General features: G+C 72.4%; 61 protein-coding genes (1 of these 61 only partly in view). 24 read left to right on the top strand and 37 right to left on the bottom strand.

Translation table 11 applies throughout. The annotated features are described in order from the left end of the window. Both ABZ810_RS46035 and ABZ810_RS46030 read right to left on the bottom strand, forming a co-directional pair. Positions 1-744: the 5' portion of an enoyl-CoA hydratase-related protein gene (locus ABZ810_RS46035; protein ID WP_358414597.1), read on the bottom strand. It extends 42 nt beyond the left edge of the window; the window shows 744 of its 786 coding nt (coding positions 1-744); it begins with the start codon at positions 742-744; the stop codon falls past the left edge of the window. Then, on the bottom strand, positions 737-1,570 hold the full coding sequence (locus ABZ810_RS46030; RefSeq protein ID WP_358414594.1) for a PaaX family transcriptional regulator C-terminal domain-containing protein: 834 nt from the start codon (positions 1,568-1,570) through the stop codon (positions 737-739). The genes ABZ810_RS46035 and ABZ810_RS46030 overlap by 8 nt, the downstream gene beginning before the upstream one ends. A gap of 156 nt (positions 1,571-1,726) precedes the next feature. Between ABZ810_RS46030 and ABZ810_RS46025 the strand changes: the two genes are divergently transcribed. The 3 genes from ABZ810_RS46025 to ABZ810_RS46015 all read left to right on the top strand — a co-directional run bounded on the left by ABZ810_RS46025 (position 1,727) and on the right by ABZ810_RS46015 (position 4,206). Next, positions 1,727-1,894: a DUF3117 domain-containing protein gene (locus ABZ810_RS46025; RefSeq protein ID WP_151568744.1), complete on the top strand. Its 168-nt coding sequence runs from the start codon at positions 1,727-1,729 to the stop codon at positions 1,892-1,894. A 127-nt stretch (positions 1,895-2,021) separates the two neighbouring features. Beyond that, positions 2,022-3,497 carry a leucyl aminopeptidase gene (locus ABZ810_RS46020; protein ID WP_358414590.1) on the top strand — a complete coding sequence of 492 codons (1,476 nt, stop codon included), beginning with the start codon at positions 2,022-2,024 and terminating at the stop codon, positions 3,495-3,497. A 199-nt stretch (positions 3,498-3,696) separates the two neighbouring features. Further along, positions 3,697-4,206, top strand: a complete 510-nt coding sequence (locus tag ABZ810_RS46015; protein WP_358414587.1) for an anthrone oxygenase family protein — start codon at positions 3,697-3,699, stop codon at positions 4,204-4,206. A 123-nt stretch (positions 4,207-4,329) separates the two neighbouring features. Here ABZ810_RS46015 and ABZ810_RS46010 read toward each other — a convergent pair whose 3' ends face one another. Together ABZ810_RS46010 and ABZ810_RS46005 are read right to left on the bottom strand one after the other, a co-directional pair. Beyond that, positions 4,330-5,022 (bottom strand): hypothetical protein, encoded by a 693-nt coding sequence (locus ABZ810_RS46010; RefSeq protein ID WP_358414584.1) that lies wholly within the window; start codon positions 5,020-5,022, stop codon positions 4,330-4,332. A 7-nt stretch (positions 5,023-5,029) separates the two neighbouring features. Further along, on the bottom strand, positions 5,030-5,635 hold the full coding sequence (locus tag ABZ810_RS46005; protein ID WP_358414581.1) for an O-methyltransferase: 606 nt from the start codon (positions 5,633-5,635) through the stop codon (positions 5,030-5,032). A gap of 210 nt (positions 5,636-5,845) precedes the next feature. On the opposite strand from ABZ810_RS46005, the gene sigE reads away from it, so the two are divergent. The 5 genes from sigE (at position 5,846) to ABZ810_RS45980 (ending at position 10,760) form a co-directional block, all read left to right on the top strand. Next, entirely contained in the window at positions 5,846-6,478 is a 633-nt protein-coding gene (gene sigE, locus ABZ810_RS46000; RefSeq protein ID WP_358414578.1) for an RNA polymerase sigma factor SigE, read from the top strand. 59 nt (positions 6,479-6,537) lie between these two features. Then, positions 6,538-7,233, top strand: coding sequence for a zf-HC2 domain-containing protein (locus tag ABZ810_RS45995; protein ID WP_358414575.1), 696 nt, complete (start codon positions 6,538-6,540; stop codon positions 7,231-7,233). After that, positions 7,230-8,393, top strand: coding sequence for a sigma-E factor regulatory protein RseB domain-containing protein (locus ABZ810_RS45990; protein ID WP_358414572.1), 1,164 nt, complete (start codon positions 7,230-7,232; stop codon positions 8,391-8,393). The genes ABZ810_RS45995 and ABZ810_RS45990 overlap by 4 nt, the downstream gene beginning before the upstream one ends. Before the next feature lie 78 nt (positions 8,394-8,471). Next, positions 8,472-10,316, top strand: a complete 1,845-nt coding sequence (locus ABZ810_RS45985) for a trypsin-like peptidase domain-containing protein (RefSeq protein ID WP_358414569.1) — start codon at positions 8,472-8,474, stop codon at positions 10,314-10,316. 87 nt (positions 10,317-10,403) lie between these two features. After that, a complete protein-coding gene (locus ABZ810_RS45980) occupies positions 10,404-10,760 on the top strand; it encodes a sec-independent translocase (RefSeq protein WP_358414566.1) in 357 nt (118 codons plus the stop codon). 141 nt (positions 10,761-10,901) lie between these two features. Here ABZ810_RS45980 and ABZ810_RS45975 read toward each other — a convergent pair whose 3' ends face one another. Further along, positions 10,902-12,044 (bottom strand): Mrp/NBP35 family ATP-binding protein, encoded by a 1,143-nt coding sequence (locus ABZ810_RS45975; RefSeq protein WP_358414563.1) that lies wholly within the window; start codon positions 12,042-12,044, stop codon positions 10,902-10,904. 133 nt (positions 12,045-12,177) lie between these two features. Here ABZ810_RS45975 and ABZ810_RS45970 point away from each other — a divergent pair, with 133 nt between their 5' ends. Next, positions 12,178-12,672, top strand: coding sequence for a MarR family winged helix-turn-helix transcriptional regulator (locus ABZ810_RS45970; RefSeq protein ID WP_358414560.1), 495 nt, complete (start codon positions 12,178-12,180; stop codon positions 12,670-12,672). A 5-nt stretch (positions 12,673-12,677) separates the two neighbouring features. Here ABZ810_RS45970 and ABZ810_RS45965 read toward each other — a convergent pair whose 3' ends face one another. Beyond that, positions 12,678-13,196, bottom strand: a complete 519-nt coding sequence (locus ABZ810_RS45965) for a DUF1003 domain-containing protein (RefSeq protein WP_358414557.1) — start codon at positions 13,194-13,196, stop codon at positions 12,678-12,680. Then, positions 13,193-14,551 (bottom strand): CBS domain-containing protein, encoded by a 1,359-nt coding sequence (locus tag ABZ810_RS45960; protein WP_358414554.1) that lies wholly within the window; start codon positions 14,549-14,551, stop codon positions 13,193-13,195. Before ABZ810_RS45960 ends, ABZ810_RS45965 begins: the two co-directional genes overlap by 4 nt. 142 nt (positions 14,552-14,693) lie before the next feature. Between ABZ810_RS45960 and ABZ810_RS45955 the strand changes: the two genes are divergently transcribed. Together ABZ810_RS45955 and ABZ810_RS45950 are read left to right on the top strand one after the other, a co-directional pair. Continuing rightward, positions 14,694-15,281 carry a carboxymuconolactone decarboxylase family protein gene (locus tag ABZ810_RS45955; protein WP_358414552.1) on the top strand — a complete coding sequence of 196 codons (588 nt, stop codon included), beginning with the start codon at positions 14,694-14,696 and terminating at the stop codon, positions 15,279-15,281. 10 nt (positions 15,282-15,291) lie between these two features. Beyond that, on the top strand, positions 15,292-16,197 hold the full coding sequence (locus ABZ810_RS45950; RefSeq protein ID WP_358414549.1) for an RNA polymerase sigma-70 factor: 906 nt from the start codon (positions 15,292-15,294) through the stop codon (positions 16,195-16,197). Positions 16,198-16,201: 4 nt separating this feature from the next. Here ABZ810_RS45950 and ABZ810_RS45945 read toward each other — a convergent pair whose 3' ends face one another. Then, positions 16,202-16,714, bottom strand: a complete 513-nt coding sequence (locus ABZ810_RS45945) for a hypothetical protein (RefSeq protein WP_358414546.1) — start codon at positions 16,712-16,714, stop codon at positions 16,202-16,204. 70 nt (positions 16,715-16,784) lie between these two features. On the opposite strand from ABZ810_RS45945, the gene ABZ810_RS45940 reads away from it, so the two are divergent. Then, on the top strand, positions 16,785-17,726 hold the full coding sequence (locus ABZ810_RS45940) for a CoA ester lyase (RefSeq protein WP_358414543.1): 942 nt from the start codon (positions 16,785-16,787) through the stop codon (positions 17,724-17,726). Positions 17,727-17,798: 72 nt separating this feature from the next. Next, positions 17,799-19,445 (top strand): CPBP family glutamic-type intramembrane protease, encoded by a 1,647-nt coding sequence (locus tag ABZ810_RS45935; protein ID WP_358414540.1) that lies wholly within the window; start codon positions 17,799-17,801, stop codon positions 19,443-19,445. On the opposite strand, the gene ABZ810_RS45930 is transcribed toward ABZ810_RS45935, so the two are convergent. The 3 genes from ABZ810_RS45930 to ABZ810_RS45920 all read right to left on the bottom strand — a co-directional run bounded on the left by ABZ810_RS45930 (position 19,423) and on the right by ABZ810_RS45920 (position 22,353). Next, positions 19,423-21,135: a serine/threonine-protein kinase gene (locus ABZ810_RS45930; protein WP_358414537.1), complete on the bottom strand. Its 1,713-nt coding sequence runs from the start codon at positions 21,133-21,135 to the stop codon at positions 19,423-19,425. The two genes, ABZ810_RS45935 and ABZ810_RS45930, sit on opposite strands and share 23 nt — an antisense overlap. A 32-nt stretch (positions 21,136-21,167) precedes the next feature. Continuing rightward, positions 21,168-21,827: a hypothetical protein gene (locus ABZ810_RS45925; protein ID WP_358414534.1), complete on the bottom strand. Its 660-nt coding sequence runs from the start codon at positions 21,825-21,827 to the stop codon at positions 21,168-21,170. A gap of 130 nt (positions 21,828-21,957) precedes the next feature. Then, positions 21,958-22,353 carry an NUDIX hydrolase gene (locus ABZ810_RS45920; protein WP_358414531.1) on the bottom strand — a complete coding sequence of 132 codons (396 nt, stop codon included), beginning with the start codon at positions 22,351-22,353 and terminating at the stop codon, positions 21,958-21,960. An 81-nt stretch (positions 22,354-22,434) separates the two neighbouring features. Between ABZ810_RS45920 and ABZ810_RS45915 the strand changes: the two genes are divergently transcribed. Genes ABZ810_RS45915 through ABZ810_RS45900 form a run of 4 tightly spaced genes read left to right on the top strand, consistent with a single transcriptional unit; the run spans position 22,435 to position 25,592 of the window. Then, on the top strand, positions 22,435-23,088 hold the full coding sequence (locus ABZ810_RS45915) for a DUF6758 family protein (RefSeq protein ID WP_358414529.1): 654 nt from the start codon (positions 22,435-22,437) through the stop codon (positions 23,086-23,088). A gap of 2 nt (positions 23,089-23,090) precedes the next feature. Further along, positions 23,091-23,966, top strand: a complete 876-nt coding sequence (locus tag ABZ810_RS45910; protein WP_358414527.1) for a PHP domain-containing protein — start codon at positions 23,091-23,093, stop codon at positions 23,964-23,966. Positions 23,967-23,976: 10 nt separating this feature from the next. Continuing rightward, positions 23,977-24,684 (top strand): MBL fold metallo-hydrolase, encoded by a 708-nt coding sequence (locus ABZ810_RS45905; protein ID WP_358414525.1) that lies wholly within the window; start codon positions 23,977-23,979, stop codon positions 24,682-24,684. A gap of 8 nt (positions 24,685-24,692) precedes the next feature. After that, entirely contained in the window at positions 24,693-25,592 is a 900-nt protein-coding gene (locus ABZ810_RS45900; RefSeq protein ID WP_358414524.1) for a PD-(D/E)XK nuclease family protein, read from the top strand. A gap of 156 nt (positions 25,593-25,748) precedes the next feature. Here the strand turns inward: ABZ810_RS45900 and ABZ810_RS45895 are convergent, their stop codons facing one another. Then, entirely contained in the window at positions 25,749-26,657 is a 909-nt protein-coding gene (locus ABZ810_RS45895) for an oxygenase MpaB family protein (RefSeq protein ID WP_358414522.1), read from the bottom strand. A 121-nt stretch (positions 26,658-26,778) separates the two neighbouring features. Beyond that, a complete protein-coding gene (locus ABZ810_RS45890; RefSeq protein WP_358414519.1) occupies positions 26,779-27,660 on the bottom strand; it encodes an alpha/beta hydrolase in 882 nt (293 codons plus the stop codon). Between the two features lie 137 nt (positions 27,661-27,797). Between ABZ810_RS45890 and ABZ810_RS45885 the strand changes: the two genes are divergently transcribed. Then, entirely contained in the window at positions 27,798-28,478 is a 681-nt protein-coding gene (locus tag ABZ810_RS45885) for a glycerophosphodiester phosphodiesterase (RefSeq protein ID WP_358414516.1), read from the top strand. 168 nt (positions 28,479-28,646) lie between these two features. Here ABZ810_RS45885 and ABZ810_RS45880 read toward each other — a convergent pair whose 3' ends face one another. Continuing rightward, entirely contained in the window at positions 28,647-30,128 is a 1,482-nt protein-coding gene (locus ABZ810_RS45880; RefSeq protein WP_358414682.1) for a DEAD/DEAH box helicase, read from the bottom strand. On the opposite strand from ABZ810_RS45880, the gene ABZ810_RS45875 reads away from it, so the two are divergent. Both ABZ810_RS45875 and ABZ810_RS45870 read left to right on the top strand, forming a co-directional pair. After that, entirely contained in the window at positions 30,027-30,242 is a 216-nt protein-coding gene (locus tag ABZ810_RS45875) for a hypothetical protein (protein ID WP_358414513.1), read from the top strand. The two genes, ABZ810_RS45880 and ABZ810_RS45875, sit on opposite strands and share 102 nt — an antisense overlap. Positions 30,243-30,643: 401 nt before the next feature. Further along, entirely contained in the window at positions 30,644-32,476 is a 1,833-nt protein-coding gene (locus tag ABZ810_RS45870; RefSeq protein WP_358414510.1) for a serine/threonine-protein kinase, read from the top strand. Between the two features lie 116 nt (positions 32,477-32,592). Here ABZ810_RS45870 and ABZ810_RS45865 read toward each other — a convergent pair whose 3' ends face one another. From ABZ810_RS45865 to ligD (ABZ810_RS45835), 7 genes are all read right to left on the bottom strand, one after another. Then, a complete protein-coding gene (locus ABZ810_RS45865) occupies positions 32,593-32,904 on the bottom strand; it encodes a hypothetical protein (RefSeq protein ID WP_358414507.1) in 312 nt (103 codons plus the stop codon). A 108-nt stretch (positions 32,905-33,012) separates the two neighbouring features. Then, positions 33,013-33,249: a DUF3107 domain-containing protein gene (locus ABZ810_RS45860; RefSeq protein ID WP_358414504.1), complete on the bottom strand. Its 237-nt coding sequence runs from the start codon at positions 33,247-33,249 to the stop codon at positions 33,013-33,015. A gap of 127 nt (positions 33,250-33,376) precedes the next feature. Next, positions 33,377-34,009, bottom strand: coding sequence for a TetR/AcrR family transcriptional regulator (locus ABZ810_RS45855; protein WP_358414501.1), 633 nt, complete (start codon positions 34,007-34,009; stop codon positions 33,377-33,379). Between the two features lie 124 nt (positions 34,010-34,133). Continuing rightward, a complete protein-coding gene (locus ABZ810_RS45850; RefSeq protein ID WP_358414498.1) occupies positions 34,134-34,346 on the bottom strand; it encodes a hypothetical protein in 213 nt (70 codons plus the stop codon). Between the two features lie 14 nt (positions 34,347-34,360). Next, the gene (locus ABZ810_RS45845) at positions 34,361-35,737 is read right to left on the bottom strand and encodes an NAD(P)/FAD-dependent oxidoreductase (protein ID WP_358414679.1); all 1,377 of its coding nucleotides are present in this window, start codon (positions 35,735-35,737) and stop codon (positions 34,361-34,363) included. A 132-nt stretch (positions 35,738-35,869) separates the two neighbouring features. Next, complete coding sequence (ligD, locus tag ABZ810_RS45840) at positions 35,870-36,784, bottom strand: non-homologous end-joining DNA ligase (protein WP_358414495.1); 915 nt, start codon at positions 36,782-36,784, stop codon at positions 35,870-35,872. Next, positions 36,774-37,748 carry a non-homologous end-joining DNA ligase gene (ligD, locus tag ABZ810_RS45835; RefSeq protein WP_358414493.1) on the bottom strand — a complete coding sequence of 325 codons (975 nt, stop codon included), beginning with the start codon at positions 37,746-37,748 and terminating at the stop codon, positions 36,774-36,776. Before ligD (ABZ810_RS45835) ends, ligD (ABZ810_RS45840) begins: the two co-directional genes overlap by 11 nt. A gap of 113 nt (positions 37,749-37,861) precedes the next feature. Between ligD (ABZ810_RS45835) and ABZ810_RS45830 the strand changes: the two genes are divergently transcribed. Further along, complete coding sequence (locus ABZ810_RS45830; RefSeq protein ID WP_358414490.1) at positions 37,862-38,770, top strand: Ku protein; 909 nt, start codon at positions 37,862-37,864, stop codon at positions 38,768-38,770. A gap of 74 nt (positions 38,771-38,844) precedes the next feature. Here ABZ810_RS45830 and ABZ810_RS45825 read toward each other — a convergent pair whose 3' ends face one another. From ABZ810_RS45825 to ABZ810_RS45800, 6 genes are all read right to left on the bottom strand, one after another. After that, positions 38,845-39,381, bottom strand: coding sequence for a superoxide dismutase family protein (locus ABZ810_RS45825; RefSeq protein WP_358414487.1), 537 nt, complete (start codon positions 39,379-39,381; stop codon positions 38,845-38,847). Between the two features lie 37 nt (positions 39,382-39,418). Further along, positions 39,419-40,189 (bottom strand): SGNH/GDSL hydrolase family protein, encoded by a 771-nt coding sequence (locus ABZ810_RS45820; protein ID WP_358414484.1) that lies wholly within the window; start codon positions 40,187-40,189, stop codon positions 39,419-39,421. 84 nt (positions 40,190-40,273) lie between these two features. Next, the gene (locus ABZ810_RS45815) at positions 40,274-40,870 is read right to left on the bottom strand and encodes an ATP-binding protein (RefSeq protein WP_358414481.1); all 597 of its coding nucleotides are present in this window, start codon (positions 40,868-40,870) and stop codon (positions 40,274-40,276) included. A 332-nt stretch (positions 40,871-41,202) separates the two neighbouring features. Next, complete coding sequence (locus ABZ810_RS45810) at positions 41,203-41,400, bottom strand: DUF397 domain-containing protein (protein ID WP_358414478.1); 198 nt, start codon at positions 41,398-41,400, stop codon at positions 41,203-41,205. Next, a complete protein-coding gene (locus ABZ810_RS45805; protein ID WP_358414475.1) occupies positions 41,397-42,275 on the bottom strand; it encodes a helix-turn-helix transcriptional regulator in 879 nt (292 codons plus the stop codon). Before ABZ810_RS45805 ends, ABZ810_RS45810 begins: the two co-directional genes overlap by 4 nt. A gap of 213 nt (positions 42,276-42,488) precedes the next feature. Beyond that, positions 42,489-42,857: an STAS domain-containing protein gene (locus ABZ810_RS45800; protein WP_358414472.1), complete on the bottom strand. Its 369-nt coding sequence runs from the start codon at positions 42,855-42,857 to the stop codon at positions 42,489-42,491. A 242-nt stretch (positions 42,858-43,099) separates the two neighbouring features. On the opposite strand from ABZ810_RS45800, the gene ABZ810_RS45795 reads away from it, so the two are divergent. Both ABZ810_RS45795 and ABZ810_RS45790 read left to right on the top strand, forming a co-directional pair. After that, on the top strand, positions 43,100-44,785 hold the full coding sequence (locus ABZ810_RS45795; protein ID WP_358414469.1) for a PP2C family protein-serine/threonine phosphatase: 1,686 nt from the start codon (positions 43,100-43,102) through the stop codon (positions 44,783-44,785). Then, positions 44,782-45,888, top strand: coding sequence for a cobalamin-dependent protein (locus ABZ810_RS45790; protein WP_358414466.1), 1,107 nt, complete (start codon positions 44,782-44,784; stop codon positions 45,886-45,888). Before ABZ810_RS45795 ends, ABZ810_RS45790 begins: the two co-directional genes overlap by 4 nt. Positions 45,889-45,982: 94 nt before the next feature. Here ABZ810_RS45790 and ABZ810_RS45785 read toward each other — a convergent pair whose 3' ends face one another. The 4 genes from ABZ810_RS45785 to ABZ810_RS45770 form a co-directional block, all read right to left on the bottom strand. Further along, complete coding sequence (locus ABZ810_RS45785; protein WP_358414463.1) at positions 45,983-46,423, bottom strand: STAS domain-containing protein; 441 nt, start codon at positions 46,421-46,423, stop codon at positions 45,983-45,985. A 122-nt stretch (positions 46,424-46,545) separates the two neighbouring features. Continuing rightward, the gene (locus ABZ810_RS45780) at positions 46,546-47,229 is read right to left on the bottom strand and encodes a nucleotidyltransferase domain-containing protein (RefSeq protein WP_358414460.1); all 684 of its coding nucleotides are present in this window, start codon (positions 47,227-47,229) and stop codon (positions 46,546-46,548) included. A gap of 38 nt (positions 47,230-47,267) precedes the next feature. Beyond that, the gene (locus ABZ810_RS45775; protein ID WP_358414457.1) at positions 47,268-47,897 is read right to left on the bottom strand and encodes an ion channel; all 630 of its coding nucleotides are present in this window, start codon (positions 47,895-47,897) and stop codon (positions 47,268-47,270) included. Between the two features lie 86 nt (positions 47,898-47,983). Beyond that, on the bottom strand, positions 47,984-48,652 hold the full coding sequence (locus ABZ810_RS45770) for an NAD(P)H-dependent oxidoreductase (protein ID WP_358414455.1): 669 nt from the start codon (positions 48,650-48,652) through the stop codon (positions 47,984-47,986). Positions 48,653-48,710: 58 nt separating this feature from the next. Between ABZ810_RS45770 and ABZ810_RS45765 the strand changes: the two genes are divergently transcribed. After that, positions 48,711-49,307 carry a helix-turn-helix domain-containing protein gene (locus ABZ810_RS45765; protein ID WP_358414452.1) on the top strand — a complete coding sequence of 199 codons (597 nt, stop codon included), beginning with the start codon at positions 48,711-48,713 and terminating at the stop codon, positions 49,305-49,307. Positions 49,308-49,314: 7 nt separating this feature from the next. Here the strand turns inward: ABZ810_RS45765 and ABZ810_RS45760 are convergent, their stop codons facing one another. The 6 genes from ABZ810_RS45760 to ABZ810_RS45735 form a co-directional block, all read right to left on the bottom strand. Then, positions 49,315-50,127 carry an alpha/beta fold hydrolase gene (locus ABZ810_RS45760; RefSeq protein ID WP_358414449.1) on the bottom strand — a complete coding sequence of 271 codons (813 nt, stop codon included), beginning with the start codon at positions 50,125-50,127 and terminating at the stop codon, positions 49,315-49,317. Further along, entirely contained in the window at positions 50,124-50,444 is a 321-nt protein-coding gene (locus ABZ810_RS45755) for a hypothetical protein (protein ID WP_358414446.1), read from the bottom strand. The genes ABZ810_RS45760 and ABZ810_RS45755 overlap by 4 nt, the downstream gene beginning before the upstream one ends. Further along, positions 50,441-51,478 carry an RNA polymerase subunit sigma-70 gene (locus ABZ810_RS45750; protein ID WP_358414444.1) on the bottom strand — a complete coding sequence of 346 codons (1,038 nt, stop codon included), beginning with the start codon at positions 51,476-51,478 and terminating at the stop codon, positions 50,441-50,443. Before ABZ810_RS45750 ends, ABZ810_RS45755 begins: the two co-directional genes overlap by 4 nt. An 87-nt stretch (positions 51,479-51,565) precedes the next feature. After that, on the bottom strand, positions 51,566-51,982 hold the full coding sequence (locus tag ABZ810_RS45745) for a hypothetical protein (RefSeq protein ID WP_358414441.1): 417 nt from the start codon (positions 51,980-51,982) through the stop codon (positions 51,566-51,568). Positions 51,983-52,177: 195 nt separating this feature from the next. Continuing rightward, positions 52,178-53,461, bottom strand: coding sequence for a DUF222 domain-containing protein (locus tag ABZ810_RS45740; RefSeq protein ID WP_358414438.1), 1,284 nt, complete (start codon positions 53,459-53,461; stop codon positions 52,178-52,180). 544 nt (positions 53,462-54,005) lie between these two features. Beyond that, positions 54,006-54,216 (bottom strand): DUF397 domain-containing protein (locus tag ABZ810_RS45735; RefSeq protein ID WP_358414436.1); only part of this gene is annotated, 211 nt, incomplete at its 5' end.

The raw sequence follows: 54,216 nt of genomic DNA, 5'->3' as shown, positions 1-54,216 counted from the left end.
CTCGGTGGCGGCGTGGTGGTCCTTGGTCTTCTCGCACAGGTCCTGCAACTCGGCCTCCTTCTCCAGGGAGGAGGCCAGGTCGTTGGCGGACGCGTGGGCGAGGGCGGACTTGACGGCGCCGTACGAGACGGTCGGCCCCGCGGCCAGGCGCCGCGCCAGCTCGACGGCCGCCGGGGCCAGCTCGTCGGCGGGCACCACCCGGTTGACCAGGCCGAGCTCGAGCGCCTCGGGGGCCTTGATCCGCTCGCCGAGCAGCAGGAGCTCGGCCGCCTTGGTCCACCCCACGCGGCGCTGCAACGTCCACGACATGCCGCTGTCGGGGGCCAGCCCGATGCCGGTGAACGCGGTGGCGAACGAGGCCTTGTCGGACGCGATCACCAGATCGCAGGCCAGCGCGAAGGAGGCGCCCGCTCCCACGGCCACGCCGTTGACGGCCGCCACCACGGGCTTGGGCATCTCGGTGATGGTCCGCACGATCGGGTTGTAGTGGCGCCGCACGGTGTCTTTCAGGCCTTCGCCCGCCGCCAGGTTGTCGCCGTGCTCGCGCAGGTCCTGCCCGGCGCAGAAGACCCGGCCCGAGCCGGTGAGAATCACCGCGCGCACGGCCGTGTCGCCGGCGGCGCGTTCGAGGGCGGCGAGCAGAGCCGACTTCGTCTCGTCCGTCAGCGAGTTCATCGCGTCCGGCCGGTCGAGTGTGATTGTCGCCACACTCTCGGTGAGGTCGTACAGCACGGTGTCAGACATCGTCGTCCTCCTCGTCGCCCCGCGGGGCGGTCTCCCCGGGGATCTTCTCCAGGGTGTCCTCCAGGCAACCTTCGACGAACCGCGAGGCCGCGGGCAAGAGGCGTGCGGCCTCGGCGTCGAAGAAGCGCGCCGCCAGCATGCCGGGCCAGCCCGGCGGCAGCACGGCCGGGGGCAGCCCGGGGTCGCGGAAGAGGAACTTGCGCCACTCGTGCACCAGCCTGCTGCGCACGGCGAACGCCCGCTCGTCGGAGGGCGCGGGGTCCCCGGCCAGCAGGGCCCGCGCGTCGGCGAGCCAGCGTTCGTACGCCCTGGCCAGCCCCTCCAGGTCCCAGGCCCGCGCGACCAGCCCGTGCGGGTCGCCCTCGTAGACCGACAGGAACCGTTCGGCCCGCGCGGATTCGGCGTCCAGCAGCGGATCCAGCTCGCTCGACGGCCGCGGGCTGATCCAGGTCGTGTCGTCCAGCCGGGCGTAGCCGAGATAGCCCAGCCCCGCCGTGAGCCGGTCCCGGCGGGCCCGCTCGCGCACCCGTTCCACCACCAGCAGGTGCCAGCGGCCGTCCCACGGGCCGAGATCCCGGTAGATCCGGTGCGCCGCCTCGTCCAGTCTCCGGGCCGCCCGCGGGGTCAGCGCATATCCCGCTCCGCGCGGAAGCCGCACGGGTTCGAGCCATTCCTGCCGCACCATTCTGGACACCGCCGTGCGCACCGCCGGCGCCGCGATCCCAAGGGCGGACATCAGCCGGACAAGGGCCGCGATGGGGGCTTTTCCGCCGCGCTCCCTGAGGTGATCCCCGTAGAGATCGAACAGTGCGGAACGAGCATTCATAGGAGGAGTCTCTCGATCTGGAGGCTGATCGTTACCACTTCGCGCCCGGAAGACGAGATAATGGACCACTACTGATGACGCGGATGCGACAGGCGGCCACGCGGCCAACGGTGCCCGGAGGCCCCACGCGGCCCTAGGCAGGAAGGGGATGCACGCATGGCGGCGATGAAGCCGCGGACAGGAGACGGTCCGCTCGAAGTGACCAAGGAGGGGCGCGGAATCGTCATGCGGGTCCCGCTGGAAGGCGGCGGACGCCTTGTCGTGGAGCTCTCCGCAGACGAGGCCAAGGAGCTCGGCGACGCCCTGAAGGAAGTCGTCGGCTAGGGCCTCTTCCCAAGCCCCGAATGCGGTGAGGTCCCGGCGGCGACGCCGGGGCTCTCACCGTGTTCGCCACCGGCCGGACCACCCGAGCACGACAGCGTGAGCGAAGGACAGAGGGGGAGCCAGCGTCATGCCCATCGAGACCGAGGTCAGCACCGTCGGCGGCGTGTTGTCGGAGGCGGCCGGGAGCCTTGGGGCCGATGTGGTGGCCGTCCCGGTGCGGTCGGGCCCGGTGGCCCCCGCCGCCGAGATCGCGGGCCTGCTGCCGTTCACGCTGGACGAACTGCTGACGCTGCACCGGGCCAAGGGCGAGGCAGGCGAGGCCGTGTCGACGCCGGTGCGGATCGGTGGCCGGGTGCTGGAGCTGCTGCTGTACGGGGTGGGCGAGGCGTCCCCCGCCGACCTGCGCAAGGCGGGCGCCACGCTGGCACGGCGCGGCAGGGGCCGCACGACGATGGCCGCCGGCGTGCCGGACGGCGATCTGGCGGCCTTCGTCGAGGGCGCCCTGCTCGCCTCGTACACGTTCAAGATCGGCACGCCGCCCACGAAGGCGCCGCTGGCGACGCTGGCCGTGCTGACCGAGGCCGGGCAGACCGAGGCCGGCAGGGAGGCGAACGCGGCGGCGATCGAACGCGGCACGGCGGTGGCCCGGGCGGCCGCGCTGGCCCGCGACCTGGCCAACACGCCGTCCGGCGAGAAGGGCCCCTCCTGGCTCGCCGACCGCGCGGTCGAGATCGCCGCCGAGACCGGCCTCACCGCGCGGGTGCGCGGCGAGAAGGAGCTGGCGGAGGGCGGGTTCGGCGGCCTGATCGCGGTCGGCGCGGGCTCGCCCCGCCCGCCGCGGCTGATCGAGCTCACCTACGCCCCCGAGGGCGCCGCCCGCCACGTCGTGCTGGTGGGCAAGGGCATCACGTTCGACAGCGGCGGCCTCTCGCTCAAGCCCAACGACAACATGAAGACCATGAAGACCGACATGGCCGGGGGCGGCGTGGTCATCGCCGTCATGTCGGCGCTGCGGTCGCTGGGCGTGAACGTCAGGGTCACCGGCCTCATCGCCGCCGCCGAGAACATGCCGTCCGGCTCGTCCATGCGGCCCGGCGACGTGATCACCCACTTCGGCGGGACGACGTCGGAGGTGCTCAACACCGACGCCGAGGGCCGCCTGGTCCTCGCCGACGCCCTCGCCTACGCCGACGCCGAGCTCGACCCCGACGTGGTCGTCGACGTGGCGACGCTGACCGGCGCGGCCAAGGTCGCCCTCGGCCTGCGCACCGGCGCGCTCTTCGCCAACGACGACGCGCTGGCCGGCGCGCTGGAGACGGCCGGCGAGACCGCCGGCGAGCGGTTGTGGCGGCTGCCGCTGGTCGAGGACTACCGGGTCGCGATCGAGTCGGACGTGGCCGACGTGGCCAACATCGAGCGCCGCGGCTTCGGCGGCGGCGCGATCATGGCGGCGCTGTTCCTGCGCGAGTTCGTGGGCGAGCGCACCTGGGCGCATCTGGACGTCGCCGGGCCGGGCCGCTCGACATCCGAGAACGCCGAGATCACCAAGGGCGCGACCGGCTTCGGCGCCCGCCTCCTGCTCGCCTGGCTCGCCACCGCCTGACGCCCCTCCCCGGTGCCCCTGCCCGGCGCCCCTGCCCGGCGCCCGTCCGGCGGCGGCGCCTGGTGCGGCCGTGCGCCGGGAGGGCGTGGACGCACGCGTATGCGGTCCGTTCTCGCGGACATGTCGTCGCAGGCCGCGCGGCTGTTGGCTTGAAGACACGACGGAGAACCCGTCGGACCTCTGAGACGGGAGCCACCTGATGTTCAAGGCACTGCAGACCGGTTCGCTCTTCGCCGCGGTCCTCACGACCGGGCTCATGGCCGGGCTCTTCGCCGCGTTCTCCTACGCGATCATGCCGGGGCTGGCGAAGGTCGACGACCGCGCGTTCATCGACTCGATGCAGCGGATCAACGTGGCGATCATCAACGGCTGGTTCATGCTGAGCTTCCTGGGCGCGCTGGCGTTCGCCGGGCTCGCCGCGGCCCTGCACTGGAAGGGCGAGGCGCGCACCGCGCTGCCGTGGATCATCGCCGGGCTGGTGCTCTACCTGGTCATGTTCATCATCACCGGCGCGATCAACGTGCCGATGAACAACGAGCTTGACGCCGCGGGCGACGTCTCGAAGATCGCCGACCCGGCGGCCGTGCGCGCGGCGTTCGAGGACAGGTGGATCGCGTGGAACGTGGTGCGGGCGGTGACCTCCACGGCGGCGTTCGGCTGCCTGGCCTGGGCGCTCGTCCTGCACGGCCGCGTCACCGGCAAGGGCTGACATGAGACCCGCCCGCGGTGGGCCCCGGGGCGACGGCCCCGGGGCCGCCTGCCGTCCGGGCTGCTCGTCGTCCGGGCTGCTTGTCGTCCGGGCTGCTCGTCGTCCGGGGCGCCTGCCGCCGGGTCACTTCTTGCGGCGGTCGACCACCGGGATCTCGTGGCGGCGGCGCGCCTCGGAGACGATCTCCTTGAGCGAGGCGGTCCAGCCGGAGTCGATCGCGAAGCACCAGCGCGCCGCCGCGGCCGTCATCGGGACGTCCGGCAGGGTGAGCGCGACCAACTGCGGCCGTTCGGCCGTCCGGGCCAGTTCGAGCAGGTCGGCGGACGGCAGGAACACCAGATGGTCGAGCTCGCCGCGCTTGGCGCTCGCCAGGCCGCGGCGCACCGCGCACATGCCGTGGATCTCGGCCCACGGCAGCACCCGGTCGGACCGGCGCGGCAGCGGCCAGCGGGCCGGACGCCGGACGCCCGCAGGCTCCAGCACCAGCAGCGGCCGGCGGCTGATCAGCATGCCGGTGGACGTGGACAGGCCCGCCCCGAAGAGCGCCAGCCCCGCCACCCCCATCACCACGAAGAGCACGCTGCCCGCGCTCATCCCGCGCATCAGCCCGCCCGCGATGAAGCCCACCGAGGCGATCACCAGGATCAGGCAGGCCGTGATCGACACCGTGTTGCGCCAGGTCAGCCGCCCGCGCACCACGAACGGCGCCAGCTCCTCGCTCCCGCCCGTGCTCCCGGCCCCGGCGGGGGAGCCGCCGGACGGGTCGGTGCCGACGGAGGAGGCGTCGTGGTCGTGGTCGCCGCTCATGGCCGTCATCGCCGTCTCAGGCGTCGCGCTTGACGGCGCAGAGGAGGCCGTCGCCGACCGGGAGCAGCAGCGGGACGAGCCGTTCGTCGTCGCGGACCATGCGGCTCACCTCGCGGATCGCCGCGGTCTCGGGGTCGCGGACGTCAGGGTCGGCCACCCGGTGGTGCCAGGTGGCGTTGTCGAAGGCCACCACGCCGCCCGGACGCAGCAGGCGGAGCGCGTCCTCCAGGTAGGCGGGGTACTCCTGCTTGGCCGCGTCGCAGAAGACCAGGTCGTAGGCGCCGTCGGTGAGGCGGGGCAGCACCTCCAGGGCACGGCCGACGATCATGCGGGTGCGCGAGGTGCCCAGACCGGCCTCGACGTAGGCCTGCTTGGCCAGCCGCTGGTGCTCGGGCTCGACGTCGACGCTCGTCAGGACCCCGTCCTTGCGCATGCCGCGCAGCAGCCAGATGCCCGAGACCCCGCAGCCGGACCCGACCTCCACCACCGTACGAGCGTCGATCATGGCCGCGAGGAAGCGCAGCGCGGCACCGCCCGCGGGACCGATCGGAACGGCGCCGATCTCCTCGCCGAGACGGCGCGCGTTGAGAATGGGCTCGTCTTCGGGGAGGAAATCCTCCACGTAGGCCAGGGTGGCCTGAATGGCGTCGATGGCTGCCTCCTCGCGGGACCCCCGCCTGGCTCATGCTGGAAAGACCATATCGCTGACCGGGAACCAACTCGCGTTTCGTCGCGTTCTAACTGACAGTCGGTCCACAACCGCCCCAGCCCAGGCGTGACCGTGTCGTTCCCAAGCGACAGCGTTAGGTACAGAGAGGAACAACCCGGGACCATGGGAGTCGCAGCACTTACATTCAAGGGCGCTGTGGGGGTCGGGCCCAGGCAGGGGTTCGGTGACGCAGCGGCAAGGGAGAACGCTCCGGACGCGGAGTGGGCGCCCCCGTCGTGGGACGAGGTCGTCCGCCAGCACTCCGGGCGCGTCTACCGCCTTGCCTACCGGCTGACGGGCAACCAGCACGACGCCGAGGACCTCACGCAGGAGGTCTTCGTCCGGGTGTTCCGTTCGTTGTCGAACTACACGCCCGGCACGTTCGAGGGCTGGCTGCACCGCATCACCACCAACCTGTTCCTCGACATGGCGCGCCGCCGCCAGCGCATTCGCTTCGAGGGGCTGGGAGACGACGCCGCCGAGCGGCTGCAGGGCCGTGAGCCCACGCCCGCGCAGGCGTTCGACGACCGCAACTTCGACGCCGACGTCCAGGCCGCGCTCGACGCCCTGGCCCCCGAATACCGGGCGGCCGTGGTGTTGTGCGACATCGAGGGGCTGTCGTACGAGGAGATCTCGGCGACGTTGGGTGTCAAACTTGGGACCGTGCGCAGCCGCATCCACCGGGGACGTGCGCAGCTGCGCGCCGCGCTCGAGCACCGTGCCCCGCGCCGGAGGCTTCAGCCGGAGGGCGTGTAGCAGGGCGCCGGACGCGCGTGCCGGTCGCGCGCGACTGATCAGAACGACGAGGGAGCCGCGTGAGTTGTCTGGGGGAGCGTCTGACCGCTCTTGTCGACGGTGAGCTGGGTCACGAGGAGCGCGACCGTGCGCTGGCCCACCTCGCGCGTTGCGAGCGGTGCCGGGCCGAGGCGGACGCGCTGCGCCGCCTCAAGGGCCGGTTGCGCGGTCTCGCCGACCTTCCGCTGATCGACGGGAGCGACGACCTCCCGTCCGGTGATCTGATGTCCCGGCTGCGCGCCATGGGCGCGGGCGAGACGACGGCGCCGGGCGCCGGTCCCGGGACGGGGCCGCGGGAGCCGGCCGCCGCTCCGGAGATCGTCACACCGACCGGCAGGCCCGCACCGGCGCGGGCCCCTCTGCTGCGCGGCACCGGGCCGCGCGCGGGCACGCCGGTGTCGTCCAGGCCGCGTGACAACCGTCCCGCGGGCCGAGCCGCGGCCGCCGCCGGCCGGGGGGCCGGACGCGGTGCCCTCGCGGGTGCCGGAGTGGTCGCCTACCGTGCCCCGCGCCGCCGCTATCTCGCCGTCGGCGCCGCCACCCTGTTCCTCGGGCTCGGCGCCGCCTCCTACGCCGCGGGCGGCGAGCGCGACGTGCCCACGGTGACGCCCGCGTTCGACCGGTTCGCCGTCGAACACGCGCTGACGTCCGGAGACGTCCCGCTCACCGATCCGGTGAACGAGGACGTGCCGGCCCAGATCTCGCCGGAGCCGTGACCCTGCGAGCCGGGCTCGGAGGCCGGCGGGGCGCCATGATGGCGGGCGGCCTCGCCGGGGCACTGACCCTGGCCGCGGCGGTGGCGGGCGACGCCTGCGCCGCCCGGCGCCTGCGCAGCGACCCCGAGGCGGTGCGCCTGCTGCAGGCCGCCGCCGAGGCGGCCCGGCAGGTGCCGTACGAGGGCATGCAGGTCCTCACCACCTGGGGCGGCGAGGGGGTCAAGACCTCCGCCGTCAAGGTCGTGCACGCGCCGGGGGAGGGCACCTACCTCGATCCGGGCGCGGCCCAGGGGAGGAACGGCGAGCCGCCGCGCGGTGCGCCCCCGGCCCCGGCGCCCGGCCCCACGTTCCATGCCGACAACTCCGCGATCAGGGGCGCGCTCACCGGTTTCACCACCGAGATGCTGGCCCTCCTGACCCGCAACTACTCCGTCGTCCGCACCGCCGACGCCTCCGTCTGCGGCCGCCGTGCCCGCGTGATCGAGGCGCGCCGGCCCGACGGCACCGCCGCCGGGCGGTTCTGGCTCGACTCCGAGACCGGCCTGATGCTGCACCGCGAGCTGATCGACGACGCCGGGCGGGCCGTCGCGTCCACCGGGTTCCGCGACCTGCGGATCAGCAAGGCCCAGGACTCCGTGCAGGTGTACGGGGGCAGGTCGTTCGGGGAGAGCACGCCCGAGATCCCCAAGGGCACCGCGGCCGCCGCCCTGCCCTGGCGGCACCGGCTGGCGGCCGGCGACCTCGGCACCCTGCGCGAGGGCGGCTGGAACGTCCCGCGGGACCTGCCGGGCCGTCTCAGCCTCTACGACGCCCGGATGTCGGCGCCCAAGGCCGACGCCGCGGGCTCCACCGTCCACCTGAGCTACTCCGACGGCCTGGCGGCGGTCTCGGTCTTCGTCCAGCGCGGCGATCTGGACGAGCGGCGGTTCGCCGGGTGGCGGCGGACCCGGAGCGACGGCCGCACGGTCTACCAGCGCGACTCCCTGCAACGATGGGCGGTATGGGCCGGAGACGGGTATGTCTACACGATCCTGGCCGACGCCCCGCGCGGCACCGCCGATTCGGTGATCAAGGGGTTCCCGGACGGCGGCCCGCGGTTCTGGGGCCGGCTCGGACGGGGGCTGCGGAGGCTGGGCGCGTGGGTCAATCCTTTCGGTTGAGGCCTTATCCTCACCACATGCCCCGCTGGGCAGGATGAGCCCGGATGACGAGAACCATGCTCGGTAGGAGAGATGGGGATGACGGAAGAGAGCCGCGAGCCGCTCAAGGCGTCGCCGGGAGAAGACCGGGTGGTCGCCGGCTACGGGGCTGAGCGGGCCGTGGGGGCCGAACGGCAGGACCAGCCGGACGACGACCTCCAGCAGCCGGCGGAGGGTCCCCAGGACACCGATGGGCGGCCTTCGCCTGAATCGTCCGAAGGATCCGAGTCCTCCGGTGTCGCTGAGGCGCTCGGTGCCGCCGGCCCGGGGCCGAGCGGCCCCGCGCCCGGACCGAACGGCCAGTCAGCCCCGGCTCCCGCGGACAGCGTGGACTGGCCGGGCGACCAGGCCTCGGCGCCCGCCGGGCAGGCCTCGCAGCCCGCAGCCGGCGGTTTCGCGCCGCCGGACATGTTCGCCAAGGACGACGTTCCGCAGCCGGGGCAGGCGCGGCCCACGGCGGTCGAGACGCCCATCCCCGAGGGCATCGACGGCCTGTCCGACCCGTCCCGGCCGCGTCCCGGCTTCGCGCCGCACAACCACGACCCGCGTGCGGCCGCTCAGGGCGCCCCGTACGGCTGGCCGCCCCACGCGAGCCACCAGCCCGCGCCGCCCCCCGGCCCCGGCTCCGTGCCGCCGCCTCCGGGCGCGCGGCCGATGGGCCCGCCGCCGCCCGGCGGCCCGCGGCCCATGGGCGGCCCGCCCGGCGGGTTCGGCCCGTCCCCGACCGGCCCCAACTGGGCTCCGGTGCCGCCGCCACCCGTCCCGTCCCGCGGCGGCCCCGGTATCGGCGTTCTGGCCATCATCGGCCTGATCGTCGCGCTGGTCGCCGGTGGCGTCGGCGCCGGCATCGGCGTGATGGCCACCGGTGACAGTGAGGGCGGCGTCAGCCTCGGCGGAGGCAACGGCTCGGGCGGCCCGGCCGTGCAGAACCGCCCGCCCGACTCGGTGGCGGGCATCGCCAAGCGGGTGCTGCCCAGCGTCGTGATGATCCGCGTCGAGACCGGCGGCGGCGAGGGCGGCGCGGGCACCGGCTTCATCGTCAACGGCGGCTACATCGTCACCAACAACCACGTGGTCTCCGCGGGCGGCAACGCCGCCGGCGGACAGATCACGGTCGTCTTCAGCGACAAGAAGCAGCTGCCCGCCACGATCAAGGGCCGTGACCCCGGCTCCGACATCGCGGTGCTCAAGACCGAGGGCCAGCACTCGATGCCGGCGCTGACCCCGGGCGACTCCGACCAGCTCGCGATCGGCGACCCGGTGATCGCGATCGGCTCCCCGCTCGGCCTCCAGGGCTCGGTGACCACCGGCATCGTCAGCTCGCTCAACCGCGCGGTGCCCACCCGCGGTGAGGGCGGCGGCGACGGCTCGGTGCTCAACGCCATCCAGACCGACGCGGCGATCAACCCCGGCAACTCCGGCGGCCCGCTGGTCGACGCCAAGGGGCGGGTGATCGGCATCAACACCGCCATCGCCACGCTGAGCGGCGGCGGCCTCGGCGGCGAGCAGCAGAGCGGCAGCATCGGCCTCGGCTTCGCGATCCCGATCAACCAGGGCAAGCGGGTCGCCGAGGAGATCATCAACACCGGCAGCGCCAAGCGCACCCAGCTGGGCATCGGCATGGACCAGCGGTTCCAGGGCCCCGGTGTGAAGATCAGCGAAACCGAGCAGAACGGGATCGTCCCGATCGTCAAGGGCGGCCCGGCCGAGCGCGCGGGGCTGAAGCCCGGCGACGTGATCACCAAGATCAACGACCAGCCGATCGAGGACCCGTCCGACCTGGCCGCCCAGATCCGCAGCAAGGCCCCGGGCGACAAGATCAAGGTCACCTACACCCGAGGTGGCAAGGAGGCCACGGTCGAGGTCACACTCGCCGCGGCCTGACGTTCAGATCCGGTTCATCCGGACTGGGGATACGCTGGGGGATCCGGGCCGTACGCGCCCGGATCCCCTTGGCTTGTGGAGGACGCGTTGTTCGACGTCGGACTGGGCGAGATGGTGGTGCTCGTCGTGCTCGCCCTGGTCATCTTCGGTGACAAGCTTCCCCAGGTCGCAGGCCAGGCGGGCCGTGCCCTCCGGCAACTCCGGCAGATGGCCAACAGCGCCAAGGCCGACCTCCAGGACGGTCTCGGGCCGGAGTTCAAGGACTTCGACATCGCCGACCTCAACCCCAAGACGTTCGTCCGCAAGCACCTGCTCGAGGACGAGGACGACACCACCCGCACCAACGGCCGCGTCTTCGACGACGACGAGTCCTACGCCTCGATGGCCTCCACCGGCGACCTCGAATACGGCGAGCGTCCCCCCTTCGACGTCGAGGCCACCTGACGTCGAGGCCACCTGACGGCGAGACCACCTGACGGCGAGACCATCGGCCGCGGCCACCTGAGGTCGGCGGCGGGAGAACGTGGAACGGGCCCGGCCCCTCAGCGGGGGCGGGCCCGTTCGTTCGTCACCGGGTGACGCGGGTCACATCTTGTTCTTCGGTGTGAGACCCAGGGACATGCCGGACAGGTTGCGGGAACGCCCGCCGATCCGGTCGGCGATGGTGCGGAGCTCCTTGCCGGCGCCGGAGTCGGGGTCGGAGAGCACCAGCGGGGTGCCGTTGTCGCCGCCCTCGCGCAGGCGCGGGTCGATGGGGATCTGGCCCAGGAGCGGGACGCGGGTGCCGAGCGTCTGGGTGAGCGCGTCGGCCACGGTCTGGCCGCCGCCGGAGCCGAAGATGTCCTGCCGCTCGCCGCAGTGGGCGCAGGCGAGGTAGGACATGTTCTCGATCACGCCCACGACCTGCTGGTGGGTCTGCGCGGCGATGGCACCGGCGCGTTCGGCCACCTCGGCGGCGGCCTGCTGCGGGGTCGTCACGACCAGGATCTCGGCGGACGGGAGCAGCTGCGCGACCGAGATCGCGATGTCACCGGTGCCCGGCGGCAGGTCCATCAGCAGGACGTCGAGGTCGCCCCAGTAGACGTCGGAGAGGAACTGCTGCAGCGCGCGGTGGAGCATCGGGCCGCGCCAGACGACGGGCTGGTTGCCCGCGGTGAACATGCCGACCGAGATCACCTTCACGTCGTGCGCCGACGGCGGCATGATCATGTCTTCGACCTTGGTCGGCGAGTGCTCGACGCCCAGCATGCGGGGCACCGAGTGGCCGTAGATGTCGGCGTCGACCACGCCCACCTTGCGGCCCTGGGCCGCGAGCGCGGCGGCGAGGTTGACGGTCACCGACGACTTGCCGACGCCGCCCTTGCCGCTGGCCACCGCGTAGACCTTGGTGAGGCTGTTGGGCTTGGCGAACGGGATCTCCTTGCCCGCGTCGCCGGGACGGAGCTTGTCGCGGAGCGCCTTGCGCTGCTCCTCGCTCATCACGTCGAGCTCCACCTGGACCGAGGTGACGCCGTCCAGCTTGGCGACGGCCTCGGTGACGTTGCTGGTCAGGGTGTCCTTCATGGGACAGCCGGCCACGGTCAGGAAGATGCCGACGTGGACGGTGCCGTCCGCCGCGATGTCGACGCTCTTGACCATGTCGAGCTCGGTGATGGGCTTACGGATCTCAGGATCGTTCACCGTGGCGAGCGCCGCGGTCACCTGCTCGGTCGTCAACTGGGAGGCCATGCACCCATGGTATGAACTCCGCGCGGGTGCCTGTTAATCCGGGGTCGCAAACCCCCCGGGGGTGATCATTCCACCTGACGACACAGCCGGTCACGGCGTCGCGCCGGATCGCCCGGGGCCGTACCATCGGGGCGTGACATCTGGGAGGGCGGCACCGCCGCTGACAGCGCCGTCCGGCACCATCTCGGCCGCCGAGCTGATCGTCTGGCGCACCCTGCTGCGGGCCCAGGTGCAGATCTCCCGCCGCCTCCAGTCGGACCTGCTGGCCGACCACGACCTCGCGCTCGGCTCGTACGACGTGCTGATGCACCTCGGCGAGGCCCCGCACGGGCGGCTGCGGATGAACGATCTCGCCGACCGGGTGCTGCTGTCGCGCAGCGGGCTGACCCGGCTGGTCGACCGGCTCCAGCGTGAGGGACTGGTCGGGCGCGAGTCGTGCAGCAGCGACGCGCGGGGGCTGTTCGCGGTCCTGACGCCGGCCGGGCACGCCCGGCTCGCCGCCGCCACCCCCACCTACCAGCAGGGCGTCCGCGACTACGTGCTGAGCCGGCTGGACGACGACGACCTGCGCCAGTTCGGCATGATCCTCGACAAGCTGGCCGACGAGCCCGCGGTGGCCGTCGGCTGACGCCGTCACAGGCGGCTGGTGTCGTCCATGCGGGGCCGGCCGTTGCCGTTGCCCTGGGCGGCCTCCATCTCCTTCAGCATCGACTGCAGCTCGGACCGGATGAAGTCGCGCGTCGCGACCTCGCTGAGGGCCAGGCGCAGCGAGGCGACCTCGCGGGTGAGGTACTCGGTGTCGGCGACGGACCGTTCGCCGCGGGCCCGGTCCTGCTCGTACTGGACGCGGTCGCGGTCGTCCTGGCGGTTCTGCGCCAGCAGGATCAGCGGCGCGGCGTACGACGCCTGGAGCGACAACATCAGCGTCAGGAAGATGAACGGGTACGGGTCGAACTTCAGCGCCGACGGCGCCAGCAGGTTCCACAGGATCCAGACCGCGACGAACACGGTCATGTAGACCAGGAACCGCGCCGTGCCGAGGAAGCGCGCGATGCGCTCCGACAGCTGCCCGAACATCTCGGGGTCGTAGTGCGGCCGCGGCAGGGTGGTGCGGCGGACCTCGCGCGGCTGGTCGAGGCGGCTCGGCGTCATACGGGCTTCCTCCCGTCGCGGCCGGAAGGCCGGATCTCGTCGTCGACGACAGGGAGCTCGCCGCTGCGCACGGCCTCTTCTTCGGGGTCGGGACGTTCCTCGGCGGTGGCGTCCATCACGGTCTCACGCCAGTCGTCGGGCAGCAGGTGGTCGAGGACGTCGTCGATGGTGACGGCGCCGAGCAGGTGCCCGTTCTCGTCCACGACGGCGCCCGCCACGAGGTTGTAGGTGGCCAGGAACATCGCCACCGCCTCCAGCGACATCGTCGGCCGCAGCGGGTCGAGCTCGGCGTCCACGCTGCCGCTGACCAGCGACGACGGCGGCTCGCGCAGCAGCCGCTGGAAGTGCACGGTGCCCAGGTAGCGGCCGGTCGGCGTCTCGCTGGGCGGGCGGCACACGTAGACCTGCGCGGCCAGCGCGGGGTTGAGGTCCGGGTTGCGGATCTGGGCGAGCGCCTCGGCGACGGTGGCGTCCGGCGGGACGATCACCGGGTCGGTCGTCATCAGGCCGCCCGCGGTGTCGTCCTGGTAGGTCAGCAGCCGCCGCACCGGCGCCGCCTCCTGCGGCTCCATCAGCGTCAGCAGCTGCTCGCGCTGCTCGGTGGGCAGCTCGCCCAGCAGGTCGGCGGCGTCGTCGGGCCCCATCGCCTCCAGGACGTCGGCCGCCCGGTCCACCTCGAGTTTGCCGAGGATCTCGACCTGGTCGTCCTCGGGCAGCTCCTCCAGGACGTCGGCCAGGCGTTCGTCGTCCAGCGCGATCGCGACCTCGGCGCGGCGCTTCTCCGGCAGGTCGTGGACGAAGTTGGCCAGGTCGGCCGGCTTCATCTTCTCGAACGCGGCGATCAGCCCGGCGGCGCCCTGGCCGTGCTCGACGGCGCCGAACCCGGTCACCGCGTCCCAGTCGACGACGAAGACCTCGCCGTGCCGGCGGCGCAGGCCACGGCCGCGGGAACGGCGCACGGCCACCTTGCCCACCAGCCAGTCGCGGGTGCGCGTCGGCTCCATGGCGACGTCCACGACCGCCAGGGCCTCGCCGTTCTCGCGGTGGGTCACGGTCCGGTCCAGCATCTCGGCGATGACCAGCGTCTCCGACTCGCGCTGCTGGAACCGCCGGACGTTCAGCCGCCCGTTGAACACGATCGCGTCGGACTCGATCACCGTGACCCGGGTGATCGGCAGGAACACCGGCCGCCGCGGCTGTACCTCGACCACCAGGCCGAGGACGCGGGGCGGCTTGGCGCCGAGGCGGAGCGAGACCACCACGTCGCGGACGCGCCCCACCTGGTCGCCCGCCGGGTCGAAGACGGCGATTCCGGCGAGCCGGGCGATGAACACCCGTGTCGGGGATCCGCTCATGGCAGGCACATTACCCACGATCTTGGGGTTGATCCGGCCCGCGCCCCTCGTTAACCAGCAGTTTGCCGGGCGATGTCACATCCGGGGCGGGCCGCCCGTCCTTGCTCGTGACCGCCGTCCACGGAACTGAGGAGACGCCGCCATGGCCGCCCGTATCTCGCTGGAACCCCGCAGGACGCTGCTCAACCGGATCGGCGGCTGGGCCACCCGCCGCAAGTTCGGCGAGGAGCTGGAGCCCGCCCGCGCGATGGGCCACCACACCGGGGTGACGCTCGCCTACGCGGTCTTCGAGGGCCAGGTGATGAGGTGGAAGGCCCTGCCGTACCGGCTCAAGGACCTGGCCGTCATGGCCTCCGCGGTCAGGATCGGCTGCTCGTGGTGCGTGGACTTCGGCACCTGGGAGTCCACCACGCACGGCATCCCGCTGGAGAAGCTCGAGGCGGTGCCGCACTGGCGCGACAGCGACCTGTTCGATGAGGACGAACGGCTGGTCATGGAGTACTCGGAGGCCATGACCGCGGACCCGCCCGAGGTCACCGACGAGCTGACCGGGCGGCTGCGCCGCCACCTGGACGAGAAGCAGCTCGTCGAGCTGACCATGATCGTCGCGGTGGAGAACCTGCGGTCGCGGTTCAACGCCGCGGCGGGCCTGACCGGCCAGGGCTTCAAGGACCGTTGCGAGATCCCGGCCGCGAAGACCACCGGGGAGACGGGAAGGGTGCGTGAATAGAGTGGGGGTCATGTCCGATCTGGATTCCCTGAGCGAGGTCTTCCAGGAGCACCGCGGCCTGCTGTTCGCCGTCGCGTACCGCATGCTCGGCACGGCCGCGGACGCCGAGGACGCGGTCCAGGACGCCTGGATCAAGTGGTCGGCCGCCGACCGCGCGGACGTCGCCGACCCCCAGGCCTACCTGATCCGGATCACCTCCAACGTGGCGCTCGACCGGCTCAGGTCCGCGCAGGCGCAGCGCGAGAGCTACGTCGGCCCGTGGTTGCCCGAGCCGATGCTGACCTCGCCCGACGTGGCCGAGGACGCCGAGCTGGCCGAGTCGGTGTCGATGGCCATGCTCGTCGTGCTGGAGACGCTGAGCCCGCTGGAACGGGCGGCGTTCGTCCTCAAGGAGGTCTTCGGCTTCCCGTTCGCCGAGATCGCCACCGCGCTGGACCGTTCGGAGGCGTCCGTCCGGCAGCTCGCCACCCGGGCCCGCAAGCACGTGGAGGCGCGGCGGCCGCGGTTCGAGGCCGGTCCGGAGGAGCGGCTCGCGGTCACCCGGCGGTTCCTGGACGCGACGATGGGCGGCGACATCAACCGGCTGATGGAGCTCCTCGCCCCCGACGTGGCGCTCTGGACCGACGGCGGCGGCAAGGTCCGGGCTGCGCTCCGCACGATCCACGGCGCCGAGAAGGTCGGGCGCTGGCTGGCGGCGGTCGGCGGGCAGCCGTACGCCGGCGTCGAGGCCCGCGACATGCGCCTCCGGTCGGTGGTGCTGAACGGGGAGCCCGCGCTGGTCATCGACGGCCCGGCGGGCCCCATCACCACGGTGTCGGTCGACGTGAACGCCGACGGCCTGGTCGGCGCGATCCACCTGGTGGCCAACCCCGACAAGCTCCAGTCGGTCGCCGAGGGCCGGGAGCTGCCGCGCTAGCCGTTCACCGGTCGGCCTTGCGCCTCTTGCCGCCGAACATGCGCGGCGGCGGTCCGGCCGTCGTCGCGGGGGTGGGCACGGGCCGCACGTGGGCGTAGTCGCCGGGATAGCCGGGCTCTCCCGGCCCTTCGACGATCTCGTCGGTGGGAGTGAGCCGGACGATGTAGGAGTCGGTCGCCCAGCGGCCGACCTGCCCCTCGTGCGTCGGCGCGTTCAGCCGGTCCTTGGCCAGCAGCGGCGCGACGGCGTCCCACGCCTCCGAGCCCGGCTCGACGGACTCGCACGCCGCCACGAACGTGAGCAGCCGGCCGCCCTTGTCCTTGCTGCGCAGGGTCACCGTCACCCGGTCGGCCTCCGGCAGGCCCGGCAGCGGCTGCTCGCCCTCGCCGCCGGTCAGCACGTACGCGGCGCCCTCGTGCCAGAAGTGCCAGGCCGCGCGCGGCTGCGGCAGGCCGGGCAGCGTGAGCCACAGCAGCCCCGACTTCTTGGCCGCCTCCTCAACCAGAGCGTCACCCATGACGCCAGGCTCTCACAACGCGGCGGACCCGGCCCGATCAGGCCGCGCGGCGGTGGATAACATCCGGGCCATGCGATCGCGACGTACCACGCTGGCCGTGCCCGCGAGCAACCCGCGCTTCATCGAGAAGGCCCAGGGGCTGGCGGCCGACGAGATCTTCCTCGACCTGGAGGACGCGGTCGCGCCCGCCGCCAAGGAGGAGGCGCGCAAGAACGTCGTCGCCGCCCTGACCGAGGGCGACTGGGGCGGCAAGGTCCGCGTGGTGCGAGTCAACGACCTGGAGACGCACTGGGCGTACCGGGACGTGATCGAGGTCGTGGAGGGCGCGGGCGCGCACCTGGACTGCCTGATGTTGCCGAAGGTGCAGGACCCGTCCCACGTCCAGTGGCTCGACCGGCTGCTCACCCAGATCGAGCGGGCGATGGGCCACGAGGTCGGCCGCATCGGCATCGAGGCGCAGATCGAGGACGCGCGCGGCATGGTCGCCATCGACGCGATCGCCGCGTCGTCGCCCCGGCTGGAGACGCTGGTCTTCGGGCCGGGCGACTTCATGGCCTCGATCAACATGAGGACGCTGGTGGTGGGGGAGCAGCCGCCCGGCTACACCGAGGGTGACGCGTACCACTACATCCTCATGCGCATCCTGATGGCCGCCCGCGCCCACGACCTCCAGGCCATCGACGGGCCGTACTTCAACGTGCGCGACGTCGAGGCCTTCCGGCGGGTGGCGGAACGTTCGGCCGCCCTCGGCTTCGACGGCAAGTGGGTGCTGCACCCGTCCCAGGTCGAGGCGGGCAACGAGGTGTTCTCGCCGTCGCAGGACGACTACGACCACGCCGAGCTCATCCTCGACGCCTACGAGCACGCCACCACCGTCGAACGGCGCGGCGCCGCCATGCTGGGCGACGAGATGATCGACGAGGCGTCGCGCAAGATGGCCCTGGTCATCGCCGCCAAGGGCCGTGCCGCCGGCCTGTCCCGCACCAAGGCCTTCGAAGCGCCGTCCTCCTGAGCCGTCCCGGTATCCGGACGAGCACGTACGATCTCAGGCAAAGTCCGAGGCCCCCCGAGGAGGAGATCGCGCGTGGCAGACCCGGCGGACGTGAACGGCTGGGCTCCGCCCGACCCCGGCGCGCAGCCGCAGCGCCAGGAGCCGTCACCGTACGAGACGCCGCCGAGCGACGCGCGGCCGGAAGCTCCCCACCAGCCCTACGCGCAGCAGCAGGCGCCGGGGCCGCAGGGCGAGCCTTATGGGCAGCCGCAGCCCGGGATGCAAGGTGGGCCTTACGGGCAGCCGCAGCCTGGGCAGCCGCAGCCTGGGGGACCGGACGGGCCCTATGGGCAGCAGCCTGGCCCGTATGGACGGCCGTACGGGCAGCCTGAGGCTTATGGGCAGCCTTACGGGCAGCAGCCTCCGCCGTACGGGCAGCCTTACGGGCAGGAGCAGCCTCAGCCTTACGGCGGGGCGTACGGGCAGCCGCCCTATCCCGGACAGGGCTACGGCTACGGGTATCCGCCGCCGGTCAAGCAGCCGTGGATCGTGCCGCCTCCCGTCGGGGTGCGGTTCCACCAGATGGCGCGGACGCCCGTGCACCGCTGGTGGCGCCCGCTGGCCGGTTCGCTGCTGATCGTCGTCGGCGCGATGGTGCTGCTGTTCGCCGTGCTGGTCGTCGGCGTCATCTTCGCCATGGCGGTCAACGGGGGTGTGTACGAGCCGGGCGAGGACGGGATGTTCGGCAACGACCTCGCCGACCTCTCGTTCCAGATCGCCTCGCTGGCGGTGTTGTTGCCGCTCGCCCCGCTGATGGCGTTCGCGATCCAGCGCCGCAGGCCCGGCACGGTCTCCTCGGTCGTCGGGCGGATCCGGTGGAAGTGGCTGCTGGGCTGCGCCGGAGTGGCGCTCCTGTTCTGCGCGGTGTCGTTCGGCGCCAGCATGTTCGCGGCCCAGTACGTGAGCGACCCGGACGCGGGCGCCAACGACACCTGGGTCGGCTGGGGCGAGTTCCTGCTGCCCGCCGTGATCATCCTGCTGCTGGTGCCCTTCCAGGCGTCCGCCGAGGAGTACGTCTTCCGCGGCTGGCTGCTCCAGGCGATCGGGGCCTGCACGCTCGAGACCCGCACCGGCGCGGTCGGGCGGGCGTTCAGCAGGGTCTTCAGGACACCGTGGCCGGGCATCGTGATCGGCGCCGCGCTCTTCACCTCGCTGCACGGTTACACCGGCTGGGGCATGCTCGACGTCTTCCTCTTCGGCGCGATCATGGGCTGGCTGACGGTGCGGACCGGCGGCCTGGAGGCGGCGATCGCCCTCCACGTCTTCAACAACCTGATGGCGTTCCTGGTCTCGGCGGCGGTCGGCAACCTCAAGATCGAGCAGGGCGCGGTGCCGTGGCAGTACGTGGTGGCGGACGTGGCGCCGATGATCCTCTACGCCCTCGTCATCGTGTGGATGGTGCGCCGGTACAAGGTCCAGACCGTCACCACCGACCCCTCGGCCCCGGTCGCCGAGCCCGCCGTCGCCTTCGCCGCGGCCCCCGGCCCGGTGCACACCGCCGCCCCCACCGACACCGCCGGTCACGTGGACACCGTCGGTCCTGCGGACAGAGTTGGCTCTTCGGACGATGCGGGCGTCGGCAGCGGCACCGGCGCGGGTGCGGGTGCGGGGGCTTCGCCCGGGGCGGGCGATCCGGCGGGCACGCCGCCGCCGGACGTCAGCGAAGGCGCTGGACGCTGAACGACTCGTACCGGACGGTCATCGCCGCGTTCCCCGCGATGGCCGCGGTCCCGCCGGCGCCCGCGCCGTGCGGCCGCGTCCGGTCGTCGTAGGTGGCGGCCAGGCGGCCGTTGACCCGCATCCGCAGCCGGGTGACGCCGTCGCCGAACCGGCACTCGGCCTCGATGCGGTTCTCGCCGCCGGTGATCCCGGGGGTCTTCTGGAAGGGGCGCAGCTCCTGCCTGACCCCGTTCTGGAACTCCTTGACGATCCCGGCGTTGCCCTCGCTGGTGACGAAGAAGTCGTAGCGGTTGGTGGCCTGCGTGACCGGGTTGCCGCCGCACCAGATCCCGTACGAGCCGGTGCCCCCCTGCATCCGCGCCCGCGCCGTGACCCGGACGTCGCCCATGTCGTCGGCGCGGACGGGCGCGGTCGTCGCCATGCCGCGGCCGGCGGGCAGCTGGAGCAGGTAGCCGCCGTCGTGGTACCGGGCGATGCCGTCGGCCTGGTCGCGCTCCAGCCAGCCGCGTTCGGTGTCGAAGTCGTCGTCGAACGTGCTGGGCGGCGGTGCGGCCTTCTGGCCGAGCATCGCGTACGCGGCGCCGCCGCCGAGCGCGCAGAGCCCGACCACGCCCGCGGCCAGGCCGGTCTGCCAGCGGCGCCGCCGCCGCTCGCCGCCGGGCCGCGTGCCGCCGGGCTGCTCGCCGCCGCGCCGGAGGCCGCTCCGCGTGCCGCCGGAGCGCAGGCCGTTCTGTGTGCCGCCGCGCTGTGATCGGGCCTGCGGTTCCGTTCCCGTGTCGGTGCCGGGCTCGGCCGCGGGCACCTCGGGGGCCCCGTTCGGGGGAGCCGAGACGACGAGGGAGAGCCGCGGCGGCGCGGGCCTGTCCTCGGCCGACACCGGTTCGCCGTCCGCGCTGGTGACGGGCAGCTCCACGAGCTCGTCCACGGACCGCCCGACCAGGACGTCGATGAGGTCGCGGGCGGTCGGACGCTGCCGGGCGTCCTTGGCCATCGCGCGCTGGACGACGAGCGCCAGCCGGTCGGGCAGGCCGGTGAGGTCGGGCCGCTCGTGCACGATCCGGTAGAAGACGTCCGGGCCCGACGTCGCCCCGAACGGCGCGCGGCCGGTGGAGGCGAACGCGACCACCGCGCCCCACGAGAAGACGTCGGAGGCGTGCGTGACCACCTCGCCGCGGGCCTGCTCGGGCGACATGAACGGCGGCGTCCCGATCGCGAAGTCACCGGTGATCGGGATGGAGCCGGCCAGCCGCGCGACGCCGAAGTCGATGACCTTGGGGCCCTCGGGGGAGAGGATCACGTTGCCCGGCTTGAGGTCGCGGTGCACCACCCCGGCCCGGTGGATCGCGGTGAGGGCCACGGCGGTGCCGACCGCGACGGACTCCAGCCGGGCGCCGGCGAGCGGGCCGCGGCCCCGCACGGACTGCCAGAGCGTGTCGCCCTCCACGTACTCGGTCACGATGTACGCCAGGTCCCCGTCGGTGGCGGCGTCCAGCACGGGCGCGGTGCAGAACGGGGCGACCAGGCGGATCGCCTCGACCTCGCGCTCGAACCGGATCCGGAACCCGGCCTGGGCGACCCAGTCGGAGTTCATGACCTTGACCGCGACGAGGTCGCCGCCCGGGGCATGGGCCAGATACACGACGCCCATGCCGCCCGCCCCGAGCCGTCGCACCACTTCGTAAGGACCCACCGCGGGCGGGTCGTAGATCGACAGGACTGCTCCTAGGGCTTGCCCGGGTCGGCGGGGGCGACCGGGATCCGTTCGTCGTCGATGGTGACCGCGCCGGTGGCGGGGTCGAGGACGGGCGCGGGCTCGGCCCGTGCGCCGTAGTTGACGAGGCCGACCTGGGCGCCGCTGGGCAGCACGATCCAGCCGCCGACGATCTGGGCGCCGGCCGTCGTCCTGGCGGCCGCCCGGTAGAGCCCGGACGGCGCCTTCACGATCGGCGCGCGGAAGCCCATCACGCGCTGCCGGGACAGGCTGGCGGCGCCGATGACGGTGTTGCCCTGTACCGAGCCGGTGAGAATTCCCTTCTTGCCCTGGAGGCGGATCAGGCCTTCGGGATAGACCTTCCCGCGCAGCCAGGCTTCGAGGCTGCGGCCGTCGCAGACGTAGGCGATGGCGTCGCCGTCCTTGACGGTGAGCGCCACGACGGCACGGCTGCCGGGCACTCGGGAGGCGAACGTGCCGCCCGCGGTCTGCGGGACGGGCGGCGGTGCGGGGGGCGCCGTGGTCGCCGTGGTCGCCGTGAGAGGCGGCGGTGGTGAGTCCTTGGTGTCCGCAGAGTCGGAGGAGACCGTCCGGACGAGCACTGTGGTGCCGATGATGATGAGGACCGCCAGGCCGGCGAGCAACGCCAGCAGCGGCCCGGTCCTACGCATGGTAATTAACCCCTGATGTCCGCTTCATTCCACGACACCAGGCGGTCACCCGCTGCGCAAGACGTCGGCGGTGGCCGGGAGCGGGCGGAACGGTCCTGAACCCCGCGCGGTGTCCGCTGCGTGCAGGGGGCTAGATCAGGTTCCAGCCGGCGAGGGCTTCGAGCAGGCCCGGAACGGTCGGGAGGGCGCGGAGTTCGGCGGGCGTGACCCAGCGCGCCTCCGCCGCGTCGTCCCCGGCGCGGAGCGTGCCGGCGGGTGTGACCGGTGCCGCCGCGTAGTCGTGGATCTCGAACGTCACGCCGCCGGGGCCGGGCCGTTCGACCGTTCCGACCAGCGGCCCGACGGACACCTCCAGCCCGGTCTCCTCAGCGAGCTCGCGCTCGACCGCGGCGGCATCGGTCTCGCCCGGCTCCACCCGGCCGCCGGGGATCGACCACGATCCGGCGTGCGGCGGCGTGCCGCGCCTGATCAGCAGCAGCCGGCCCGACCCGTCGTGGACGATTCCCCCTACACAGCGCACCCGCATCTCCCTATTTTGTCCGCTCTTTACCGGTGCTACCAGCGAGAACTTGACGGAGCCGACGTCAGCGGCGCACCCTAGGTAGTCATGAGGGCGGAGCCGACCTGCCCCCGCTGCGGCGGGCCACTGCACGCTCCCAGCCTCTGGTCGAGCGACTGGGGCTGCGGCGTGCACGGCGTCGTCCTTCCCCGCCAGCCGTCCAAGAGGCCGGCCGCCGACGGGCTCGCCGCGGTCCTCCAGGACGCCAGGGTGCCGGTCTGGACGCCCTGGCCGCTGCCGCTGGGCTGGCTGGTGGCGGGTTTCGTGACCGTGGGCGACGACCGCACCGGAGTGCGCGCCTCCGCCGTCGCCCTGTCCGGCCCCGGGCTGCTGAGCGGTCCCGCCGACATGGTGCTGATCGCCGAGGAGCCGGGCGTGGGCCTGGGCGCCCACTACGCCGGGCTGATGAACGGGCCCGACCCCGGCGCCGGGTTCGACAAGGGGCCGCCGCACGCCAAGGTCGAGGTGAGCGGCCCCACCGCCACCGCGGGCCACTCGGTGCCGATGTGGGCGGTGCCGTCCGCCGAGACCGACCGCGCGGTCTACGTCGGCGAGGCGATGGGCAGCTGGTTGTGGGCGGTGCTCTGGCCCGCCGACGCGGGCGTCCTCATGCTCGAACGCCCGCAGTTGCTCGACCTGCGCGAGCCCGGCATGGAGCTGGACCTCCCCTACGGCGCCTTCAGCCCCCGCCTGGACCCCTGACCGTGCCCACGGCGTCGGGCGGCGGGCGGATCGACCTGCACTGCCACAGCAGCGTCTCCGACGGCACCCGGCCTCCCGCCGAGGTGATGCGGCGTGCCCGCGCGGCCGGCCTCGACGTCGTCGCCCTCACCGACCACGACACGGTGGCCGGCTGGGCCGAGGCCGCCGAGACCGCCGCCGCCATGGACGGCGGCCCGCGGTTCGTCCCCGGCATCGAGCTGTCCTGCGCCCAGGACGGCCGGAGCCTGCACCTGCTCGGCTACCTCTTCGACCCCGGCGAGCCCGAGCTGGCCGCCGAGCTCGCCCGCATCCGCGACGACCGCGTGATCCGCGCCCGCCGCATGGTCGACCGGCTCCGCGCCCTCGGCGTGGACGTCACCTGGGAGCAGGTGCTGGCGCTGGCCCGCGGCGACTCGGTCGGCCGTCCCCACGTCGCCCGGGCCATGCTCGACGCGGGCGCCGTCGCGACGATCGAGGAGGCGTTCACCGAACGCTGGATCGCGCCGGGCGGCCGGGCGCACGCCGACCGCTACGCGCTCGACCCGGTCCGTGCCGTGCGGCTGATCGCCGGAGCGGGCGGTGTCAGCGTGCTGGCCCATCCCAAAGCAGACAAACGCGGATATGTCATTGCCGACGAGGTGATCGAGCGGCTGGCCGCCGCGGGACTCGGCGGCGTCGAGATCGACCACCCGGACCACGCCGCCGCCGACCGCTCCCACCTGCGCGATCTGGCGCGCGGCCTCGGCCTCGCCGGCACCGGCGGCAGCGACGACCACGGCGCGCTGACCGGCGACCGGCTCGGCCGCGAGACCACCGCGCCCGCCGAGTACGAGACGATGATCTCCGTGCGTCCCCATCCGGGTCGCCGCGCGCGATAGGCTGCCGGACGTGGACGCGCGAATCGAGACCGTGGTGACGTCGGGGAAGACGACCCTGGACGACACCGAATACGACGTCGAGAGCAACACCTACATCGTCGGTGACGACGACGAGGTCATCGTGATCGACCCGGGCTTCGACGCCGAGGCCGTCCTCAAGGAGGTCGGCGAACGCGAGGTCATGGCCGTCATCTGCACCGACGGCAACGAGCATCACCTCGCGACGGCGCTCGAGGTGGCCGCCGCCGGCGAAGAGGACGAGGACAACTGGGCGCCCGTCGCCCTGCACCGTGCCGACCGCCTGCTGTGGCGCGACTACTTCGGCCGCCTCGCCAAGGAGGAAGAGGACGAGGACGACGCCAAGGCGCTGCGTTCCCTCGAGCCCGACATCTGGCTGGAGGACGGCGGCATCTTCGAGATCGGCGACGCCCAGCTCGAGATCATGCACACCCCGGGCAACACCCCCGGCAGCGTGAGCATCATCAGCGAGCAGCTGGGCGTGCTCTTCTCCGGCGACACCCTGCACCGCGGCCGTCCGGGGTCGATCGGCGGCGTCTACGACGACATGCGCAAGCAGCTCAACTCGATCGGCGCGCTGCTCACCCCGCTGCCCAAGGACCTGCGCGTCCTGCCGGCGCAGGGCGAGGAGACCACCGTCGGCGACGAGGACGCCCGCTGGGAGAGCTGGGGCGCGCTCGCCACCGAGAGCGACGACTGACGCCCGTCGTGGCCGCCGAGCAACTCGGCTTCGAGGGCATGCCGCAACGGCTCTACCCGTGCACGCCCTCGCGGCTGAACACCTGGCTGGACTGCCCGCGCCGCTACCGGATGACCTATCTGGACCGGCCGGCACCGCCCAAGGGCCCGCCCTGGGCGCACAACAGCGTGGGCGCCAGCGTCCACAACGCGCTGGCGGCCTGGTGGCGCCTCCCCGTCCACGAGCGCACCACCGACGCCGCGGGCACGCTGCTCATCCGCGGCTGGCTCACCGAGGGGTTCCGCGACCCCGACCAGTCCGCCGAGTGGCGTGAGCGCGCCCGCGAGATGGTCGAACGGTACGTGACGCACCTCGACCCCCATGACGAGCCGCTCGGTGTCGAACGCACCGTCGCCACCCGTACCGACCGCATCGCCGTCTCCGGCCGCATCGACCGGCTCGACGCCCGGGGTCCCGAACTCGTCGTGGTCGACTACAAGACCGGCCGGCACGTCCTCACGGCCGACGACGCCCGCGGCTCGCTGGCCCTGGCCCTCTACGCGATCGCCTCGTCCCGCGTCCTGCGCCGCCCCTGCCACCGCGTGGAGCTGCACCACCTGCCCACCGGCGAGGTGGCGTACTGGGAGCACACCGACGAGTCCCTCGGACGCCACCTGCGCCGCGCGGAGTCCATCGCGGCCGAGGCGGCGGCCGCCGACGAGGCCTACAAGACCCGCCTCTCGCAGGTGCCCCGGCCACGTCCCGCCGACGGCGCCCCGATCGACCACACCCCGTACGACGAGGTCTTCCCGCCCCGCCCCGGCAACCTCTGCGCCTGGTGCGACTACGCCCGGCACTGCCCCGAGGGCCGGGCAGCGGCCCCCCGCAAGGACTCCTGGGCCGCCGTACTTACTTCGCCCACCGGCTGACAGCCGATCCGCAACGCCCGCCCACGCCTCACGGCGTCTCTCGCGACGCGGCGTTCTCACGGCGGGGTGTCTCTCGCCACGCGGCCTCTCGCATGACGCGGCGCCCGCACCACGGAGGGGGCGGGCGCCGCGTCACGTTCGTCCGTGGGCTGGGCTTCAGGCCGAGACGAGGGTGCGCTGGGAGGGCCAGCGGCGGGGGTCGCGGAGGCCGTAGAGGCCCTTGCCGAGGTCGTAGCCCTCGGCGGCCAGGCGTTCGCGGGCACGTTCCAGCATGTCGCGGGTGGGCTTCATGAAGGCGTAGTCGTGTAGGCGCTCGGGGACCGAGTTCATGGCCATGCGGAACGAGCGCAGCGCCGCGGTGACGGCGGGCTGGGGGACCTCGGGCAGGGCGCCGTACATCTGGCGGGCCCAGTCGGGCAGCGAGTAGTAGCAGAGGGCGCCGAACGGGAAGTAGCCGGGCTTGCCGGGGGCGAGGTACTTCAGGTTCTCCGGCATGGTGGGCCACATCAGGAACCTCACCGTGGCGGCGGCCTCCTCCGTGACGCGGAGGTGGGGGCGCATGGAGGCCATGTAGTCCTCCATCTCGGCGACGCTGCCCGGCACGTCCTCGGGGTGCAGGCCGACGTGGGCGGCGGTCCGGCGCTGCTCGTCCAGGTACTTGTCGGCCATCGCGCCGGTCAGCGGCAGCCCCGCGCGCCGCGCCACCTCCAGGTAGGAGTAGACCTCGGCGCAGTGCACCCAGCGCAGGAGCTCGGGCTGGTCGAGGCGCTCCTTCTTGCCGGTGTCGTGGTTGAGGATGCGCAGGCTGCGGTGGATCGCCCGGACCTTGGCGGACAGCTCGTCGATCTCCTCGTGGGTGCCGAACGTGGCCACGCCGACGAAGTCGGAGGTGCGCTGGAGGCGCCCGAACGGGTCCTCCTGGAAGTTGGAGTTCTGCCAGACGCCCCACATGGCCATCGGGTGCAGCGCTTGCAGCATGAGGCTGCGCACGCCGCCGACCCACATGGACCGGTCGATGTGGACGCGCCAGGTGACGCTTTCGGGTGGCGCAACGGTCGCCGACATTCCGCACCTCGCACTCGTGAGACAAACAGAAGTAAGTGTGTCATTACATCGCCGCGAGTGCAGCATCGCCCCCTGTGACGACGATCACGAGAGGGGACACGCGTCGGGAGTGGCGCCGTAATCAGCGGATGTAGCGTTCGGACTGGTTCCAGAACGTGCTGAGAGCGCTCGCGGTGGTCTCGGGGGCCTCGACGGAGGGCGAGTGCGCGGCGCCGGGGATCACGACCTTGGCGGCGCCCAGGCGCTCGGCCATGGCCGCCTGGGCGCGCGGGTCCCACACGTCGTCGTCCTCGCCGTACAGCACCAGCACGGGCAGCCCGGCGTCGTCGACGGCCTTGGCCAGCTCGTCGACGCGGTCGGGGGCCGACAGCAGCTCGCCGGCCATGCCGACCAGCCCCCGCGGGCAGTTGCCGAGCGTGCGCTTGCGGAGGAAGTCGACGATCTCGGGCGGGACGCCGCGGGACTCGGCGTCCGGGCCGATGCTGAGAGCCCAGATCTGGTCCATGCCCAGCTCGGGGATGGCCTTGCGCAGGGCCTCGGCCTTGGCGGCGGCCTGGCCGGTGACGCCGGCCGGGCCCGAGCTCATGAGCGTGTACGAGACCGGGTGGACCCGGCCGGAGATCACCGGCTCGCGGGTGACCAGGCCGCCGAACGAGTGGCCGACCAGGTGGACCGGGTCGGGGCCGAGGGCGTCGGCCAGGGCGGCGATGTCGGCGCCCAGCGCGGCCCGGGTGTAGGCGACGGGGTCGTCAGGGGAGCCCTTGCTCTCGTACTGCCCGCGCATGTCGACGGCCACCACGCGGCGCCCGGAGCGCGCCAGCGTCTCCAGGACGGCGATGAAGTCCTCCTTGCTGCCGGTGAAGCCCGGCACCAGCAGGGCGGGACATCGTTCGGCCACTCCCGAGCCGGGCAGCGCCTCGAGCGCCGCGAACGGGCCGCGCTCGGTCTCGACGAAGGTCCGGCGCACGCCGTTGGGCAGCGTCAGGAACCGGGGGGTGCTCATCGTTACCCGGCCCCCTCGCTGGACGGTGCCGGGGAATCGGGCAGGCTCGGGAAGCGGGGCTTGCTCACAGGGGGCCAGCGTACTAAATATGCAGGCGCGGACACCGTCTAAGAACCTTTGCTGGTAGCGTCCCGATCATGGTGACCGCGATCTCCGCACACCGCAGGGACGAGGCGGGGCTCGCCGGTCTTCACGAAGCGGTGGGCTCCGGGGCCGAGTACGTCGAGATCGACGTGCGGCGGACGGGCGACGGCGAGCTGGTCGTCCATCATGATCCGGACGTCGCGGGACGGCGGCTCAACCGCCTCCCGTTCGAGCGGCTCGCCGACCTGGCCGGCCGCCCGGTGCCCAAGGTCGCGGCGGCGGTCGAGATCATCGCCGGGGGCGGTGCGAAGGGGCATCTGGACCTCAAGGAACGCGGCTGCGAGACCGAGACGGTCGACCTGGCGCTGGCGGCGTTCGGGCCGGACGACTTCGTGGTGACGACCGGGGACGCCACCTCGATCGAGCTGATCAGGGCGTCTTTCCCGCAGGTCAGAACGGCTCTGTCGGTGGGCCGGAGCTGGTGGCGGGGCGGCGTGACGGCCGATCTCGCACCGGTCAGGCGGATCCAGCGGAGCGGCGCGGAGATGGTGGCGCTCAACTTCCGCCTCGCGCGCGTCGGGGTGCTCGCGCAGTGCGCCAGGGCCGGTCTCCCGGCGATGGTCTGGACGGTGAACGGCGAGCCGCTGATGCGGCGCTTCCTCGGTGACCCGAGGGTGGCCGTACTGATCACCGATCATCCCCGCAGGGCCCTGGAGCTGCGCGAGGGGACCTAGGACGTGTCCCGCCCGAGCCCGGACACGGAACAACTGCAAGATCACGCTCTCAAGTCGTGATCTTGCAGCTGTCGGATGTGCCGCCCACCCGGGAGCGGGGCGGGCGATGCGGTCGGTCGGAACGGGTCAGGCGGAACGGGTCAGGCGGAACGGGTCAGGCGGAACGGGTCAGGCGGAGCGGGCCTCGGTCGCGGCCTCGGCCTTGCCACTGCGGGTGCGGCGGCGGTTACGGTTGCGGCTGCGCGCGGGCTTGTCGCCCTCCGCGCCGTTGACCTGCTCCTTGGCGGACGGGCCGGCGTCGGCGTCGGCCGCCGTGCCACCGTCGCTCGCGGTGTCGCCGGCCTTGCCGACCGGCTGGCCGCCGCGGGTGCGGGTGCGGGACCGGCTGCGCCGGGGCCGCCGGGTGCGCTCGCCGTCGGAGTCGCGGTCACGATCACGGTCACGGTCACGGTCACGGTCCCGGTCCCGGTCACGCCCGCCGCGCTCGCGCGACCGGACCTTGCCGGTCTCGCCGATGTCCTCGAGCTCCTCGGCGTCCAGGCCGGCGCGCTCGCCCTGCTGATCCTTGGGCAGCCGGCCCTTCGTGCCCGCCGGGATGCCCAGTGCCTCGAAGAAGTGCGGCGAGGTGGAGTAGGTCTCCTCCGGCGCCGCGAACGGCAGGTCCAGGGTGCTGTTGATCAGCTTCCAGCGGGTGAGGTCGGCCCAGTCGATCAGCGTGACCGAGACGCCCTCCTTGCCCGCGCGACCGGTGCGGCCGATGCGGTGCACGTAGGTGTCGGCGCTGTCGGGGCACTCGAAGTTGACCACGTGCGTCACGTCGTCGACGTCGAGTCCGCGGGCCGCCACGTCGGTGGCCACCAGCACGTCGATCTTGCCGTTGCGGAACGCGCGGAGCGCGCGCTCGCGCTGGCCCTGGCCGAGGTCGCCGTGCACGGCCGCCGCGGCGAAGCCGCGCTGGCTGAGGTCGGCGGCGACGCGGTCGCAGGCCCGCTTGGTCTGGCAGAAGACCATGGTCAGGCCACGGCCCTCCGCCTGGAGCAGGCGCGCCACCATCTCCGGCTTGTCCATCTGGTGGGCCTGGAAGACGTGCTGCTGCACCTGCGGCGTCGCCTCGGACTCGGCGTGCGACTCGGCGCGGACGTTGGTCGGCCGGGTCAGGTACTTGCGCGACAGGGCCACGATCTCGCCCGGCATGGTGGCCGAGAAGAGCATGGTCTGGCGCTCGTCCGGGATGCGCTCGACGATGCGCTCGATGTCGGGCAGGAAGCCCAGGTCGAGCATGCGGTCGGCCTCGTCCAGCACCAGCACGCCGACCTCGGAGAGGTTGAGGTGCTTCTGCTTGACCAGGTCGAGCAGCCGTCCGGGGGTGCCGACGACGACGTCGACGCCCTCCTTCAGAGCCTCGATCTGGGGCTCGTACGCGCGGCCGCCGTAGACCGACAGCACGCGGGTGCCGAGCTTGCCGCCGGCGACCAGGAGGTCGTCGGTGACCTGGAGGGCCAGCTCACGGGTCGGCGCGACCACCAGGGCCTGGGGCCGCTTGCCGCCGTGCGTGATCCGCTGCAGCAGTGCGACGCCGAAGGCGAGGGTCTTGCCGGTGCCCGTGCGGGCCTGTCCGATGATGTCGTGGCCGCCCAGCGCGATCGGCAGGGCGAGCTCTTGGATGGGGAACGCTTCGACGATGCCCTCGGTCTCGAGTGCATCGGCTATCTCGGGTACGACCCCGAGTTCACGAAAGGTAGTCAGGGCTTTCAGCCTCCATAGTGCGGGGTCCTCGCTCCCGATGGCGGCGCTGCGTCGTGCGCCGGCAGGGCCCCGTCTGTGGGGCGGACCCGCCGGTCGCTTCTCATGGCCGCGCGCTCGCGCGGAAGGGACCAGCCGTCAATCAATTCTTCGGCGACCGCAGTCAGGGGTTGAAAGCAGTCACGTCAAGTGGCTGCGTGCGGTCACACTCCGCGACGCAGTGTACCGGCCGTTGATTCCATACACCAATAGCCGATCACCAGTACCAACGCTTCCCATATCGCCGGTATTCCATGCACGCCCCTGCGTACCTGTGCGGGCGGGTGCCGGAGCCCTTCAGATCGTCCGCATGCGGCCAGAGATCTTGTCAGGACCGTGCCGCCGAGAATGCCCGGGATGGGAATCTTCATCCGGGAGGTTTCATGATCGGCGATTGGCGGGTGGAGGGCTTCACCGAAGTCCGCGAGCTGGGCCGCGGCGGCCAGGGCCGGGTCGTGCTGGCCCGGCACGCGACCGCGGGCGACCCGGTCGCGATCAAGTATCTGAACCGGCGGGACGGCGACGCGCGCGACATCGAGCGCCTGCGCGGCGAGGCCGTCATGCTCGGCCGGGTCACCGACCCGCACGTGGTCCGGCTCTACCGGTTCGTGCTCAACGACACCGGCGCCGCCCTGGTCATGGAGGCGGTGAACGGGGTCTCGCTGCGCGAGATCCTCGCCGAGCACGGGACGCTGGAGCCCGAGGCGGCCCTCAGCGTCCTCAAGGGCTCCCTGCTGGGCCTGGCGGCGGCGCACGGCGTCGGGGTCGTGCACCGGGACTACAAGCCCGCCAACGTCGTCGTGCGGCCGGACGGCCTCAGCAAGCTGATCGACTTCGGTATCGCGGCCTCCGCCGGGGAGGACGGGGCCGGCGGCACCCCGGCCTACATGGCGCCGGAGCAGTGGCGGGGGAGCCCTGCCACGCCCGCCACCGACGTCTACGCCGCAACCTGCGTGTTCTTCGAGTGCGTCCAGGGCAGGCGGCCCTACGCCGGCGAGGGCCTCGCCGCGCAGCACCGCGAGGCCCCGATCCCGGTCGAGGATCTTCCCGAGGATCTTCCCGAGGGGCTGCGCGAGCTGGTCGCCGCCGGGCTGGCCAAGACTCCGGAGGAACGTCCGCCGGGCGCCGCCGCGTTCCTGAGCGCCCTGGAGACCGCCGCGAACGCCGCGTACGGGCCCGACTGGGAGGCGCGGGGCGTCCGGGCTCTGGCGGTGGCCACGGCGGCGCTGGCGGCGCTTCTGCCGCTCGGGGCGGCGGTCCTGGGCTCAGGGGCCGCCGCGAGCGGCGCGGCGGCGGGAGGCGCGGCAGGGGGCGCGGCGGCGGGTGGTGCCGCCGGTGGCGGCGCTGCGGCCGGGGCCGGGGCGGGAGGCGCCGGGATCCTCGCCTCCACCGGCGCCAAGATCGCGGCCGTGGCCGTGGGCACGGCGGTCGCGGCGGGCGGAACGGGTGCCTACGTCAGCCGTCAGGACGATGGCGGCCCCGTCCGGGCGCGGCCGAGCGCGACCGCCTCCCTCGCCGTCCGCCCGGTCAGCGAGACCCGGACCCTCACCTCTCCGAAGATCACGTACACGCTGCGCTTTCCCCAGGTGGGCGGGCTCCCGAACGCCGCCGTCCAGGCCGCCGTCAACAGGACGCTGCGGAAACCGCTGGACGGCTGGGTGGACAGCGCGCAGACCGACATCATGGCGTTCAACGGCGGTCCCGGCAGCTTCCGGCCGACGGCGGTCTACGAGACGGGGCTGGCCGGTCCGAGGCTCTTCTCCGTGCGCTACACGTTCGCGGACACCCAGCGCAACACCGGCCTGCCGGTGCGGGTCACCGTCGATCTGACCACCGGCCGGGAGCTCGCGCCGCACGACATGCTCCGGGACGAGGCCAGGACCACGAGGGGAACGACCCGGTTGATCCATCTTCTGGAGCGGCGAGGGCTCATGGACGGCCCCAGCTGCCGGGCACCGTACTGGGACGCCGACCGGCGCGCGTACATCAGCAAGCCGTTGCCGGAGAAGAGCTGGAACATCGCACCCGGGCCGGACGCGGTGGGGCTGAAATTCTTCGGCGTCTTCCTGAAGGAACGGCACGCGGAGATCTCGGCCCCTATGGCGAGTCTCGGCTACAGCATGGCCTGCTTCCGGTCGGCGCCTTACGCGAAGGTGCCGTACGGCGAGCTGCGGGACGTGTTCAGGCCCGAGGTCCTGAGGATGGTCGGCGCCTGACGCCCGGGATCCGCAGGTGACGGCCATGCGCGGGCAAGTGAAAGGCCCCCGCCGCAGGGGGCGGGGGCCTTTCGTCAGTGCCCTGCGGGCGTCATCGCCCGCAACGTCGATCTATGTCACCGGTAGCTGCGGCGCCGCGAGCCCCACCGGCTCCGGCTGCGGCCACCGCTACGTCCGCGGCCGGTGCTCTTGCGCTGCATCGCGGTCATGGCCGCGACGCCCGCCGCAGCGATGATCAAAGCGAAGACCAGCGCGACGAGCCGGCCGGTGTTCAGCGATTCCGCCACCACGCCGCCCAGGATCGCCCCGGCGATGCCGACGAGGATCGTCATGAGGACGCCGATCGGGTTCTTACCTGGGACGAGCAGCCGGGCGATCACTCCGATGATGGCACCGACGACGATGAACCAGAGGATCGTCGTGAGCATTGTCGATCACCATTCCAAGAAACTCGGGGGGCCGCCTTCACGGAGGTTCCGCGACCCGTTGGTCGGCGATCGATATGCCCGGCCTCGAACGTCCAAACAAACCGCAGGTCAGGTGTAGGTCGTACCGCCGAATCCGACGGTGCGGCCCTCCTCCTCGGTGATCTCCAGGTAGCCCACCCGGTCGGCCGGGATGACGACCCGGCCGTTGTTCTTGTCCTTGAGGACGAAGACCCCGCGCTCGGCCTGAAGCGCGTCGGCCAGCACGGCCTGCACCTCGTCGGCGGTCTGCGAGGTCTCGACCACGAGCTCCTTGGGCACGAACTGCACGCCGATCCGAACCTGCACCTGAAGCTCCCCTGTCTTCGTCGGCTCCTGCCTGCTTCCGATGGTCGCAGACTCTCGATCAGAGCGTACGGGCGGCCGGGCCGTGCGGTCAGGGCCCGGCCGTGCCCTCAGCCCGTGCGCTCGGGTCTCAGCCCGTGCGCTCGGGTCGGGCGGGGAAGCCGGAGATGCCGCGCCAGGCCAGTCGCGCGATGATCTTTTCGGCGGTCTCCTTGGGGATCGCGCGGTGCTGGCCGAGCCAGTAGCGCGCGCTCACCTCGGCCATGCCGACCAGGCCCATGCCTAGCAGGTACGCCTCGTCGCTGGGGGCGTCGGTGTCCTCCTGGATCACCTGGGCCACCATCTCGGCGCACTGCTGGTTGGCGCGCTCCACCCTGGCTCGCACCGGGGCCACGTTGCGCAGGTCGGACTCGAAGACCAGGCGGTAGGCCTCGCCGTCGCCGGCCACGAAGTCGTAGAAGGCCCCGATCGCGGCCTGCACGCGCAACTTGTTGTCCGTCGTGGACTCGAGGGCGTCGCGGACCGTCTTGACCAGGCCCTCGGCGTGCTCGTCCAGCAGCGCCAGGTAGAGCTCCAGCTTGCCCGGGAAGTGCTGGTAGAGCACGGGCTTGCTGACGCCGGCGCGCTCGGCGATCTCGTCCATCGCGGCGGCGTGATAGCCCTGGGCGACGAACACCTCCTGGGCCGCGCCTAGCAACTGCCTGCGCCGCGCCAGTCGGGGCAACCTCGTGCCACGAGGGCGGGCGTCCGGGGTCGCGGTCACCACACTCTCCGATCACCGATCATTGCGGCGGGCGGGGGTGCCCCGCCGCAGGGAGTCAATCCCATCATCCTACGCGCCAGTAACCTCGCTGGTCACCAACAAACACCAGGACGGTGTCACGCGCTCAGCGATAATCGTCCTCGTCGATCCGGACGGTCCGGGCGTTCTCCACCGCGTCGGCCTCATTGACGTCGAGCGGGACCTGCTGCGGCCACTCCTGCTCGTCGCTCTCGTCGCTCTCGTCGTCGCGGTCGCCGACGGGCTCCAGCTGCTCGGCGAGGTCGGCCTCGGGCGCGTCGTCCCGCGGGCTCTGTCTCGGACCGCTCGTCTCGCTCATCGTGCGTCCCCCCTTCAGAGGCGCTCGGCCAGCTCCCGCAGCGGTGGCTCGATGCACTCACCGTACGTCGGGAAAGCGTGCACGACATCGGTGAGCACGCTGAGCGGGGTCTCCGCCCGGATGGCCAGCGCGATCTCGCTCATCCACTCCTCAGCGTAGAGCCCGGCCGCGGCGGCCCCGATCAGCAGCCCGCGCGAACGATCGGCGTAGAGCTCCACCCGCCCGCGCTCGTCGGCCTCCACCGCGGCCCGGGCCGTTCCCGCCAGGTCGTACCCGGCCGTGAGCAGGTCGATGCCCAGCTCGTCGGCCTGGCGCGGGGAGATCCCGACGGAGTAGACGCTCGGCGTGGTGTAGACGACCCGCGGGATGGCCCGGTAGTCGGCCTCCCAGCGTTTGCCGAGGACGTTGGAGATCACGACGCGGGCCTGGTAGCGGGCCGCGTGGGTGGTCCGGGCGATCCCGGTGACGTCGCCCGCCGCCCAGACGCCGCCCTGCAGGGCCGCGGCGGCCGACTGGGCCTCCGGGGCGACCCCGGGCAGGAGCGCGGCGCCGCCGGCGCCGCCGGCACCGTCGGCCGGGACGGTCACCTGGCAGGTCTCGTCGATCGGCAGGCCGTGCCCGGGCGGCACGGTGATCCCGAGCGCCTCCAGGCCCAGCCCCTCGGTGCGGGGGCGGCGCCCGGCGGCGATGAGGATGCGGTCGGCCTCCAGCGCGCCGCCGTCCGACAACCACAACCGCAGCGCCACATCGGTGCGCTCGACCCCGGTCAGCTCGGCGCCCAGCCGCAGGTCGACGCCCATCCGGCGGAGCGCGTCGGCCAGCACCTCGCCGGCGAACGGGGCCTCGGCGGTCAGCAGCCGCCCGGCCGACTCGATGAGCGTGACGTGCGAGCCGAACGCCGCGTACACCTGGGCCATCTCGCAGCCGACGGGCCCGCCGCCCAGGATCACCAGCCGGCGCGGCAGGTCCGGCACCGACAGCGCCTCGTCGCTGGTCCAGGTGGGCACGTCGGCCAGCCCGTCGATCGCCGGGACGGCCGGCTCGCTGCCGGTGGCGATCACCAGGTCGGTGAACGTGTGCTCGGCGCCGTCGACCTCGATCGTGCCGGGGCGCAGGATCCGCCCCCAGCCGTGCAGGACGGCCGCGCCGTCCTCGGCCAGCCGGGCGACCGCGTGGTCGTCGTCCAGGTGGGCGGTCACCTCGTCGCGCCGGGCGGTGGCCAGCTCCCACGCCTCGCCGCGGCGCGCCGACAGCAGCAGCGACTTGGACGGGAGGTCCGCGAAGTACGGGGCCTCACCGCCGACCAGGCGATTCTCCACGAGAGCCACATCGCGCCCTGCCCGGGCGAGTCCGGACGCCACGAGCTCACCCGCGGTCCCCCCGCCCAGCACCACGACGTCGTAGTGATGGTTCTGCGACAACTGATCTTCCCTCTCCGCGCAGCCCGTGTCCCCGTGCCTCCATGGTGACGGAATTCGGTGCCGGAGAGTGCCGATTCGAACACATACGGCACACGGCCGCTGTCAGGGCAGCGGTTGCCGCTCGTCCAGAAGGGGCGCCAGCAGGTCCCCGAGCTCGTCCACGCGTTCCAGGGCCTCGTCAGGCGCGAACGTCAGGTCGGACGGGGTCTGGGCCCGCTCCAGCTCCTCCCAGGTGACCGGGGTCGAGACCGACGGCGACCGCGCGGCGCGCAGCGAGTAGGGGGCGACCGTCGTCTTGGCCGGGTTGTTCTGGCTCCAGTCGACGAAGATCTTGCCCTTGCGGAGCTTCTTCTCCATCCGGCTGACGACCAGGCCGGGGTGCGAGCCGGCGAGGCGCTCCGCGGCCTCCTTGGCGTACTCGGAGGTCCGGTCGCTCTCCTTGATCGGAACGTAGAGGTGCAGGCCCTTCTTGCCGCTGGTCTTGGGGTAGGACTCCAGCCCGTCGCCGGCCAGCAGCTCCCGCAGCAGGTGCGCCACCTCGCAGGCGTCCACGATCGACGCCGGCGCGCCGGGGTCGAGGTCGAAGACCATCAGGTCCGGGCTGTGGACGCCGCCGCGCGGGCCGACCCTCCACTGCGGGACGTGGAGCTCCAGCGCCGCCATGTTGGCGCACCACACCAGCGTGGGCAGGTCGTCGACCACGATGAAGTCGAGCGTGTCGCGGCCGGTGGAGCTGCCGGGCGTCGGGATCGTCTCGGTCCGGATCCACCCGGGGGTGTGGCCGGGCGCGTTCTTCTCGAAGAACGAGCCGGCGTCGACCCCGTCGGGATAGCGGATCCGCGTCGCGGGGCGCTCCTTCAGATGCGGCAGCAGCACCGGGGCGATCTTGACGTAGTAGTCGATCACCTCGCCCTTGGTGAACTCCGGGTACAGGTTCTTGCCGAGGTTGGAGAGCGTCAGCTGCCGTCCCTCCACCTCGACGCCGACCTTCTTGGGACTCGCGTGCTCAGGACTCACGTGTCACCTCGTGCGGATCCTTGTCGGGCCGCAGGCCCCGCCAGGACGGGAACCGCAGCCGGCCGTCCCTGGTCTGGACGGCGTAGGCGACCTCCCCGACCAGCCGCGGCTCGACCCACTGGGCGTCCCGCGAGAACTCCCGCGGGATCTCCTCGTCGAACGGGCTCGTCGGCCGCCGCAGCGGCCAGAGCATCCGGTGGAGCTCGTCCAGCGCCAGGTCGCTGAACCCGGTGCCGACATGGCCGACGAAGCACAGCCGGCCCTTCTCGTCGTACACCCCGAGCAGCAGCGAGCCGACGCCGCCCTCGCGGCGCCCCTTGCCGGGCTTCCAGCCGCAGATGACGACCTCGCGGCTGAGGAAGTTCTTGACCTTGCGCCAGAAGTCGGTGCGGCGGCCCGGCCGGTAGGGGGAGTCGAGTCGCTTGGCCATCAGGCCCTCGAGCTGCTGCTCCCGGGTGAACTCCAGCAGTTCGGCGACCTGCGCGGCGTCGCCGCCGTCCAGGTACGGGGGGACTTCGACCGGCCCGGCGGCGGTCAGGTCGAGATCGGAGAGCAGCGCCCGCCGGTCGGTGTAGGGGAGGTCGTAGAGCAGGTGCCCGTCGAGGAAGAGCAGGTCGAACACCACGTAGCGGACGGGGACCTCGCGGATCAGGCGCTGGTCGGGGCGGGTCACGTGCATGCGGCGCTGGAGACGTTCGAAGCTGGGCCGCCCGTCCTCGAACGCCACCACCTCGCCGTCCAGGATCACGTCGTGGTGGGGGAGGAGGTCGGACAGTCCGGAGAGTTCGGGGTAGCGGCCCGCGAGCTCGGTGGTGCGGCGCCCGCTCGCCCGGACGCCCTCGGCTGAGACGTACGTGATGACGCGAACGCCGTCCCATTTGAGCTCCAGGGCCCAGCGGCCCGCGTCGGGGGGCAGCTCACCGGAGTCGGCCATCATCGGCTGTACCGGCCACGGCATGGTCATAACCGCTCTTTACCCTTCGCTCGCTCCACAGAAAAGGATCTAGGGCTCTATCTGGCGGAAATCGAACGATATGACGATGCTAGGGGGAAGAAGCCTCTGGGTAGGGATAGATCATGCGGAGTATCTGGAAGGGTGCGATCTCCTTCGGGCTGGTCACGATCCCTGTCAAGGTGTATTCGGCGACCGAGCAACGGGACGTCTCCTTCCATCAGGTGCACCGCGAGGACGGCGGCCGGATCAAATACAAGCGGGTCTGCACGGTCGACGGCGAAGAGGTCCCCTACTCCGACATCGCCAAGGGCTACGAGCTTCCCGGCGGCGAGATCGTCGTGCTCACCGACGAGGACTTCGCCGACCTTCCGCTGTCAACGAGCCGCCGCATCGACGTCCTCCAGTTCGTCGAGGTCGACCAGGTCGACCCGATCTACTTCAACAAGACCTACTACCTGGAGCCCGACGGCACCGGCGCCAAGCCCTACGTGCTGCTGCGCGAGGCCCTCGAGGCGTCCGGCCAGGTCGCGATCGTCAAGGTCGCGCTGCGCCAGCGCGAGTCGCTGGCCACGCTGCGGGTCCGCGAGGGCGTCTTCGTCCTGGAGACCATGTTGTGGCCGGACGAGATCCGCGAGGCCGCCTTCCCGTTCCTGGAGGAGGACATCGAGATCCGCAAGCAGGAGCTCACGATGGCCACCTCGCTGATCGAGACCATGGAGGGCGAGTTCGACCCGACGGAGTACAAGGACGCCTACCGCGAGGCGCTCCAGGCGGTCATCGACGCCAAGGTCGAGGGCCGCGAGGTCACCAAGCCGGAGGTCGAGGAGGGCGAGGAGCCCGCCGCCGACCTGCTGAGCGCCCTGCGCGCCAGCGTCGAGGCCGCCAAGAAGAGCCGTGGCGAGAAGGGCGGCGACGACAAGCCGGCCGCCCGCAAGACCGCCGCCAAGAAGACGGCGGCGAAGAAGACGGCCGCCAAGAAGACCGCGGCCAAGAAGACCGCCGCCAAGCCGCGCACCCGCAAATCCGCGTAGGGCGCGGCCCTGTCCACGTAAGGCGCGGTCTTGTCCGCGTAGGGCGCGGCCTTCCCGCGCTCCCGGGCCGCGCCTCAGTGGCCGCCGAACGGGACCGTCGTGCAGAGCAGGCGGGCGCCGGCGTCGCCGGTCCGGTGGTCGGTCGGCCCGGCGTGCACGACGACCGAGCCCGCGGCGCCCTCGGCGACCGTCCAGGGGACCTGGGCCTCGGCGTCGGCGCCGCCGTCCTCGCCGACGTCGAGCGCCAGCCAGATCTCCCTGTCGTGCAGCGGAGTGCCGGGCGCGGCGCCGGGGGCCTGGTAGTGCGGGCCCGCGTCGGCGGCGTCCGGCCCGCACGCGCGGGTGTGGACGTGGGCGCCGAGCGTCTTCCCCGCGGCGGACGCGGGCAGCCCTGACACCGCCAGCCGCACGGTCGTCCGCCCCGCGTTCCCGATCACGGCGACCCTGGTCTTGGCCGTGGCGTACGCGGCGTCGTAGGTGAAGGTCGGGCCCTCGACCTCGTGCGGCTCCGGACAGGCGATGGCCGGGGCCGCGACGAGCCCGAGGACGGCTCCCGCCGCCGTCGCCGTGAGGGTCGCGTTCCTGAGCAGGGCACTCCCGAACAGTCGCATGGTCGCCTTTCGTCGCGTGCGGTACGCGACGATCCTGTCACTCGGAGTGGGCGACCACGGGTGCGAGAACCGGGCGCTTTGCCGTGATCTGGTCACCGGACGACCTGCCGCGGAGACGGCGGCCGACCCACGGGGCCAGGTAGCCGCGCGCCCAGCGCGCGTTCCACAACGCCCGCGCGCCCCGGCTGAGCTCGGGCAGCGGCGCCAGCGCCGGGCCGCGCCAGTCGTCGGCCTTCACTCCCAGCGTCTCGAGCGCGGCCAGCGCCACCCGGCGGTGGCCGGCGGGCGACATGTGCAGGCGGTCGACGGTCCACATCCGCCAGTCGCTGAGCACGTCCATCTGCCACTGGTCGACGACGTACGCGCCGTGCCTGGCGGCGATCAGCCGGATCTGGTCGCTGAACGCCTCGACCCGCGACCGGGTCAGCCGGATCACCGGTGACCCGACCGGGTCGACCGCGGTGAACAGCAGCACGTCGGCGCCGGTGGCGCGGACCCGCGCCACCGCGTCGTCCAGCTTGGCGACGAGCGCGCCGGTGTCGGCGCCGGGCCGGAGCATGTCGTTGCCGCCGCCCGACATCGAGACCAGGTCGGGTTCGAGGGAGAGCGCGGCGGGCAGCTGCTCGTGGAGGATGGGGTCGAGGAGCCGGCCGCGGATCGCGAGGTTGGCGTAGGAGACGCCGTCGGCGTCGGCCGCCAGCCCCTCGGCGAGGCGGTCGGCCCAGCCGCGCGGGCCGCCGTCCGGGTAGTGGTCACCGAGTCCTTCGGTGAACGAGTCACCGATCGCCACATATCGCGTCCAAGCCATGGTCACCATCCTATTGACCAGGCTCGATGCACGATCAACGACCCATCCGCCCGCGGGCGTGCGTTCAGGCGGGGCGGGGTGCGTTCAGGCGGCGGGCGGCTCGGGCAGGCGGGCCCGGACGGCCTTGCCGCCGCGGTGCGGGGTGACCGTGACGTCGGCGTAGGCGTTGATGACGGTCAGGCCGAACCCGCCGTCGTCGCCGGGCGGGCGCCTGACCGGCGGGTCGGGGGAGCCGTCGGTCACCTCGACCAGGAGCTCGGGGACGGCGCCATGCCCGTTCGTCGTGACGGCGAGCGTGAGCGTGATGGGCGGGCTACCGTGACTGACCGCGTTGGTGACCAGTTCGGACGTGACCGTCAGCGCGTCGTCGCGCCAGCGGCCGAGCCGCCAGGCGTCGAGGGCGTCGGCGACGGCGCGGCGACCCGCCCGGACCGGCCAGGAGTCCTCGTCCAGGCGCCAGGTGGCGCTCGCTCCGACGGGCGGCGCCTGGAGCGTGCGGCCGCTCAGCGCGTGTGCGATGCGGGTGGCGAGGTCGTCCAGCGAGGCCGACTGGATCAGCCGCAGGGCGGGCAGGTCGCGGGGCGGGAGGGCGGACCACAACCCGGTCGACCGCCCGTGCCAGATCAGCCAGTGCGGGAACCTGCCGGTCAGTTGGGCGAGGCTCACCGTGTGGTCGGTCATGTGCCGCTCCTGGGGTCGCGCGCGGGAGCCCGCGGCGGCGCGGGTCCTCCGCTCCGCACCGCCGCGGGGTTCATGGGGAGGCGCTGCCTCACCGGGCCAGATCGACTTCTGTTCAGGGATCTCAACTGTGCAGTCGAGATGATTGCGCCCAGTGTCCCCCCGCTCACGCTAGATCACAAGGACTTTCCGTAACTTCATGCTCACTCTCACGTATCGGTGACATGCATGACGAAGGGCCGGGATCCGTCCCCCCGGAGGATCCCGGCCCTTCGTGCACCGATCAGTGCCGGTCGGCGCCGGTCAGTGCTGTTGAGCGCCTGTTCAGTGCCTGTTCAGTGCCTGTCGAAGGCGCCTCGCTTGGCGTCGGACAGGAAGGCGGCCCACTCGACCGTGCTGAACTCCAGCCGCGGGCCGATCCGGTCCTTGGAGTCGCGGACGGCGACGATGTCGGGCACGCCGGCCACCTCCACGCAGTTGCCGCCGCCGCTGCGGCTGGCGGTGCGCCAGGCGCCGAATCGATCGGAGATCATTGTTCCTCCGTATGGTCGGGCAGCTCCTTTGCCGCCTGGGTGAGTAGGTTGAGGCTCTCTTCCTCGCTGAGGGCCGCGTCGCGCAGCCGCTGGTACAACTCCTCGTACGGCGCCACCTGCTCGGGCTCGGTGAGCACGAGGTCGGCGTCGACGGTCTCGAGTGCGACCACCGTCGGGTCGTCGGGGTCGGCGTAGGTGTAGACGGAGAAGGTCGAGCCGGGCAGTGAGTAGCCGGTGATCAGGGCGTCCACCGGCAACATCCGCAACGAGACGCGCGGCGACTCGGCCGTGTGCCGCACCAGATGCTCGAACTGGGCACGGGTGACGGCGGGCGGGGCGGCGGGGCGGCGCACCGCCAGCTCATCGACGATCACTTGGTAGGTGGGGCCGCCGGGCCTGCGCAGCATGCGCTGGCGGCCGGCCCGGCCCTTGATGACTCCCCGGACGTCGCTTCGCTCGGGCCGCAGCGAGTTGAGCGCCTCGGCGGCGGCCCGGGTGAACTCGGGGATCTGGAGCAGGCCCGGCAGGTAGGTCTGCTGATATTCGCGGATGGTGACGGCCCCGGCCTCGAGGTTGGCGTACAGCGCCTGCCGTTCGCCCATCGCGCGGACGTCCGACTCCCACCAGCCCTTGGCGGCGGCCTCCTGGGCGATGGTGACGATCTTCGTCCACCGCTCGCCGTCGACCTCGAGCACGTCGAGGAGCTTGATGATGTCGTTCTGATCGGGCGCGATGTGACCGTTCTCGAGCCGGCTGAGCTTCGTGCGAGCCTCGCCGATCTTTCTGGCGAGCTGCTCGTGCGTGAGCCCGGCGTCCTCCCTGAGGGCGCGGAGCTCGGTGGCCAGCCGACGGCGACGTACGTAGGGGCTAATCATGCCGGTCTCCCGAACCAGGCTCGAGTGTGAACCGTGCAAGACCTGGGTGCGTCTGCGAGCGTACGCCGTGCGACCGCACTCCGTAACCGGAACCTGACAGAATTCGCAGGCCTGAACGCGGCGATTTCGTCAGTCAGGTGACCGGTCCGACGATGATGGCGTGGTCAGGGGGGCTTGGCGGCCTGAGAATCGACGGTGATTGTCGAGGGCATGTCAGCGCGGCCGGGGCCGGTTGAGGGCGGCCACGGCCTCGTCGGCACCGGAGTAGATGGTCAGGTGCGTGCCCAGCCCGGCCACGTCCAGGAGACGGGCGACGTTGGGCTGGATCGCGGCCAGCGCCATCCGACCCCCGGCGCCGGTGACGGTCTGGAAGGCCTCCAAAACCACGCGCAGACCCGCCGAGTCCATGAACGTGAGCCCCGCCAGATCCAGCAGCAGGTCGACCGGGCCCCGGTCGAGCGCCGCGCGAAGGTCGGCGGCCATCCGCGCCCCGGCGTCCTCGGCCGAGTCCGCCGCCATCGTCCCCGTCACCGCGATCACGAGGACCTCGCCCTCGACACGGGCCGTCATCTGCGTGTCCATCACCAGTCCTGTGCTGCTCGTCGCCAACGGTCGACCGGCCTGTCTCCTTACAGGTCAGTGCCGGGTGGGAGCGGGTGAAAGATACCGGTCCGGCGGCCGCTCCGGAGCCGCGAGTAGGGTGTGAGCCGTAAATAGTTGTCTTACGGCAACAAACGCCCTGAGGTTACAGTGGCCAGGGTGCAGGACCCCGCAAGAGCGGCAACTCCACGAGGAGGGAAGGGCCCCGCCGCAGGCTCCCGCAAGTGACGGAACCGACGCCTGGCTCTGGCGGTCTGCACGAGCTGGCCTCCGAGCCCAACTGGAAGAACGCTCCCCATCCCGTGCTCTCCGTCGACGCCGCGGGCGTCGTCGCGCACGCCAACGACGTCGCGAGGCTGATGTTGCCGGTGCGGCCGGGGGAGCCCCTCACCGAGCCGCGGTGGCTGGCGCGGGCGCACGCGGAGGCCGCGAACGGGCCGGTGCGCGGCGTGGCGGGCGCGCGCATCTTCGAGGCGTGCCGCACCGCCGCGGATTCCGGGGGCCACACGGTCTGGTGGTTGTCCGACGTCACCGAGGCGCAGCGGCTGGCCGACCGGCTCGCCGTCGAACGCGCCCGCGCGCTCGTCCTGCGCGAGGCGTCCAACGAGCTGCTGTCCTCGCTCAACCTCGAACGCTGCATGGAGGTGACGGCGCGGCTGGCCGCCCGGCACCTCGCCGACGCCGCCTTGGTGATCATGCCCAAGTTCGGCCGCCGGCATCCGGTCACCTACTGCGGCCCCGACGGCGTCGCGGTGCGCGAGTACCTCGCCGTCGACACCGCCGCGCTGCCCGGGCTGGCCGAGGCGCTGCGCGGCTTCCCGCCGGTGCCCTCGCGGTGGATCGACCCGGCGGCGGCGCCCGGCTGGGTCGCCCGCCGCGAGCTCGGCGAGGCCGGCGCGATCGTGGTGATCGCGCTGCCCGGTCACGGCGTCCCGGCCGGGGCGCTGGTGCTGGTGCGGCGGCGCGCCTCGTGCGGCTTCGACGACGACGGGCCCGGTCCCGCCGAAGACCTGGAGCCCGCCGGTGGCGGAGGCGGTTTCACCGAGGACGAGGAGGCGTTCGCGCGGCTCTTCGCGGCGCGCGCCGGGGCGGCGATCTCGGCCGCCGGGCTCTACGCCGAGCAGGCCTCCATCACCGACACGCTGATGCGCGAGCTGCTGCCGCCCAAGACCCAGCGCCTGGACGGCGTGGAGCTGGCCGCCCGCTACCGGCCGTCGGGCTCGCGGGAACGCATCGGCGGCGACTTCTACGACCTGCACCCGGCCGCCGAACCCGAGGGCGAGGCGCTGGTGGTGCTGGGCGACGTGTGCGGCAAGGGCCTGGAGGCCGCCGTTCTCACCGGCAAGATCCGCAATACCCTGCAGGCGGTCTTGCCAATGGCCGACGATCACCAGCGGGTGCTCGGCATACTTAACGAGGTGTTGCTCAACACCGACACCACGCGCTACGTCACGCTGGCGCTGGCGTCCGTCCGGCGTCAAGGCCCGCAGGTGTGGCTGCGGCTGACCAGCGCCGGGCACCCGCCGCCCCTGATCATCAGGGTCGGCGGAGAGGTGGAGGCGGCCGCCACGCGCGGCTCGCTGATCGGCGCACTCGACAAGGTCACCTCGGTCACCGACACGGTCGTCCTGGAGCCGGGCGACACCTGTCTCCTCTACACCGACGGCATCACCGAGGCCAGGGGCGGGCCTCTCGGCGAGGAACTCTTCGGCGAGGCGCGCCTCCGCCGGGAGCTCGCCGGATGCGGCGGGATGCCACCCGAGGCGGTCGTCGAGCGGGTGCACATGCTGGCCTCCCAATGGGCGGGGGCCGGCTTCCACGACGACATGGCGACCATCGCCATCACCGCGCCACGCCGGGTGCACCTGAGCGCGGTCGGCGGCCATGGTCGAGGAAGGTTCACCGCATGAACGGGACTGAGCAGGGCGCCGGTCCCCACGCCGGCATGAACGACCTGGTCGAGAGGTTGTGGGACGCCTCCTCGGCCGGAGACGAGTACGCCGCCGCCGACGCCGCCCTCGCGGCGCTCGACGGCGGGGTCGACCCCGAGGTGTTCCTGCTCGACGTCGTCGCGCCCGTGCAGGCGCGGGTCGGCGTCGAGTGGGCGGCCAACCGCATCACCGTCGCGCAGGAGCACACCGCGACCGCGATCAACGAACGCGTCATCGGCGCGCTGGCGCACCACGACGCCGTCCGGGCCCGGCGGCCCGCCGACGGCGCCGCGGCCCGCCGGGCGACGGTGGCGTGCATCGACGGCGAATGGCACGCGATGCCCGCGCGCATCCTCAGCGAGGTGCTGCGGCTGCGCGGCTGGCACGTCGACTACCTGGGCGCCCAGGTGCCGACTCCGCACCTGATCGCGCACCTGCACCAGACCGGGCCCGAGGTCGTGGCGTTGTCGTCCTCGATCATCACCCGGCTGCCCACCGCGCACGCGACCATCACCGCGTGCCAGGCCACCGGGACGCCGGTCCTGGTGGGCGGCGCCGCGTACGGGGGTGACGGCGCCTACGCGACGCTGCTGGGCGCCGACGCCTGGGCGTCCAACGGCCGTGCCGCGGCCGAACGGCTGTCCGGCGGGCAGCTGTCGGCGCCCGTGCCCGTCCACGAGACGATCGACGACCTCCCGCACCTGACCGACCAGGAGTACACCTACGTGGCGCGGACGGCTCCCGAGCTGGTCCGCTTCACGCTGGACGGGCTGGAGGAACGTTTCCCCGACATGGCCGGCTACACCGACCAGCAGCGCCGGCACACCGCCGAGGACATCGCGTTCATCGTGGAGTTCCTGGGCACCGCCCTCTATCTGGACGAGGCCGAGGCGTTCAGCGGGTTCCTGCTCTGGACCGCGGGGATCCTCGTCGCTCGCGGCGTACCCGCGCACAGCCTGCTGCCCGCGCTCGACCTGCTGGACGAACGGCTGGCCGACTTCCCGCGGTCAAGGGCCATCCTGACGCACGCGCACGAGGTGCTGCGCAAGTCCGAGGTCCCCGGCGACGGGCCTGCGGCCTGAGCCCTGAGCACGTCGCGCCCGGGGCCGCCCGCCCTGGTCGTCTCGACGCCCGGCCCGTTCATGACCGGGCGTCGAGACGGCCAGGACGCGGGATTCAACCCGTCGCCAAGGCGCGTGCGGCGGCTTTGCCGGGCAGGAGCCGCGTCGCCGCCGCCTCCACGGTCGGCGCCACCACGATGCGCCCGGCCAGTCCGGTGCGCTCCATGAGCATCACGCAGTGGGGCTTCGCGCGGGCGATGCCGAAGTCGCCGCCGTAGGCGCGTGCGGCTTTCCAGAGCTTGACGATCAGCCCCAGCCCCGACGAGTCGATGAACCGCACGTCGCCCAGGTCGAGGACGATCCGCCGGACGCCGCTCGCCCCGGACTTCGCCGACTCGACGTCATCCTTGATCCGCTCGTACAACTGCGGGGCCGTGACGAAGTCGACGTCACCGCCCGCCCTGATCACCAGCCAGTCGTTCACGCGCTCGGCCTCGACCTCCAGGTGGGCGTCCCACAGACCGGGGCCCTCCAGTCCGTCCTCCGTGCTGGTCACGAGGTGTGACACCTCCAGTAGTCGGTGCACGTCGGTGCTGTGCTTGCCGGACCTTGTTCCCCGTGAGAACCAATGAACTCCTGTAACCGCCTGTGACAATCGTCCGGGTTTCATCAGTTTGGTCAGAAGAACGCCGCGCGGACCGAGTGCAGCCAGCGTTCGACCGTCTCCTCGTCGGGGCGGTCGGGCAGCGGCGTCCTGGTCCTGGTGATGCGCTCCTCCGCGGCGGCCAGCATCGCGCGCGCCTCGTCCAGCGCGCCGTCGGCGACCCGCTCCCCGAACGACCGGAACCTCTCCGGATCGTCCAGGCGGATCCGCAGGTGCCCGGTCGCGTAGAGCGCCTCGCCCTGGCTGACCAGCCGGTAGAGGTGGCGCGCGTGCTTGGCCGTGCGCTTGCGGGTGTCGGCGCTGAACGAGCCGTCGCCGCGGTTGTCGAGCCGCTTGAACTGGGCGACCGCGTAGCCGAGGTAGGCGTCGCGGACCCGGCCCGCAGACAGGAACGCCGACCGGATCCCGATCAGGTCGTCCCCGAGCGCGGTGCGCGTCTCGTACAGGTCGTCGGGCAGCCAGACCAGCTCGGTCGCGGTCGGGTTGCAGCCGAGCGCGAGCCCCGCCCACTTGCCCGCCTCGTGCAGCGTGACGTCCGGGTCGGTGCCGACCTTGCTGGCCTTCTTGCCGATCGGCAGGTGGAGCCCGTGGAACTCCCTGGTCGGGGCGGCGTAGACGCCCAGCCGGTCGACGTCGGACTCCGGCGTCGCCAGCCCGTACGCGGTCGACCCGACGATCCCGGACAGCAGCACGTTCATAGATCAAACGTGGCATACCGGGGCCACGGGCCGCGACCTCATTCGCGCCGCGGCACGTGGCTGACGAACCAGGAGGCGAACGACGCCGTCACCACCCCCACCAGCGCGACGCCGCCGAACATCAGGGCGACCCCGACCGCCCTCCCGCGCACCGTCACCGGATAGGTGTCGCCGTACCCGACCGAGGTCACGGTGGTCGCCGTCCACCAGACGGCGTCGCCGAACGTGGCGATGTTGGCCCCGGGCGCCCCGCGTTCGGCCGACAGGACCGCCAGGCTCGCGGTGATGCCGAGGATCAGGGTGGCGAGGAACGCGTACGCCATGGCCCTGCCCTCCAGCCCGCGCCGCAGCCAGGGCAGGGAGTGCAGCGCCCGGACGAGCGTGAGCGGGCGCAGCAGGGGCAGGGCCAGGACGAACACGTCGAGCAGGTGCCGGCGCAGGAACGCGCGCCGGTCCGGTGCCAGCCGCAGCCGGACGGCGTAGTCGGCGATGAACACCAGCCAGGTCGCCAGCGTCACCGCCACCCAGAAGCGCCGCTGGTCGCGGGAGAGGTCCGGGTCGAGCACCGGCACCGCGTACGCCGCGAAGAAGAGCGCCGCCGCGACCATCAAGGGCCACTGCGTCGCCTGCTCCCACCGGCCCAGCGTGCGCCGATCGTCCCCCGTCACGCTGTCAGCATTCCCCGATCACCCCGGGTGATCACCGTCCAGGGGGCCATGTCCGCCGGACCACGGTGAACGGCGGGGCGCCGTGCCTAGCGGGCGGCGAGCCCGCGGGCGGTGTCGCGGGCGGTGTTCAGGGCCTCGGAGTGCAGGTCGGCGGCCTGGTCGCGGAGGGCCTCCATGCCGGGAGTGGTGGCGGCGAGGGTGAGCTCGCGCTCGATGATCGTGAGGTCGGCCTGCCACATGTCGTCGAGAACGCGCCGGAGGTAGGGCGTGGAGTGGTCCCAGCCCTCGCGGGGCGTGCCGGGCCCGTAGCCGCCGCCGCGCACGGTGGCGAGGACGGTGGGCTTGCCCTTGAGCACCGGGGTGCCGGCGCCCGCCCCGGTGATGACCAGGTCGACCCAGGTCTTGAAGTGCTGGGAGATCCCGTAGTTGTAGAGCGGCACGGCCAGCACGACGGCGTCGGCGGCGTCCAGTTCGGCGGCCAGGGCGGCGGCGAGGGAGAGGGCCTCGGCCTGCTCGGGGGAGCGGTCGGGTTCGGGCGTGAAGCCTGCGGTGGTGGCCAGGGTCCAGGCGTCGGCGGGCAGCGGGTCGGTGCCCAGGTGACGGCGTACGACGGGAGCCTCGGGGCGTGCCGAGGCCCACTCCGCCTCCACGATGTCGGCGATCTCCGCGCTGGCGGACGTGCCGGGAAGGATGCTGGCGTCCAGCCGGAACAAGCTCATGGTCATCTCCAGTCCGCGGCCGCGCTGTGCGGCCACCTCGCGAGCATAAACGGACTTTACCCCGCTTAGTATTCCGCCCGATAGGTTGGATCGCGTGGACCCTTCTCCCGTGCCGTTCGGCAGGCCCCGCGGCGAGCGCGCCGACGCGGCCCGCAACCGCGAGCACCTGCTGGCGGTGGCGCGCGAGATGCTCGCCGAGCTGGGCGCGGAGAAGGTGACCATGGACGGCCTGGCCGAGCGGGCCGGGCTCGGCAAGGGCACGGTCTTCCGGCGCTTCGGCACCCGCGCGGGGATCTTCGCCGCGCTGATGGACGACACCGAGCGGGCGTTCCAGGTGCGGGTGCTGTCCGGCCCGCCGCCGCTGGGGCCGGGCGCGGGGCCGGTCGAACGGCTGGTCGCCTACGGCCGCGAACGGGTGGACTTCCTCTTCGAGCACCACGCGATCCTGCGTGCCGCGCTGGACCGCACCCGGCCGATCCCGGCGGAGACGAGCATGTCCGCGCTGCACATCCGCATGCTGCTGGGGCAGGCCGGCCTGGACGTCGCCGACCTCGACACCCTGGCCACGCAGCTGACGGCCGCGCTGGAGGGGCCGCTGCTGCTGTACGTGGCGATGACGGAGGAGTCCCCGGCCGACGAGCGCCTGGCCGACAGCTGGCAGGTTCTCGTCGAACGGGTCTGCCGGCCCTGACCGCCCCTCAGGGGGCCAGGAAGTCGGCGAGGGCCGGGGCGAGCTTCTTCGGAGCCATGACGACCGCGCCGTGATGGAGACCCGGCAGGGTGCGGTGGCGGGCGTCGGGCAGGATCCCGGTGAGGGCCCGCGCCGCGTCGTGAAAGCCCGTGGGGCTCTTGCCGCCGGTCAGGACGAGAGCCGGCGCGGTGACCTTCGACCAGGGGTCGGGGGCCAGCGGCTTGCCCTGCTGCGTGTCGCCCATCACGGCGATGTCGTAGGGGAGCGTGTGCGCCATCGCCTTGAGCTTGGACCACGGGCCCGGAACGAGGCGCATCGCGTTCACCATGAACGCGGGCATGCCCTGGGCCTCGGTCATGAAGTACGTGACCGCCCGGCCCCGGTCGTCCTCGGCGAGCAGGGACGCGATGTGCCGCGCGAAGCCGGGCGGGGGGCCGAAACCGCCGGGCGTGACCGCGAAGGGCGGCTCGTAGAGCGCCAGACGTTCGACGTTCGGTTCGGCGGCGGCCCGCAGGGCCAGGACCGCGCCGGACGAGCTGCCGAAGAGGGACGCCGAGCCGCCCGCGTGGTCGATCAGCGCGTGGATGTCCTCGATCTCTCGTTCGACCGCGTAGGCCGTCGCGTCGCCGCTCGCTCCCCGGCCCCGCCGGTCGTAGTTGATCACCGTGAAGCGCGGCGCGAGCAGCCGGGCGAGCTTGGCGGTGTCGGACCGGTCGGCCAGCGCGGAGGCCACGAGGATGACGGCGGGGCCGGTGCCCGCCTGCTCGAAGGCGATGGTGGTGCCGTCCAGGGAGGTGACCGTCCGCCGGGTGTTCGTCATGAGGGCTCCGTTTCGGGGTTGCCGCCGCGTACCTGGCTGTGGGACGGCACCCCGGTGGAAAAGGAATCGGTCGCGCGGCGGGAGATCGCGACCAATGTGGTCTGTCCCGGGCCCGGATTGCACAGGGAACGCAGGGGCAGGCCGGTGAAGCAGAGGACGGCGCCCGCACCGAAACGCCGGCGCTCCCCGTGGACCGTCAGGAGCTCGACCTCGCCGCGTGCCACCAGCACGAGGGCGTCATGCCAGGCGGCGGGGTCGTAGGGACGAGTCTCGCCGCCGGACAGGACGACCTCGCGGCGGTGAAGTCCCGGGGTCACGCCAGGACCAGCGGCAGGCCGAACGCGGCGAAGCGACGCGGCTCGAACGAGGTGATCATGGTGACGCGCCCGTCCTCGATCCGGAGCACGTCCAGCACCTGCGCTCGGAACGCCCCGGGCAGTTCCCTGGTCTCGTCGGCCGAAGGGCGCTGGACGTAGTGCGCGACGGCGGGCTGGAGGTTGGCCCGGGTGACCACGCTGCGCCACTCCCCGTGGTACCAGTCCGAGGCGGGGTCGAAGACCTGCGCGCTGAACCCGAGCAGCGCGTCCCGTCCGACGAGCCAGGCCGGGTGCGGCGGCATCGTCATCTGGACGTCCTCGGCCAGCAGGGCGGCGAGGGCGTCGAGGTCGGCCCGCTGGTGCGCCTGGACGTAACGTTCGAGCATGGCCTGCTCGTCCGCCTCGGGCTCGTTCCTGCTCCACTCCTCGCGGCTCGGCGGCAGGTGCTCCTTGAGCGTCGCGCGGGCCCGCTGCAGGGCGCTCTTGACCGACGCGACGCTGGTCTCCAGGAGCGCGGCCGTCTCGTTGGCCGGCCACCCCAGCACGTCCCTGGTGATCAGCACGGCCCGCTGCCGCGCGGGCAGCCGCTGGATCGCCACCAGGAACGCCAGCTCGATCGTCTCCCTCGCGACCGCCGCCGCCGCGGGATCCTCCACGGGGACCAGCGCCCGGTCCGGCACCGGCTGGAGCCAGGGAACATCGGACGGCGCCGCGCCCTCACCGGCCAGCGGCGGCCCCTGATAGGCCCGCGCCTGCCGCCTGTCACGCTCGATGAGGTCGAGGCACGCGTTCGTCGCGATCTTGTAGAGCCACGCCCGGAACGTCGACCGCCCCCCGAACGTCTCCCGCCGCCGCCACGCCTTGAGGAACGTCTCCTGAACGATGTCCTCGGCGTCGTCGTACGACCCCAGCATCCGGTAGCAGTGCACCCGCAACTCCCACCGATGCCGCTCCGCCAGCTCCCCGAAAGCAGCCTCGTCCCCCGCCAGCGCCGCCCTCACCACGTCCTCGCCCACAGTCCCCTCCTCGCTCACCTGCCGACCATGTTGAGACTCCCGAACCACCCCAAAGGAATCGGTCCAAGATCAGCCAGGGTCACCGTGGTCTGATGATCGCGGCTCCTACGTTCGTGCGGCCAGCCGTTCCTCCAGCGGTGCGTGATCGCAGGCAGTGAACAGGCCGGGGAAGACCTCCGGCATGGTGCGCAGGTTCTTCACGATGTCCCGGAAACCGGGCTTCCCCAGCGCGACATCCGCGAACAGGCACTGCCAGCCGTGCGCGACGCGCAGGAAAGTCAACTGGCCACGCCCCGAGCCCCGAGATCCAGCCATGCACCGCAGCTCGGACAGGAACCGGCGCTGCAACCGCGTGCGCCGCTGGGAGAAAAGGTCCGGATACGCCCGCCCCTCGACAACATCGAGCAGGGCGTGCACATCGATCTCGCCGTAGATGCGAGGAAAGGACGCGGTCGTGTGCCAGTGAAGGTAGAACCGCGGGAACCGCAGCTGGTGAGACACCGGCTCCTTGAGCAGCGCCACGCCTCCACCAACCCAAATCGCCGACGCTCGGACACGATCTTGATCACCGTACCCAAGTCCCCAGGGCCCGCCCGAATCAGGAAAGCCGGTCGCGGTTCGCTCGTGCCCATCGGGCCCGTCGGCTGTGGTCACCTGGGACCTGTGGGCGTGCCTGTAGGCCCGGTGGTGTGATGGCCACCGGGCCGTGAGGCTGGTTCAGGCTGCGAGGTGGTGGTCGCCCCAGGGGGTGTCGCCCGGGTCGGGTGATCGTCCAGTCGGCCATCTGCCGCGTCTGGATCGTGCGATCCCGCCGGGTGGCAGTGTCTGGTAGACGTACCGCCCGTGCCGGTCTTTGGTGATCTTCATCTGTGCCGGGTGGGTGTGCTTCCACCGGTTGTGCCATCCGCAGCACAGCGCGAGTTTGTTGATGTCGGTGGGGCTGTTGCCCAGTGCCCATCCGTTGACGTGGTCGACTTCGCAGAGGAAGCCCGGCACCTCACAGCCGCGTACGGCGCAGGTGTCGTATTGGGTTTCCAGGACGCGGCGTTGGCCTGGGCTGGCGATGCGGGTGGTGTGGCCCAGGTAGAGCGGCACGCTGCCCGGCCCCAGGAGCAGCGGTGAGACTCCGGCGGTGAGCGCCAGCCGCCGCACCTGCTCGGCCGGGATGGGGGTGCCGTCCCGCAGCCAACCGGGCACGTCCTCGCCCATCAGCGTTTCGAGGTTGGCGATGACGGTGACGCGGGTGTCCTTATGGCCGTGTGACAACACGGTGGTGAGGGCGGCGGCGGTCCGCTCGCCCAGGTCTCGCCGGTCGTCGGTCCCGGCTGGTTTGGTCAGCGGGCCGAGGGTGCCGTCCAGGATGGCGGTGTCTTCGGGGTTGAGCCACCCGTTCACATACGACCCACCATCCAACGACCGGCTCAACGTCAACCAGGAGCGTTCGTAGCCGCGTTGAACGTCTTCGGGGGCCTTCTCGGTGCCGTCGGCTTCGGAGACCAGGTCGTGGATTTTGCGGCCGAGCCGGGCGACCTTGCCCGCCGACAGCCCGTCGTTGGCGGCGTTCAACAGGATGTCCTCGGCGGCCGCGCAGTCCTCATCGTTCAACCGCTGCACGGCGTCGGCGACCGTAGCCGCGTAGCCGAGCGAAAGGTCACCGCTGGCCAGGTCCTTACTCACCCGCTCCAAGCGTGGCAACTGGCGGGCCAGGGTGATGCGCTCTTTGGCGCGGCCTTCCCGCATCCCCAGACGGCAGCGCAGCCACGCCTGGGCGGACGGCAGCCCCCAGTTTTTCATTTCGCCGGTGCGGTCCACTACTGCGATCATCGCGGCCAATGCGGATTCGCCTTGGTCGAACGCGCGCGCCAGGCCTTCGGCCAGCTCCATGCAAGCGGACCCGGAGTCGGGTGCGGGGCGGTGGGCGAGGTGGGTGGCGATCGCGGCTACCGCTTCCACCAATTCTGCGGTGGAAGCGGTCTCTAGATCCGCGACGATCGAATGCATGTCTTGATTATATCGACGGTGACGGATTGCAATTATCTGATTACGGACATTTCGGTTGGCCGCAGGTGGCCAACAATTTCCTGGCCGGTGGGTGGGCGGATCTTTCGTCCCACGGTGGGTGCGTGGCCTGGCACGGTGGGTCGGGGTCTAGGCGGGTTGCTGCTGGTGGATGGCTGGGCGGAGCCGAACTGACCCACCGCGCGCACGTGCCGGCCACCCGAGCGTGGCGATCACGTTGGTTGAGCTTTTCTGGAGCCCGACCATGTGAATAGGGGAGAGGTGTGCTGCCGCCTGAGGTCGCACCGCAACCCGCGCTTCGCGCGGCCCAAAGTTCGAACATCAGCCACTCGCCCCGCCCGCACAATGACAGGGAACCCCGAGCGGCCGCCTACTTTCTTGTCGATGCCGAGTTTGAACAGAAGGCCGTGCCTGCCCGCGCCCGGGCGCCCGTGCATTTGCCAAAGGGGTGACCGTAGCCGCCACCCCCGAAGGGCTAATGATCTAACTGGAGATGCGTAGGCCCGGCTCCATCGGCCCGAGGGTCTCAACCCGATTGCCCCGTGACGGGACCCGCCACAACAGCCGGTGCTCGACGCGTGATGTGGAGGACGGGCCCGTCGGGGTCCTTGCCGTCGCGCACACCGACGCCGCGCCCAAGCCCGGCCAACTCGACGCGTTGGCCGCCCTCACCGCCGCTGTGGCTGCTCTTGCGCCAGTTGGTGTGCGAGGGGTGGTGGCTGCTCCTTGGCCACTCC

The organism is Spirillospora sp. NPDC047279 (assembly GCF_040643285.1).
Classification (GTDB): Bacteria; Actinomycetota; Actinomycetes; order Streptosporangiales; family Streptosporangiaceae; genus Spirillospora.
The sequence above is the reverse complement of the archived record's forward strand: the minus strand, read 5'-3'. Positions and strand labels throughout refer to the sequence as shown.

Coding starts and splice junctions, on each gene's coding strand:
- ABZ810_RS45945 (WP_358414546.1), bottom strand. CDS start 16,714: ATGGGTGACGCTCTGGTTGAGGAGGCGGCCAAGAAGTCGGGGCTGCTG.
- ABZ810_RS45960 (WP_358414554.1), bottom strand. CDS start 14,551: ATGAGCGGATCCCCGACACGGGTGTTCATCGCCCGGCTCGCCGGAATC.
- ABZ810_RS45895 (WP_358414522.1), bottom strand. CDS start 26,657: ATGTCGGCGACCGTTGCGCCACCCGAAAGCGTCACCTGGCGCGTCCAC.
- ABZ810_RS45925 (WP_358414534.1), bottom strand. CDS start 21,827: ATGCGTAGGACCGGGCCGCTGCTGGCGTTGCTCGCCGGCCTGGCGGTC.
- ABZ810_RS45985 (WP_358414569.1), top strand. CDS start 8,472: ATGACGGAAGAGAGCCGCGAGCCGCTCAAGGCGTCGCCGGGAGAAGAC.
- ABZ810_RS46020 (WP_358414590.1), top strand. CDS start 2,022: ATGCCCATCGAGACCGAGGTCAGCACCGTCGGCGGCGTGTTGTCGGAG.
- ABZ810_RS45790 (WP_358414466.1), top strand. CDS start 44,782: ATGAACGGGACTGAGCAGGGCGCCGGTCCCCACGCCGGCATGAACGAC.
- ABZ810_RS45810 (WP_358414478.1), bottom strand. CDS start 41,400: ATGATCTCCGATCGATTCGGCGCCTGGCGCACCGCCAGCCGCAGCGGC.
- ABZ810_RS45760 (WP_358414449.1), bottom strand. CDS start 50,127: ATGACGAACACCCGGCGGACGGTCACCTCCCTGGACGGCACCACCATC.
- ABZ810_RS45825 (WP_358414487.1), bottom strand. CDS start 39,381: ATGCGACTGTTCGGGAGTGCCCTGCTCAGGAACGCGACCCTCACGGCG.
- ABZ810_RS46010 (WP_358414584.1), bottom strand. CDS start 5,022: ATGACGGCCATGAGCGGCGACCACGACCACGACGCCTCCTCCGTCGGC.
- ABZ810_RS45870 (WP_358414510.1), top strand. CDS start 30,644: ATGATCGGCGATTGGCGGGTGGAGGGCTTCACCGAAGTCCGCGAGCTG.
- ABZ810_RS45800 (WP_358414472.1), bottom strand. CDS start 42,857: ATGGACACGCAGATGACGGCCCGTGTCGAGGGCGAGGTCCTCGTGATC.
- ABZ810_RS45815 (WP_358414481.1), bottom strand. CDS start 40,870: ATGACCGACCACACGGTGAGCCTCGCCCAACTGACCGGCAGGTTCCCG.
- ABZ810_RS46015 (WP_358414587.1), top strand. CDS start 3,697: ATGTTCAAGGCACTGCAGACCGGTTCGCTCTTCGCCGCGGTCCTCACG.
- ABZ810_RS45975 (WP_358414563.1), bottom strand. CDS start 12,044: ATGGCCTCCCAGTTGACGACCGAGCAGGTGACCGCGGCGCTCGCCACG.
- ABZ810_RS45915 (WP_358414529.1), top strand. CDS start 22,435: ATGAGGGCGGAGCCGACCTGCCCCCGCTGCGGCGGGCCACTGCACGCT.
- ABZ810_RS45850 (WP_358414498.1), bottom strand. CDS start 34,346: ATGAGCGAGACGAGCGGTCCGAGACAGAGCCCGCGGGACGACGCGCCC.
- ABZ810_RS46025 (WP_151568744.1), top strand. CDS start 1,727: ATGGCGGCGATGAAGCCGCGGACAGGAGACGGTCCGCTCGAAGTGACC.
- ABZ810_RS45885 (WP_358414516.1), top strand. CDS start 27,798: ATGGTGACCGCGATCTCCGCACACCGCAGGGACGAGGCGGGGCTCGCC.
- ABZ810_RS45805 (WP_358414475.1), bottom strand. CDS start 42,275: ATGATTAGCCCCTACGTACGTCGCCGTCGGCTGGCCACCGAGCTCCGC.
- sigE (WP_358414578.1), top strand. CDS start 5,846: ATGGGAGTCGCAGCACTTACATTCAAGGGCGCTGTGGGGGTCGGGCCC.
- ABZ810_RS46030 (WP_358414594.1), bottom strand. CDS start 1,570: ATGAATGCTCGTTCCGCACTGTTCGATCTCTACGGGGATCACCTCAGG.
- ABZ810_RS45830 (WP_358414490.1), top strand. CDS start 37,862: ATGCGGAGTATCTGGAAGGGTGCGATCTCCTTCGGGCTGGTCACGATC.
- ABZ810_RS45950 (WP_358414549.1), top strand. CDS start 15,292: ATGTCCGATCTGGATTCCCTGAGCGAGGTCTTCCAGGAGCACCGCGGC.
- ABZ810_RS45920 (WP_358414531.1), bottom strand. CDS start 22,353: ATGCGGGTGCGCTGTGTAGGGGGAATCGTCCACGACGGGTCGGGCCGG.
- ABZ810_RS45940 (WP_358414543.1), top strand. CDS start 16,785: ATGCGATCGCGACGTACCACGCTGGCCGTGCCCGCGAGCAACCCGCGC.
- ABZ810_RS45965 (WP_358414557.1), bottom strand. CDS start 13,196: ATGACGCCGAGCCGCCTCGACCAGCCGCGCGAGGTCCGCCGCACCACC.
- ABZ810_RS45865 (WP_358414507.1), bottom strand. CDS start 32,904: ATGCTCACGACGATCCTCTGGTTCATCGTCGTCGGTGCCATCATCGGA.
- ligD (WP_358414493.1), bottom strand. CDS start 37,748: ATGACCATGCCGTGGCCGGTACAGCCGATGATGGCCGACTCCGGTGAG.
- ABZ810_RS45890 (WP_358414519.1), bottom strand. CDS start 27,660: ATGAGCACCCCCCGGTTCCTGACGCTGCCCAACGGCGTGCGCCGGACC.
- ABZ810_RS45820 (WP_358414484.1), bottom strand. CDS start 40,189: ATGGCTTGGACGCGATATGTGGCGATCGGTGACTCGTTCACCGAAGGA.
- ABZ810_RS45740 (WP_358414438.1), bottom strand. CDS start 53,461: ATGCATTCGATCGTCGCGGATCTAGAGACCGCTTCCACCGCAGAATTG.
- ABZ810_RS45955 (WP_358414552.1), top strand. CDS start 14,694: ATGGCCGCCCGTATCTCGCTGGAACCCCGCAGGACGCTGCTCAACCGG.
- ABZ810_RS45780 (WP_358414460.1), bottom strand. CDS start 47,229: ATGAACGTGCTGCTGTCCGGGATCGTCGGGTCGACCGCGTACGGGCTG.